The following is a 54,683-nucleotide window of genomic DNA, read 5'->3' as shown; positions in this document are numbered from 1 at the left end:
GTGTACTTGGCCCTTGATGTCTTTGTCATTTTCGTTTTCCTTGTCTGAATTGAACCACTCAGCAAGGGATACGTTTTCTGGGGGCAAGGTCACTAACTCCTTACCCTCGGTATCTGGAGCTTTGAGGCGTCGCCGCGCCTCCGAGATGAGACTGCTAGTGAGGGACTTGCATCGAACAAGTCCCAGCGAGCCAAGTGACACGCTGAATTCAGCTGCTCGGACCAATTTGTGAAGATCAAATGCCATTTTTCACCCCACCCTAAACACCTTCATCACCTCATCACCCAGGTGATTGATCACCTTCACGGCAATGCGCCCGGACTTCGGCTTGTCGAACGGGCGCGAGGTGTCGCTGTTGAGCGTGTCCCAGGCTTCTTTGTCAATCTCGGCCTTGAGCGTGGTCTTGAGGGCACTGTAGGGGTCGTTGGCCCCCAGAAAGTAGGCGTGGCGCACGAAGAAGCTTTCTTCGTTGTAGTCGGTGTCTATGAACCAGCAGGCAATGCCGTCGGCACCGTCGCTGACCACTTCGCCGGTCTGCGGTTTGAACACGTCCACACCGTTGACCTTGATGCACATCTGGCCATTGGCCTGGGGCAGCAAGGTAATGTCTGGCTCACCAAAGATCACGAACAGGTTGCCCTTGCCGGTGTTCTTCAGGTCTTCGGCCATGTGCAGGTCGGCATTCATACGGGCCTTGAGCACGGGGATGCGGCCAAGCTTGCTGAACTCTGTCGCGTGCGCCTCGTAGTTAAAGGCGCAGGCAATCAGCACGTCAAAGCCGGCATCGCCACACTCGCGGGCGGCTTCCACCAAGTCGCTGCGCTGCACGGTGCCGAACTCGGGGCCAATAAAGATGCCGGCGCGCTTCTCCACATACCCCTCCAGATAACGGCCCTCGGCACACACTGCGCCTTCGCCCGGCCAAGGCGTGAGCGAGGTGAAGGTGATGCGGTCGGCCTTGTGCGCCTGCTGCACGCCGGCGGTTTTGAGGTTGTCCAAAATCATCTGCGGGAAGGACTGGCGGGCCTTGTAGTCGGCAACGTTGTCGCTCAGGCTGTCGATCAGTTCGTCGTCTTCGTCCACGCCCAACATGCGGTGCGGGCTGAGGGATTCGACCGTGAAGGGCCCCGCCACGCGCACGGCCTTGTTGTTGGCATAGGGCTTGTCGTACAGGTACTCAAACTCGGCCTTGGCAGCGATGGAGGCGTCAATCTCTTGCTGGCGGGCAATGCGGGCCTGCCACCAGTCATTTAAGAGTGTTTTAGCCTCCAAGCCCTTATTCGACGTGCGCAAGCAGCTATCATTTTTGATTTCTTCAGCGGTGGCAGTGGATACGGCGGAGGGCGGCAGCTCGCGGGGAATCTCCCATTCCTGCCAGTTTTGGCCCAGTGCAGCGTTGAGCTGTTGGCGCAGCGGCTCCAGCGTGGCCTGCCATTTGTCCCAGATGACGTCGATCTCGGCGTTGTTGGCGATGGATTTGAGGGTGATGTGCGGCACGCGCTCATAGACAAAGCCGTGGCGGATGTTGCCTTGCACCGGCTGGCTGCTGGGTGCTGTGCGGGTAACCTCGGCCTCTTTGATCTGGCCCTCACGCGAATCGGCCAGCAGGTAAAAGGGATAGCGTGCGCCCATGATGCGGGCACGCGCCAAAGCGAGTGCCACGCGCGAGGTGTCGATGGTGATCCAGCGGCGGCCCCATTGCTCGGCGACCGTGGCGGTGGTGCCGCTGCCGCAGGTGGGATCCAAAACAAGGTCACCGGGATCGGTGGCCATAAGGATGCAGCGCTGAACGACCAGCGGTAGCGTTTCAACTACGTAGTTTTTTTCCAGTGATGACCCCGAAATTACTGTGTCCGTCCAAATGTGATGGAAGCTGGCTGCAATGAAGTCCTGCAAGCGACGAACGTAACTGAGACTGTTTTTTGAGGCGTTCAAACGTCCCGCCTTTTGCAGCCGGTTCATTCCCTGCTGATTCGTTTTCCAGCGAACTTTCTGGTTTGGCAGAATCTCGCGGCCATTGATCCTTACAGGGAACCAGGATGCAGCCCCTTCACCTTTGTCGCGTCCGATACTCTGAGATGTGATGTTGTCGTAACGAATGATGTCCGCATTCACTCGCTCGGATTCAGACAATTCCGCCAGCAATGTGACCGAGCCATCTGGATACCGCACCTTGTTGTACGCCTCGAAAGCGCCCCCACCAAGTTCCTTGGCGTAGAAAGGCTCTCGAAATTTTAAAGAATTTTTGCTCTTTCCGTACCAAAGCAAATAGTCGCAGACGTTGCCCAAGTGACCCGAGGTGCTGCTGCTGGTCTTGAGGAACGAAATTTGGTTAATGCGGTTTTCATCCCCAAACACCTCATCCATCACCGCCCTGACCCGGTGCACGTTCTCATCCCCAATCTGCACAAAAATCGACCCCGAGTCCGTCAGCAAATCCCGCGCCACGGTCAGCCGATCACGCAAATAGGTCAGGTACGAATGGATGCCGTCGCGCCAGGTGTCGCGAAACGCCTTGACCTGTTCCGGCTCTCGGGTGATGTGCTGGGCATTGCCGTCCTTCACATCCCGGCTGGTGGTGCTCCACTGAAAATTGCTGTTGAATTTGATGCCATAAGGCGGGTCAAAATAAATGCACTGCACCTTGCCGCGCAAGCCCTCGCGCTCGGCCAGGCTCGCCATGACCTGCAGGCTGTCCCCCAGAATCATGCGGTTGGTCCAGTTCTGGTCGTGCTGATAGAACTCGGTTTTGTCCGCGCCCTTGGGGATGCCGTTGAAGTCTGAAAACAAATCAGCGGTGGCCTGCCCGGCCTCATGCTCGCGCTCGCGCGTGGTGCGCAGTAGGTCGTCAATCAGCACCTTGGGGTGGACTTTTTCCTGGATGTAGAGCGGCGGTGCGTTGACCACCAGGTCGCTCCAGTCCTGCTCGTCCTTGCCACGCCAGACCAGTTGTGGGTCCAGGTCGGTGTTGCGCGGGTAGCGGATTTGCTTGGGGGCAATGTGCTCTTGGGAAGCAATGGACTGCTGCTCGACCGATGGAATATTTTTGCGCTTGGCCTCGTCGTGGGTGAGGGTTTCGACGTGTTTGGTGCTGAGGGGCTTGGTGCTGCGTGTGGCCATGGGAAATCTCGTGTGCGTGGGTGGCAGAAGCAATGCGGATCAAAGGAAACCAATGGGCGGCTTGGCTTTGCGCGTTTTGTCTTCGGCGATGAGTTGCTTGATGGCGTCAAAGACCTGCGAAAACTGCTCGTCGTAGCGGGTTTCCATGGCCTCAATGCGGCGCGCCAGGTCGCGGTTGGAATCCATCAGGCGGCGCAACTGAACAAAGGTGCGCATGATGGCAATGTTGACCTCGACCGCGCGTTGGGAGCGCAACACGCTCGACAGCATGGCGACGCCTTGCTCGGTGAAGGCGTAGGGTAATGTGCGCCGTCCCCCTCTGGCGTTTGACATCACAATTTGTGATGTCAAACCAGCCCCTGGCGGTGTGTTCGTCGCTGTTGGGGACGACTTGGCACCTGATGAGGTCACAATTTGTGACCGCATAACTGCCCATTCCTCTGTGGTGAGCTGGAACATGAAGTCGTCGGGGAACCGTGCGCGGTTGCGTGCAACAGACTGGTTCAAAGCACGGGCTTCAACGCCGTACAGGTCGGCCAGATCGGAATCAAACAGCACTTTCTCGCCACGAACCAGATAGACGAGTTTGGCCAGACTCTCTGGCTTGGGGGAAATCGTGTTCATGGATTCAGCCCCTCTATCAGCTTGTTGAAGTTGGCATCCACCGTGGCCTTGAAGTCGGCCTCGATCTGGAACACTTCGGTGAACTCGGCAAACGCCCAGCGGCCATGGCTGCCCAGGTGGTTGACGCCGGGCACCCAGTAGGTGTCCATGGTTGATTTTTTCTCTATCGCATCTTCGCCCCGGTAGCCTTTGATTTCGACCACCAGGTGCAGCGGGTCTACCGGGCCGTGGCCGTCGTCCACAAGCACGACAAAGTCGGGCAGGTATTTGCGCAGGGTGGAGCCAAAGCGGTAAGGCACCTCCAGCCCCAGGTTGTGGTTTTTGACGTAGGCCAGCACCTTGGGGTGCGATTCGGCCACGCGGCAGAATTCGGCCTCCCAGTCGCTGTCCAGAATCACCCAGTTGAGCTGGCAGTGCTTGGAGCTGGTTTCCCAGCGGTCGGTCTTGCTGGTGTTGAAGCGCACATGGGCGCTGGAGCCGGTGGGGTTGTAGGCATCGAGCAGTGCCTTGATGGGGCGCTCGCCCAGAAACTGGCGGGTGATGGCTGCGGTGATCTTGTTGCAGGCCATGTCGGCCAGCTCTTGGTACATCAGTTGCGCGGGATAAGTGTTCCCTTTGCAGATCAAATACTTGCGGTTACCTTCATCGTCTACCGCGTCCAGCCATTCTTTGACAATGCGCTTGAGCTGGCCAAACAGGTGTAATTTGGGTGCCTCACCAGGGTCACGCCATTTGGTGTACAGCAGGCGCTGGGTCAGGTTGAACAGCACCGTGGACGGGCGCACATCACCCAAGTGTTCGACCGTCAGATTGATCCCCGCACCAATAATGCCTGCACTGTGGGTGATCGTCGGGCCGACCTGTTTAGGGTCAAGGGTTAGGACGGATTCGTCGTTGAAGCTGGCGCTGAGGCGCTCTTCGGGCAGCTCGACCCGGTAGCCTTCCACGCGGGGGAAGGTGATTTCCAGCGCATCGCGCTCCGGGCGCATGGCTTTGACCTGCACGGTATCGCGCGGCGGTTGGGGCGGCGCAATAACAGGCTTGGCGGTGAAGTTGAAGGGGATGCCAAATACGTCGGCGTATTCGACGCTGAACAGACCTTTGTCTAGCCCATCCTCGTTCAACTCGTAGGACTGCCGGCGCAGCGCACGTCCAATCACCTGCTCGCACAGCAACTGCGTGCCAAAGGCGCGAATGCCCAGCACATGGGTGACGGTGTTGGCGTCCCAGCCTTCAGTGAGCATGGACACCGACACGACGCAGCGGATGCCGCCACCGAGTTGTCCCTCCTTGCCCACGGTATTCATCACCTCGCGCAGCAGCTCCTGGTCGGTGATGTTGTCGCCGGCACGGACATCGCGGCTGCGTTCGACGATCTCGCGCCGAAAGCGCTCAATTTCATCGGCGGCCATATCGCGAAAACTGGCATCCAACGCGTCACCGGCTTCGAGTTGTTCGCTGTCGATCAGCAAGGTGTTGGGGCGCGGCAGCGGGTTGCCAGTGGTCTCGTCAAAGTTGCGGAACAGGGCGAGGCGGCCGTTTTCCAGGGTGGTGGTGTCGTCGTCGTTCTTGCGGTGAAAGCCCGAGACAAAGTCATAAACCAGCTTCGAGATTGCCGTGTTCTGGCAGACGATGATGAAGCACGGGGGCACCTTGATGCCGCGTTCTTCCCACAGTTTGTGCGTTTTTTCGTAGTGGCCGTAGAGCGCCAGCAGCGCGGTTTGCAGGCGCAGGGGCAGCTTGAGCGGGTCCAGCTCTCCGCCGGTGCCACGGCCCTTTTTGGGCATGTCTTTGCGGATGTGTTCCCACAGGTTGCGAAACACCGGCAGTTCTTCGCCGGGGATGTTCTCGGCCACCGGCACGCGGGGCAATTTGACGATGCCGCATTCAATCGCATCCATCAGCGAGAAATCGCTCATGGTCCAGGGGAACAAGGTGCCCTCGGCGTACCCCGAGCCGCTCAAAAAGAACGGGGTGGCGGACAAATCCATGACACGGGCAACGCCCAGCTTGCGGTTGACGGCTTCAATGCCTGAAATCCACAGACGGGCGGCCTCGCTGTTCTTGTCAGCCTCTTTCTTTTCATCGCCCTTGAGGGCTTCTTCATCGTCAGGCGTCGGTTTTTCGCGGTAGCAGTGGTGGGCCTCGTCGTTGATGACCATGATGTTTTTCAGGCCCATCAGGTCGGGCATGACACGCTGGATCATCTGGCCTTCGGTTTCCAGCGTCAGCGGGGCATCGCCGGTGCGGCCCTGCAGCAACTGGCGACCGCCCTTGGACAGTTCGATGCGCTCGCGCATCTTGAAGGCGTGGTAGTTGGTGATGACGATCTTGGCCTTGCCCATGTCATCGAGCATGTCGCTGGGCAGTAGCTCGCGGTCTTTGTAGTAGCTGTTGGGGTCGCCCGGCTGCAAGACGCGCAGGCGGTCTTTGATGGTGAGACCGGGTGCGCAGATCAGAAAACCCCGGGTGAAATGCTTGCTGGTGGGGCGGCGCACAGCATTGATGGTCTGCCAGGCGATCAGCATGGCCATGACGGTGGTTTTGCCGGCCCCCGTGGCCAGCTTGAGGGCCAGGCGCATCAGTTCGGGGTTGGCGTCTTTATTGGCACTGGCCAGGTGGTCGAGTAGTAGCTTGCCGTTTTTGGTGTTTGGCGCAACTTCGGTGAGCCAGATGGCGGTTTCGGCGGCTTCGACCTGGCAGAAGAACGGGCGCACGCCGCTGAAGTTGTGGTGCCGCCAGTGTTGCAGCAGGCGTGCCGTCTCAGGCGTCACCTGCCACTGTGCCGGATTTGGCAGGCTGCGCCAGGTGTCCACCGACTGGCGTACCTGGTTGATGATGGAGGTGATGTCGTACTGCTGGGTGGCCGTCGACAGGTCTTTGCCCTCGTCAAACACCATCTCGTCCTGTGCAGCCGCCTTCTTGCGTTTCTTCGGCTTGGGGATGGGCGTAATGAATTCGGCACGCCTGCGGCTTTCAACCACTTGCTGGGTAGGCTGGCCGTCAGCGTCCAATTCCCAATGCTGTTGTGGGCAGGTGTAGGGAGAGTTGAGGATCGGGTGGTCGAAAAAGGGATTGGACGGAGGCAGTTCCATGGGTCTCACTTTGGGCTGACTCGTGTCATTTACGTGATTTTGGTTTCACAGCCACCGATGTCGATGGCGCTGGCTTGTCCTGAATCAGTATGCCTACGCGCGCGCAGTGCTCTCGAATCATCACGGCAACCATGTTGGCAATGGATCGGTGGTCACGGTGTGCGGCGATGCACAGCGCTTCTTTGATGTTGGGCTCGATACGGAAGGTCAAGGTGGTAGTTTTCTCTGTGGCCATGACTATTCCAGTGACGGTTTGGCTGTAGATATACTGCAATGTACAGTAAGTTACAAGACCGTTCGGCAAAGTTCGCCGTAGATTGAGTTCATTGATCAGCAGGGAGAACACATGGCCCGTCACTACTCGACCCGAGACTTTTTTCGGCAGATGCCCAATGAACTGCTTGCGCGCTACTTCCATGGAAAAGTGGGATGTGAGGGGCTGGACTTTTCTGCCACGGTCAAGGCCCAACAGGATGAGCAGTTCGACGCATGGCTGTCCGTGGCTGAGCTGCATCGCAATGCCATGGAAACAGAGTTTCGGGAGGTCTTTGAGCTGAGTTGCGATAAAGGTTTTCGGGCCATCCTGGACGAAGCCGCTTGGCACTTGCAAGAAGACCTCTTCGCACACACCGCCTTCGTCGAAAAGCTCGCGGTGCTGCCCAGCCATTACGAGCGCGCCTTGGTCACCTATCTGGATCACAACGCTTTCTGGAAAGGGGCCTTCCGCTTCTGGCACGCTGACACCCTGTCTTATTGGCGTAAGCGCAAGCACCTGCCGCATGTCGCCGCTAGGGTGGATGCGGCCAGCATCACGGCGCTGGCCGACAAGATACGCACCTATTTTCACCACACCGAGGGGCGCGGCAAAAACTGTGTGGTGGAGCCTTTTCGCCGGGGCGATCTGGATTATTTCTTTGCCTACCCCGAAGACTATTCACAGCAGAGTGTGGAGTGGGTGGACGGCACATTTGACAGGCGCCCGCACAACCCGGCCTTTGAGGTGGTGTTTGTGTACTCGCAAAAAGAGGGATCGCTGGACTTGAACTTCCGTGGATCAAACAAGGCCATGGAGCCACTGCAAGCCATGTTCGCCACGGCCATTCTCAATCTGTCAAAACTGCCACCCGACCCCAAAGACAAGCGCGTTTATGACCTGGGACCACTGGGCCAAAAAAGCTTCCAGTTCACACCGACTATAGGCAGTGGCATTGAGAAGGTGCTGGTCAAAAAGTTGCGCCTGTCGTCGCGCATTACCCAAGGCGACCGCCTGACGGTGGAGGCCGATGCAACCCACAACGCGAATGCGGTGTACGACCTGCTGGATGAGATCGGCAAATCGGTTCCGCTGAACCAATACAACGTCACACAAGTGGACTTGACGGCGTATGTGGCCGATGGCGACAAACCCGCCAAGGCGGTATCGTTTCGCATCAGTCACCCCAATTCGTGTTCGCTGAAATACGACGAGCTTGACCTGAAGCTGCGCGACATGCTGGAGGCATCTGGCATTGAGCCTAAGGAGCCTGAACAGCTCGCAACCACCGCCACCCCCACGCCCACTACCGTTGGGGCATGAAGCCCGTAACTGTTGTCATTGATCTGCTGGATCGCCTGGCGGCAGGACGTGGGGATGCAGTGCTGGTCAGCGATTACGACTTGGGCCAATGGCCGCCCGACGTCGTAGTGGCATTGAAGTCACAAAAGCTGATCATCAAGGCGCGCGCAAGCACCAGCGCCGTGTGCCCTGGCTGCGAGCGTGAATGCGCCATGCCGGTAGAAATCCTGCCCACAACCACACGCAGCCCGATTGCGTTCATTGTTTGCGACAAGCGCAGCGACACCAACCGGGTGCCAGTGCCGCTGGACCGGTTGACACAGTGGCAGTGCAGCACGCAGGCCGTGTGCGGGTTTGTGGTCAATGCCGTTGGCATGCGCAGCGCCATCAAGCAAACCAACGATGCGGATGTGTGGGAAATAGGTGTTGCCACCGGCAAGAAGCGCAGCCAGATGCTTTGCTTGCAAACCAAAGGCGCATTGGTTTTGGTGGCTGGTGGTAACGCTTTGCCTTTGGCCGACTTCATTGGCTATGCCAATGGGGCCTTTTTGCTGAACGCGGTGATGGTTCAGCAACTGGTGGACACCGCCACCACGGCAGACCCGCGCTACACGCCCAGCACCGTCAAGCGAGAGGCTCGCAAGTTCGACACCCAAGCCATGTACACCGCATGGCAAAAGGCATATCGGGCATCGAAGCGCAATCACCCCGACAAATCAGACGTTTGGCATTCGCAGCAAATCGCCAAGACCAGCGTTGCTCAAGGTCGCGACGCCAGCACTATCAAAAAGAACATGTTGCCCTGAGTGTCACCCGTCAGTCAACTGCAATCAGAGCGGTGCGACAGCGCCCAAGTCGGTAAAGTTGTTGATCCTGACCGACCCGTCCGGAAACCGCGCAATCACATCCAGCTCGCCGCCCATGGCCTCAATGTGGCTGCGCAGGGTGGACAGGTACATGTCGGTTCGCTTCTCAATCTTGGCAATCGAGGGCTGCTGCACATGCAGCACTTCGGCCAACATTTTCTGAGACAGGCCACGGGCTTGGCGCAACTCGTTGAGCGGCATTTCAGCCAACATCTGCCGGGCCATGCCGTCAGATTTTTCGCGTGCGGCCTGGCTCATGCCTGCACGCAGCTGTGTAAATTTCTTAGCCATCTATCTCTCCTTCACGTCGAAGTTGGTCCAAGTGCTGGTCATACAGGCGGTCGGCAACCGGCACATTCACCTCATACCAACGGTTGTCACCCGTCTTGTCGCCACCAATCAAAAGAATCGCCATGCGGCGTGGATCGAAGGCGTACAGCGTGCGAAAGGGTCGACCGCCATGCTGGGTACGCAGCTCACGCATATGCCCGTACCTAGAGCCATTGATGCCGCTGCTGTGGGGGTGGCCCAGTGACGGCCCTCGCTCTTCCAGCAACTGCACCGAAGCGGCCAGTGACACCTGCTCGTCTTCGGTCAGGCTGCCCCACCAGTCACCAAATTCATCTGTGTATTCGACATTCCAAGTCATGGACAAATATAGCCTCCATGGAATATTCCGTCAAGTGCATGTTTTTGGCCATTGAGCACTGCGCCTTGAAATAGTTGGGCGGAAAGTTTTCGCCCAGTTTTCTCCTCTGGAAACGCGTCGTTTGGGGCGGTTGAGTTCCAGGCCGTCAAGGCAAATCCTCCTCTGAAACGCTGCGCACTGCACGCAGCTGGATGGCCTTTTATCGCCCAAAACGCCCAACCACACTTGCGTCTGAGTTTGTTCCACACCCGTCAAAGAGGACCCAATATGACGCACACCATCCTGCGAATCCCGGCCGCCAAGTCCCGATCTGGCTACTCCCGCTCCACCATTTACCTGCGCATTGCGCAAGGCTTGTGGACCAAGCCCGTCAGCCTGGGGCCACGCGCCGTAGGCTGGCCATCCAATGAAATCGACTCGCTCAACGCCGCCCGCATCTCCGGCAAGACCGATGTCGAAATCCGTGAGCTGGTGCAGGCGCTGCACACCAAGCGCAAAACGCTGACGGCAATTGGGGGGCTGTAGCCATGGAAGAAGCATTTATGGCCCTCGCCTATTGGCTGCTTCAGTCCGCACCTTATGCAGTTGCCATCCTGTTGGGACTTACGTCGAAAGCCTGCGTATGAACGACCTGATGAACCAATTCAAGCTGGCCATTGCGGCGACTGGGCTGGCACCACCGACTGAAATCATTGGCGACGGTGCAATCCATCGTTTCAGCACCAGCGGTAAACCCATCCACAAAAACGGCTGGTACATGCTGCACACCGACGGCATCGCTGCAGGAGTGTTCGGCGATTGGCGTGAGGGCCTGACGCACCATTGGTGCAGCAAGGCGGACACGTCAATGACCGAAGCTGAACGGTTTGCGCACCGTGAGCGCATCAAGACCATGCAGCGCCAGCGTGCAGACGACCTGGCGCTGCGCCAACAATTTGCAGCCGCCGAAGCGCTCAAACGGTGGACAACAGCCCAGCCCTGTGCGCACCACGATTACCTGGCGCGCAAAGGCATCCAGCCCCACGGCGCAAAGATGGAAGGCGACAAGCTGTTGATTGCTATGCGTGACACGGAGGGGGAGATGCACAGCTTGCAAACCATCGCGCCGGACGGCAGCAAGATGTTTATGTCGGGTGGCCGCGTCAAAGGCTGCTACTTCGGCATAGGCAAACCCAAGGGCGTGTTGATCGTATGCGAGGGCTTTGCCACTGGCGCAAGCATCCATGAATGCACCGGCCATGCCGTCGCGGTGGCCTTCAATGCAGGCAATCTTGACGCGGTCGCCGTGGCACTGCGCACCAAGTACCCAACCCAAAAAATCGTCATCGCTGCGGATGACGACCACCAGACCCCTGGCAACCCTGGCATGCGCAAGGCCACTGCAGCGGCGCAATCAGCGGGTGCGGCCCTTGCCGTACCCGTGTTTAAGGCAGCGACAACATGATCCACATGACCGACTTCAATGACCTGCATTTATTTGCGGGAGCAGACGCGGTAAAGGAGTGCATTGGCTGCGCTATCAATTCAGTAGCTTCTTGCGCAGATGAAACGGGCGCTACAGGCCAATTAGGCATATGGCCTGAGCCAAAGGAGATCAAAACCGACCTTCCCCTTGCGCCAGCCTTTGACGCCAAGACATTGCTGCCCGCAACGCTGGCAGACTTTGTGCTGGACGAAGCCGACCGCATGCCCTGTTCTCCGGACTACATCGCTGCGGCGCTGATCGTCTGCCTGGGCTCGGTCATCGGCGCACGCTGCGGCATCAAGCCCAAGCGCAGAGATGACTGGATCGTGACCCCAAATCTGTTTGGCGGCATTGTGGGTGATCCGTCATCCAAAAAGTCGCCTGCCCTGGGCACAGTGACCCGCTTTCTTGACCGCCTGGAAGCCAATGAAGCTGAAAAACTGGAGGATGCCAAGAAGATATATGCCGCAGAAACCGCAGCTTTTGAGGCACACCAGTCTGCTGTCAAGGCCAGCATGAAGAAGGCCGCAGGCGGTAAAGGCGACCACCTCAAAATGAACGCCGCGATTGCTGACCTGCAAGACCTGCAAGCCCCCGACGAGCCGAAAGAGCGTCGTTTCAAATCAAACGACTCCACCGTGGAAAAGCTCGGCGACTTGCTGGTGAATAACCCGCAGGGAATACTGGTATATCGGGACGAGTTGATCGGTCTGCTTGCGTCTTGGGAAAAAGAAGGCAAAGAAGGCGATAAGGCTTTCTATCTGGAGGGCTGGAACGGTACCGCCAGCTTCAACATTGACCGCATCGGGCGCGGCAGCCTGCACATCAAAAACCTGTGCATCTCGGTGTTCGGCGGCATCCAGCCGGAATTGCTGGAGCGTTATCTGGCGGGCATGGCCCATTCGCTGGACAACGATGGCCGTATTCAGCGGTTTCAGGTCATGGTGTATCCCAACGCCGTTGCCTGGGAATGGCGCGACCGCTACCCGGTCAAGGGCGCACGCGAGGCGGTGCGTGATCTGTTCGACCGGCTGGCCGTATTTGACCCCGTGCAAGACGGTGCCGCACCGCATGACGACTTTGTCAAGCTGCCGCACTTCTGCTTTGACGATGCGGCGCAGGACATCTTCGTAGAGTGGTGCACTGAGCTGCACACCGTACACATCGCCCATGAGCAAAACCCGCTGATGCAGCAGCACTTTGGCAAGTTTGAAAAGCTGTTCTGCTCTATCGCGCTTATCTTGCACTTGGCCGAGGGTTCCATCGGCCAAGTGACGGCCACCAGCGCACTGCGCGCAGCCGCGTGGTGCGAGTACCTGACAGGCCATGCGCGGCGCATCTATGGGCTGGTGGAGGCGGCCAAAGTGACCACCGCCCGCATGGTCAGCCGCCGATTATCTGAGGGCAAGTTGAACGACGGGTTCACGGTGCGCGACATGGTACGCAAGCAGTGGTCTGGTGTCACCACGGCCATGCAGGCAGAAACCGTGCTGGCCATCCTGGAAGAAAACGGTCATGTGCAAAGCCAGGACGACATCAACCCGTTGGGCCGTCCGACGATTCGCTACACCATCAATCCGCAAATCAAGAAGGTGACGAAATGATCACCTGGGCTGAACGTGCAAAGACGGCAATTTCACAAAAGGGCCAGAACAGCACTGCCAAAACTGACGAAACCGTGGTTTCAAGTTTTTTGGCAGTTTCGACAGTGCCCAGCGTGGCCATTTCCGCCGGCCCAGAGCGACTTTCGTCAGTTTCGGCAGTGCCCTCCCCCGCCGTATTGGAAAAACGCGATTCTTCCATGGCTTTGATGGAAAACCCCGACCGCTGGTGCTGGCCACACTCTTCGGCCATGAATGGCGCGGAGATCGACACGTTTGCAGTGCGTCTGCAGAAGTTCACCGACAAGGGCTTGCCCCGAACAGATGGCGAAATGCTGGCCGACAAGCTGGTGCGGCGTGACCGAGATCAGGACGAGCGCCGCGTTTGCCTGGAGTGCAAGCACTTCGCCGGGCATAGAGCCGGGTCATGGCGCTGCTGCAACTGGCAGGCCGCTGGTGTCGCCATCCGCTCGCGTGATGCGCAACTGCCTGCCGACCTGGTGGTGCAGCTTCAGCGCTGTGGCGGATTCACGGCTCACCTCACATCAACATCACAAGGAATCGACGATGAACACGAATATCACGGCAAAAGCTGAAGAAATGACCGCCGCACACCCACAACCCTATGAAGTCGTCCGCTTCAACGCGCTCAAGCACGGCATCCTGAGCCGCTACACCGTACTCAGCCACGAGAACCATGCCGACTACGAAAGCCTGGTCAATTCGTTGATGGACGAGCACCTTCCTGCTGGCGCCACCGAGCAGCATTTGATTGAGGAACTGGCCAGCGTGATCTGGCGCAAGCGACGCGTGCTGCAAGCCGAGGGTGCCACCATCAATAAGGGGCTGAAGGAATCAGCACGCAGTGCCAAGACCGTCATTCCGGCGGCGGCACCGTTCGAGATGGGTCTATCTGGTGAGAACACTGACATCCGCGATCTGATGGACTTAAAACCGGAGGATGTGACCGAGAGCCAGCGCGCGGCCCGCCATGACCTGGATGCCACCAACAAGGCCAGCGCTATTCTGCGCAAGGGGGGCGACCGCGCCTATGACAAAGCGCTGCGTGTACTGCTGCCCGACTCGCGGGAGTGGTGGGAAAGCCATGTGGAAGAGGAAGAATACAACGCCAATGCTGAAGGCCTGGCCAGCTTCATCAGCGAGCACCTTTCACCCTTGTGCTACCAACAAGAAAAAGAAGCCCGCCACCACGATGCCATCGTGAACCAAACCATTGGCGAAGGGCTGCAAGCTTACAAGCTGGAGAAGCTTTCCCGCTACGAAACCCACCTAGACCGCAAGTTTGAGCGCACTTTGGCCATGCTGATCAAGCTGAAAGACCTCAGAAGCAGCCGCACGGCATAAAAGCGCGCGTCGTTTTTGACACCATGAACACCACCAGGAATACAGCATCCATGCGGGCTACAGAAATATTCGTTGGTTTATAGATCAAAACATCAGTACAACTTGCCAATTGATTTCGGCAAAAACCGGAGAAAAAAATGGGTGGACGCGGAAGTGGGCGGCGCAGCAGCTACAACGGTAAACCGGAGACCAGCGACTCCATGCCACTGGACATTCGCAAGATCACCCGTAAAGGCTTGGGTGCGCAGGGAAATAGCTTTAGCTGGCAGTGGCTGGTGAACGATCGTGCGGTGGCGGGCATTCGCATCCGGGTGGACTGGCAGAGCATGGTGCTGTCCTACCGAATAAAGAGCACAGGCGAAGTGGTCGAGCAGCGGGTGCAAACGCAAACCTCTCCCTGCCACTTGGGCGGGGAGCGACGCTGGTTTACTTGCCCTCAATGCAGCAAACGTGTGGCAGTGATCTATGCGCCTGGCCGGTACTTTGCCTGCCGCGAGTGCTACGGACTGAGCTACGCAACGCAAAAAGAAGGTGCAGGCGAACGCGCAGCCAGCCGAGCCAATAAGCTGCGCAAGCAGTTGGGCTGGGAGGCAGGCATCTTGAACGGTAATGGCGGCAGACCCAAAGGTATGCACTGGACAACTTACCTGCGGCTCAAAGCCGAGCACGACCGACTGGTGCAGATCAGCTACTACGAAATAGGCCGCAAGCTGGGCTTCCTGCACAAGTTATTAGACGCGTAAATCTGTTTCGCAAAATGGGGGGTGTTGTCCTGCCTATCCCGGCTGGGACAACGGTTGAACCGATTACAGCTTTCGCTGCGGTTGGGACAACGGTTGGGACAACGGAGATTTTGAGATCCACAACGAAGAAAGGACTTAGAGCATTTCTACTCTAAGTCCTTGATTCATATGGTCGGTGTGAAAGGATTCGAACCTTCGACCCCTTGCACCCCATGCAAGTGCGCTACCAGGCTGCGCCACACACCGACAAGCCCTTGATTATAACCCTACGAAATCCCTGTATCGGCAGAATGACCTGAGCGGTTGGCGCAACTTAAAGCGCATTTTCTTCAGAAGAAGTGCTGCTTGCGCTTGGCGCTGCAGAGCTGCGGCCTTGAATTTGGTCTTTGAGCTTGTGGCTGGCGTGAAAAGTGACCACCCGGCGCGCTTCGATGGGAATGGCTTCGCCGGTTCGTGGATTGCGGCCGGGGCGCGGGGCTTTGGTGCGTATCTGAAAATTCCCGAATCCAGAAATTTTCACATCTTTGCCTTCCACCAGGCGCTCTGAAATCAGCTCAAAAAAAGCGTCGATCATTTCTTTCGATTCGCGTTTGTTAAGCCCGATCTGCTCAAACAGCAACTCAGCCAGATGCGCTTTGGTCAGCGCCGGAGATTGCAGGCTTTCAACAGACGTTTCCATGAGCACCCTCCTGCCAATTATTTATTGCTGCCTTGTACTGAAAAGACCCGTCAAGCACGCAGTCGTGCCTTCACGTGACTTTGCAGGCTTTGCACTACCGCCTGCACGGCAGCCTCAATCGCCTCTTCGGTCAACGTCACGACATCACTGGACAGCACCAGGCGCACAGCCAGACTTTTTTCGCCCATTTGCAAGCTGGCATTGGCTTGTTGCGGCCGATAGACGTCAAACAGCGTCGCTGCCCTGAGGAACCCTTGTGTATCAGCGCCATGAATGGCGGCCATGAGCGCGGCATGCGTCACGCTTTCTGCCACGATGACAGCAATATCACGCTCGACGGGCTGCAGCTTGCTGACCGGCTTGAAAACCGGCACCTGGCGCTGCAATACGGCATCGAGTGCCAACTCAAACAACAGAGGGGCCTGAGCCAGTTCATAGCCTTGTCGCCATTGCGGATGCAATTCGCCAACGAAGCCAATCGGCTGACCCGCGACCGAAACGCTGGCACAACGGCCAGGATGCATGGCGGGATGCACTGCCGGTGCAAACGTGGCTTGCAAAGGTGCCAGCAGGGATTCGATGTCGCCCTTGATATCAAAAAAATCAACGCCTTTGTCGGACTGATCCCAGTGCAATGGCGAGCGCGCCCCATAGGCCAGACCCGCCACACGCATCGGCTGGTCGAAGCCGGCTACGGTGGTGTCGGTGTTCTGGCTTTGCGCGTCGCGCAAAAACACGCGGCCCAACTCAAATACATTGACACGCGGTGCCTTGCGGTCGAGGTTGAATTTAAGCACCTGCAGCAACGAGCCCAGCAGCGACGAGCGCATCACGCTCATCTGACTGGCAATCGGGTTCAGCAGCTTGATCGGATTGGAGTTGCCAGCAAGTTCGTGCTCCCAACGCGCTTCAACAAAGCTGAAATTGATGGTTTCCTGGTAGCCCAATGAAGCCAGTACACGGCGTACGGCAAACGAGCTGCGCTCGGCCTCCAAGTTGATTTTGGCGGTGATGGGTGCCAAAGGAGGCGTGTCAGGCAACTGGTTGTAGCCCACCATGCGCACCACCTCTTCAATGAGGTCTTCTTCGATTTGCAGATCGAATCGGTAACTGGGCGGCGTGACTGTCAATGTGCCCTCGCATTCAACGACATCCAGACCGAGGCGCTTGAACGCATCCAGACACTGCGCCTGCGTGAGCGGCATGCCGATGATTTTGGCAGCTCGCGCCACACGCAAAGTGACGGGCGCAGCTTTAGGCAAGTTAACCTGCAAATCATCAATCGGGCCACAGACCGTCCCGGGCATGCCGCAAATATCAATAACCAGCTGCGTGATGCGCTCGATATGCTCGACCGTCTGGCCGGAGTCCACGCCCCGTTCAAAGCGGTGGCCCGCATCGGTAGAGAAGTTGTAGCGGCGTGAGCGGCCTGCAATGGCTTTGGGCCACCAGAAGGCGGCTTCAATGTAAACATTTGTCGTGCCATCCGACACCGCCGTGGCATCGCCGCCCATGATGCCAGCCAGCGATTCAACTTGGGTTTCGTCAGCGATCACGCCCACTTTTTCATCCACCGTAACGGTGTTGCCGTTCAGCAGCTTGAGTGTCTCGCCGGGCTTGCCCCAACGAACATCGAGCCCACCATGAATTTTGTCAAGATCAAAAATGTGCGAAGGGCGGCCCAGCTCGAACATCACATAGTTGGAAATATCCACCAGTGCGGTCACGCTACGCTGACCGCAACGCGCCAGACGCTCTACCATCCAGGACGGTGTGGCCGCTTGCGGATTGACGTTGCGCACGATACGGCCCGAGAAGCGGCCGCACAGATCGGGCGCACTGACCTTGACGGCCAGCTTGTCAGGATTGCCGACAGCCACCGTGGGAAAAGAGGGTGCATTCAAAGGCGAACCCGTCAGGGCGGCAACCTCGCGTGCAACCCCATAGAGGCTCAGGCAATGCGCCAGGTTGGGGGTGAGCTTAAGCGTAAACAGGGTGTCATCAAGATTCAAGTGCTCGCGTATGTCCTGCCCCAACGAGGCGTTGGCGGCCAGTTCCAGCAGGCCACCGTGGTCTTCCGACAACTTGAGCTCGCGTGCGGAGCACAGCATGCCCTGGCTTTCTACGCCGCGCAGCTTGCCGACCTTGATCAGGAAGGGTTTGCCATCCTCGCCGGGCGGCAACTCGGCACCGACCAATGCGCAAGGCACCTTGATGCCCACGCGCGCATTCGGCGCACCGCAAACAATGGTCAGTGGACTGCCCTGCCCCACATCAACCTGGCACACACGCAAGCGGTCGGCATTGGGGTGCTGCACGGCTTCGATGATTTCTCCGACCACGATGCCGGTGAATGGCGGAGCGACTGTCTTGAGTTCTTCAACCTCAAGTCCGGCCATAGTGAGCGTTTCGGCGAGCTGCTCGGTACTGAGCGGTGGATTGCAAAATTCGCGCAACCAGGATTCAGGGAATTGCATGATGTGACCTTGTTCTTTTATTTGTTCTTGTTATGACTGGAACTGGGACAAAAAGCGTATGTCGCCGTCGAAGAACAAACGCAAATCGTTGACGCCGTAGCGCAGCATGGTCAGCCGGTCTGGGCCCATACCAAAAGCAAAACCGATGTACTTTTCAGGGTCGAGTCCCATGTTGCGCACCACGTTGGGATGAACCTGGCCCGAACCCGCCACCTCAAGCCAGCGTCCTGACAGTGGCCCGGTCTGGAACTGAATGTCAATCTCGGCGCTTGGCTCGGTAAAGGGAAAAAAGCTCGGACGAAACCGCAGCACCAGGTCATCGCTCTCGAAAAAGGTGCGGCAAAAATCGGTAAATACGAACTTCAAATCCTTGAAGCTGACGTTCTCGCCAATCCACAGGCCTTCGCACTGGTGAAACATAGGCGAATGCGTGGCATCGCTGTCGACGCGGTAAGTACGACCCGGTGCGATGACACGAATTTCAGGCATGCGGCCACCTGCATCAATCAGCGCGCGGTGTTTTTTGACATGCTGAACGGCATAACGAATCTGCATCGGACTGGTATGGGTGCGCAGCAAATTGGGTGCAGATTCAGTGCCGCCCTCGACATAAAACGTGTCGTGCATTGAGCGCGCCGGATGATCTTCAGGCGTATTGAGCGCGGTGAAGTTAAACCAATCGGTTTCAATCTCGGGGCCTTGAGCCACATCAAAACCCATTGAGCCAAAAATAGCATCGATGCGTTCGAGTGTGAGTGACACCGGATGCAGGCCGCCTTGTGATCGCTGTCGACCAGGCAAGCTGACATCAAGCGCTTCGGCTTTCAGCTGCTTTGTCAGCTCGGCATTCGCCAACGCCTGACGGCATTCATTGAGTGCCGCTTCAATAGATTGTTTGGCCAGATTGATGGCGGCTCCGCGAGATTTTTTTTCTTCCACGGAAAGCTGCGCCATCCCCTTCATCAACTCGGTAATGCGTCCTGACTTGCCCAAAAATTGCGCTTTGGCGTTTTCCAGATCGGCGGGCGTGACAGCCTGCATAAAACTGGCTTTGGCAGAACTCACCAGTTCGTTAAGGGTATCGGCATCGTTCATAAATTCTCTTGTACGGGTGCGGGGAGAAACACAGTAGCGCCAATTCGGCCACACGGCCATCGCACGGGCGCTACGCCAAAGACCATAAAAAAAGGCCAGAGCTTTTTCAAGCTCCAGCCCTTTATTTTCGTGCGCAAGCAGCTATTTATTCAATAGCATTTTGTCCTGAAAATCAGGCAGCCAGCTTGGCTTTGGCCTGCTCAACAATAGCACCGAAAGCAGCGCTGTCATGAATGGCCATATCAGACAGAACCTTGCGGTCAATCTCGATACCGGCTTTTTTCAGGCCATTGGCGAATTGGCTGTAGGTCAGGCCAAATGAACGGCTTGCAGCATTGATACGGGCGATCCACAGACGGCGGAACACACGTTTTTTGTTACGACGGTCACGGTAGGCATATTGCCCAGCCTTCATTACCGCTTCTTTGGCGATACGGAAGACGTTACCGCGGCGACCGCGAAAACCTTTTGCAAGAACGAGAATTTTTTTGTGGCGGGCGCGAGCCGTTACACCACGTTTGACGCGAGGCATGTATTACTCCTTGTTCGTCGTTAATTAAATGCCACGGCCTGGCAGCATCTGCGCCATGTGACCCATATTGGTCTCATGAACAGCGACTGAACCACGCAATTGACGTTTGTTTTTGGTGGTCTTCTTGGTCAGAATGTGACGCTTGAAGGCCTGACCGCGCTTGACGGTACCACCTGGACGAACTCGGAAACGCTTTTTAGCGCCGCTCTTGGTCTTCATTTTGGGCATATACATGCTCCTTTTGATTTGTGCTCGTGAGGCGCTGCAAAACTTTCGCAAACTTGATGGCCCCGAGCCACTTGTTGGCAGCCAGTTTTAACACTGACCACCTTGCGCGTCGGTTTTTACACCTTCACTTTTGGAAGACCTGCTTGTCGCTGATCTTCTCAGGAACACTTTTAAATGCTCCTTTATGGCTTGTTGGTCAACACCAACAAACCTTTGTTTTTAAAAAAGCGCTATTCGCTCAGGTTGAAGAGGACTGAGCGGCTTCTGAAGAGGCCTTGGGGGCCGCCTTCTTGCGACCCGGGGCAATCATCATCACCATTTGCCGGCCTTCAAGCTTGGGGAACTGCTCCACCAAGATCAAATCAGCCAACTCGTCGCGAATACGTGCCAGCAAGGCCAAGCCCAATTCCTGGTGGGTAATTTCCCGGCCGCGAAAGCGCAGGGTAATCTTGCACTTATCGCCATCTTCCAGGAAGCGCTTGATATTGCGCAGCTTGATGTTGTAGTCACCATCATCAGTACCGGGACGGAACTTGACTTCCTTGACCTCAATTACTTTTTGCTTGGACTTCGCTTCGGCCGCTTTTTTCTGCTCGGCATACTTGAATTTGCCGTAGTCCATGAGCCTGCACACAGGTGGTACGGCCGTGGGCGAGATCTCAACCAGATCCACATCCGCCTCACCCGCCAGTCGGAGTGCTTCCATCAGGCTAACAACACCTAAAGGCTCATTGTCCGGTCCGGTCAGGCGTACTTCAGGAGCCATGATTTCACGATTCAAGCGATGCTTGCGTTCTTCACGGTGGCGACGGTCACGAAATTCTGTAGCGATGGTGCGAATCCTTTAATATTTGCTATAAAAGCTATAGCAGCTTTAGCCCATCCAGCAGGGACACAGGAGTTGATTCATCAAAAATTAATGAGAATCAGGATTTTTGTGCAATGTCGGAAGCGATTTGCTCGGCAAATGACTCAATTGACATTACGCCAAGGTCTTTGTTACCGCGGGCACGCACTGAAACTGCGCCTGCGGCCATCTCTTTGTCGCCTACGACAAGAATATAGGGCTGCTTCTGCAATGAGTGCTCGCGTATTTTATACGTGATTTTCTCGTTACGTAAGTCAAGATTGACCCTAAGACCTTGACTCTGCAGCGTTTTAGCAACTTTTCGTGCGTAATCGGCTTGCGAATCGGTAATTGTGAGTACGGAAACCTGCTCTGGCGCCAGCCAGGTGGGCAGTGCGCCGGCGTGTTCTTCGATCAAAATCCCGATGAATCGCTCCAGGCTGCCGACAATTGCCCGGTGCAGCATGACCGGGCGATGCCGAGCGCCGTCTTCACCGACATACTCTGCATCTAGCCGTTCAGGCATGGAGAAATCGACCTGAATCGTGCCGCACTGCCACTGCCGGCCAATCGCATCTTTCAGGGTGTATTCGATCTTTGGGCCGTAAAACGCGCCCTCGCCCGGCGAGATTTCAAATTCGCAGCCTGAAGCGCGCAGGCTTTCAATCAGTGCGGCCTCGGCCTTGTCCCAGCTTTCATCAGAGCCGATGCGGGCTTCGGGCCGGGTGGCGACTTTGTAGATGATATTTTTAAAGCCGAAGTCGGTATAGACCTTTTGCAGCAGCGTCGTGTAGTCAACGCACTCTTTCAAAATCTGGTCTTCGGTGCAAAAAATGTGGCCATCGTCCTGCGTAAAACCGCGCACGCGCATGATGCCGTGTAGTCCTCCGGTCGGCTCGTTGCGGTGGCACTGGCCGAATTCGCCGTAACGCAACGGCAAATCGCGGTAGCTCTTGATGCCTTGCTTGAAAATCAGGATGTGACCGGGACAGTTCATGGGCTTGAGGGCGAAATCGCGCTTTTCGCTCTCGGTCGTGAACATGTTGTCGCGGTATTTGTCCCAGTGCCCGGTTTTTTCCCATAAGGTCTTGTCCAGCAGTTGCGGGCCTTTGACTTCCTGGTAGCCATTGTCCTGGTAGACCTTGCGCATGTACTGCTCAACGCCCTGCCAGATCGTCCAGCCCTTGGGATGCCAAAAAACCAGACCCGGCGAATGGTCGTCAATATGAAACAGGTCGAGTTCCTTGCCCAGCTTGCGGTGATCGCGCTTGTCGGCCTCTTCCAGCATGGTCAGGTACTGTTGCAGCTCGTCTTTGGTGGCCCAAGCCGTTCCGTAAATGCGCTGCAGCATCTCGTTGCGGTGATCGCCGCGCCAGTAAGCGCCGGCCACCTTCATGAGTTTGAAAAATTTCAGCTTGCCGGTGCTCGGCACGTGGGGGCCACGGCACAAATCTTCAAAATCGCCCTCGCGGTACAGCGACACATCTTCATTCGCAGGAATGCTGGCGATGATCTCGGCCTTGTAATGCTCGCCAATGCTTTTGAAATGCGCCACGGCTTCGTCGCGCGGCAACACGCGTCGGGTGACGGGTTCATCTTTGGCGACAAGTTCGGTCATGCGCTTTTCAATCGCCACCAGATCTTCCGGCGTGAACGGGCGCTTGTAGGAAAAATCGTAGAAAAATCCGTTTTCAATCACCGGCCCGATGGTGACCTGCGCTTCGGGGAACAGTTCCTTGACGGCATATGCCAGCAAGTGCGCGGCGCTGTGACGAATCAGTTCCAGACCGTCAGCATCTTTGGCTGTGATGATGGAAACCGCGCTGTCTTGACTGATAAGAAAGCTGGTATCGACCAGCTTGCCGTCGACCTTGCCGCCCAGCGCCGCTTTGGCCAGGCCGGTGCCGATGGACGCGGCGACTTCAGCCACGGTGACGGCTTGAGGGTAGTCGCGTTTGGAACTGTCAGGAAGCGTGATTTGGATCATGGTGTCGAGAACAAAAATGAGAAAGCGCGGACTGGCCGCGCTTTAAAACTAAAAACCGGGATAGCGCAATTTTACGCCGCCCCCGGATTGGGCTTCAGATCAGTGGAACTGCTCTTCTTCGGTCGAGCCGGTCAACGCAGTGACGCTGGACTTGCCGCCCTGGATCACGGTGGTCACTTCGTCGAAGTAACCGGTGCCGACTTCCTGCTGGTGCGACACAAAAGTGTAGCCACGACCGCGCGCTGCGAACTCTGGCTCTTGCACTTTTTCGATGTACGCCGTCATGCCGCGTGCCACGTAGTCCTGTGCCAGGTCGAACATGTTGTACCACATGGAATGGATGCCAGCCAGCGTGATGAACTGGTACTTGTAACCCATGGCGCCGAGCTCTTTCTGGAACTTGGCAATGGTCGCGTCGTCCAGGTTTTTCTTCCAGTTGAACGATGGCGAGCAGTTGTACGCCAGCATTTTTCCGGGGTGAACGGCATGCACGGCATCAGCGAATTTCTTGGCGAATTCGAGGTCAGGCGTGCCGGTTTCGCACCACACCAGATCGGCGTAATGGGCGTAGGCCACGGCGCGCGAAATCGCTTGGTCCATGCCTTTTTTGGTCTTGTAGAAGCCTTCAGCGGTGCGCTCGCCAGTGATGAAAGGCTTGTCGTTCTCGTCGTAATCGCTGGTCAGCAAGTCGGCAGCTTCTGCGTCGGTACGGGCAATCACCAGGGTAGGCACGCCGCAAACGTCAGCGGCCATGCGGGCAGCGATGAGCTTTTGGCAGGCTTCTGCCGTAGGCACCAGCACTTTGCCGCCCATGTGGCCGCATTTTTTGACGGAAGCCAGCTGGTCTTCAAAGTGAACGCCTGCCGCACCGGAATGGATCATGGCCTTCATCAGCTCGAACGCGTTCAGCACGCCACCGAAACCGGCTTCAGCATCGGCCACGATCGGCGCGAAGTTGTCGACGTAACCGTCGTCGCCTGCGTCAATGCCCTTGGAGTGCTGGATTTCGTCGGCACGGCGGAAGGTGTTGTTGATGCGCTCGACGACTTTTGGCACTGAATCGACTGGGTACAGCGACTGGTCAGGGTACATGGCGGCGTAGCCGTTGTTGTCGGCGGCAACTTGCCAGCCCGACAGGTAAATCGCCTTGACGCCGGCTTTCACCTGCTGCATGGCCTGGCCGCCGGTCAGTGCGCCGAGGCAGTTGACGTAAGGCTCGTTGTTCACCAGGTTCCAGAGCTTTTCTGCGCCACGGCGGGCCAGTGTGTGCTCGATGGGGAAAGAGCCGCGCAAGCGAACCACGTCGGCAGCGCTGTAGCCGCGCTTGATGCCCTTCCAGCGGGGGTTGGTGGCCCAGTCTTTTTCGAGGGCAGCAATTTGCTGTTCGCGGCTGAGTTGTTCGGTGAGGCTTTGTGGCATGGTGAACTCCGTAGGTTGAAAATATGTGCCTTGATTCTAAGTCTTCTAGAAGACTCTATGCATCTCTTATGTCTTATATAAGACAAAAATAAATATCAATGAAATCAACGGCTTATCATGAAATTTTCTTTATGTGAAATTAATTTTCGTGTATGAAAAAATTATCTTGCAGTGCAGCAATTATATTTTTCATATAACGAAAAACAAATTCTAGATTGTGAAATATTTACACGGAAATGTACTCAAATTTTCGCGGCAACTTCTTTACGGTATCGAGTCCAGTCGCCACACGAAATCAGCGGCATGCGCGCCATGCCCGCCATGCGCGCAGGCGCAACCTCATAAACAAGACAAAGAATATTTTTTAGGGTTGTCTCTACAGGCTGGAGATGGAAATTTTCCCTTGAGGCCAGTTGTACTTCTATCTCACGCTTGAAGTATTCACCCGTTTGCTGCGGCCAGACCTCTTCGATTTCATCCAGAATGCGTTCAAGTTCAGGGGTAATTTCATAAATCTCTCCCTGAATCCAACGCGGTCCGCCCAGTACGGCACCGGGATAGGAACCCAGGTCGTACATCAAGCCCTGCACACGGGCAGCGCCCACCCTGCGTGGCGCAGGAAGCAAACGGTTGATGTCGCGCTCTTCACCTTGGCGCAAGGTACCGTAAACAAAAACATGACGGATACCGTTTGCATTCATGCTTTGAAAACTCCAGGTTTTGCTTGAAAAAGCATGATTTCACACTATTTTTGGCCGCTATTTCAGCCTCGCCAACTACCTTGCTGCAAGTTTTCACAACCGCCGCTCCAGTTTAATGAACCGTTCGGTGACTGATGCTTTTCTGCAGTCAACCTGTATTTGGTAGTGAGGCATACAGCGCGATGCGCGCTGATACTGGATGCAGTGCAGTTGTTTCTACTCGTTTGGCTGCGGTACGGATAGATTGTGTAGATCGAAAAATCCTGCCAACAGAATCACGATGCACGGCCAAACCAGCAAAGTCCGAACTGGCGTTTTACCGCATCTGTGTTACGTTTCTACGCCCACATCGAAGAAGTCGATGGCTACCGTACCTGGCAGCGCAAAAGCTTGCCAGCCATAAACAATCTGTCCAGACCAAAATTTTCAAAGTCGATGAACACGAAATTGCTTCATGACAAACACCCCGAGCCGTCCACGCGCGCCATGGTTGCGCTGGGTGACTACCAGCCGCCGGCGATGCCCACTGAAGATTCGCTGCGCAGGTTTTGGAAGCGGGTCAAGCAGCGCATTAAAAGCCTCAGGCAATCGAAATCCGAGCCTGTGCTGCCCGCAAGAAAATTTGAATCGGCAACGTTCAAAGCGCTCGACGAAGTAGCGGGCCCGCCCGCCTGCGGGCCTTTGCTTGATGACTTCGATGAAGCGGTTAGCGCCTGGTACACAGACCCCAAAGGATTGCGTCATTACCTGGTCGTGCTGCCACCTTGCGACCATCACGATGTGATCGGCGAGTGGGCACTGTTGCGTGGCCATACCGTGCTTGATGCGCCGCCCCGCCACCGTGTGCACGAGGCGCAATCAATCCGTTTTCCTGAAGCAGAAAACGACACGCTGCTGGTGATTCCAAAACTTGAACAATGGTTTTTGCGGCATCGCAATGGCCTGGACTGCATCAAGGCACTTTTTGCAGAACTGGCTGACGCCAGGCATCGCTGTGTGATTGGCTGCAACAGCTGGGCATGGGCTTTTTTAGTGAAATCCGCAGGGGCCGGGCTGATACTGCCACAACCCATGAGTTTTGCCCCTTTCGATGCGTTGCGCCTGCAGGAATGGTTCAGCAAACTGGCTTCGCAAGACAAGCGAGGCCAAGTGGTGTTCAGGCTGGCCAGCAACGGCTCTGATGCTTTGCAAAAAAATGACGACGGCCATTTAAACAATAGCTATCTGGAACAACTCGCTTCGCACAGCCGAGGTATTCCCTGGGTGGCCTGGCACAAGTGGCGCCAATCCTTGCGCACCCACCTTGACGCTGACGCACCGTCTGTCAGCGTCACCGAAAAAGACCACCTCACTTTGTGGATAACCGAGGACGAAGACGCCTCGTTGCCCATAGATTTGCCGTTGCCGCTCGACGACCAGGAAAACGGGCTGCTGGTTTTGCATGCGCTTCTCATGCACGGCGCTTTGAGCAGCGCCGAACTGGCAGCCGTGCTGCCTGCGCCTGCAGGAACAGGCTTGATTACAGCGCTGATTCGAGCCGGCTTTATTGAAAAAGACGGCGATTTTCTGGTGCCGCAGGCGGGTACTTATCCGGCCATGCGCAGCGCCTTGAAGTCAGCGGGTTTTCCGCTGGGAAGGATCTGACCATGGCAGCGGCCAATGAAGGGCACGAAAAAGCAGCCCAGCTTATCAATGACCTGCAAGACATCAGCTTTACCAAGGTCGGCTTGATCATTGCCTGCACCTGGCTGTCCATCATGCTGGCACACAAAATCTTTCCCTATCTGGCAGAAAAAGGCCCGAGCCAGCTGCGCTTGTACCTGCTGGGCGCAGTGCCCGTGATCCGGCTGCTGCTGCTGGTTGTGGCGCTGCTGTGGCTGATTCCTATCGTGTTCAACATCACGTTCCAGAACTTTCTGGTGATTTTTGGCGCAGCCAGCGTGGCCATCGGTTTTGCCTTCAAGGACTACGTGAGCAGTCTGATTGCGGGGGTCGTGGCTATTTTTGAACGCCCCTACCGGCCGGGCGACTGGATTGAAATTGACGGCAACTACGGCGAAGTGCGCGCAGTCGGCATGCGTGCCGTCGAGGTATGCACACTGGACGACAACATTGTCTACATCCCGCACGAAAAAATCTGGCAACACAACATTTCCAACTCCAACGATGGGGCACGCACGCTGATGTGCGTGGCTTCTTTCTATCTGCACCCCGCCCACGACGCCCAAAGTGTGAGCCAGGCCTTGCAGGAAGTGGCGCTGACCAGCGCCTATCTTGACTACCACAAGCCAGTGCGTGTGACGCTGGCAGAAACGGCCTGGGGAACGCATTACAAACTCAGGGCCTATCCGTTCGATATGCGCGACCAGTCCAGCTTCATCAGTGACCTGACCCTGCGCGGCAAGCTGGCCATTGCCGAAGCGGGCGGCAAGGAAAGCACCGTCCCGGCAGCGGCCATCACACCCTCTTGAGTCGCTCAGGTCTTGCAAGTCGCCCTTGCGCCTAATAATCCACGCCATGAACCGTCTAACCGCTTATGCCTGCCTTGCCCTCAGTATGTCGTTGGTCGGTAGTTATGTGGCGCTGTCCAAGCCACTGGTCGCTGTGTTGCCGGTTTTTTTGCTCGCCTGGCTGCGGTTTGGAATCGGCGGCATGGCGATGCTGCACTGGTTGAAAAAGCCTGCCCATGAAATTCCGATGAGCGGACAGACCCAAAAACTACTGTTTCTGGAGTCCTTTCTGGGCAATTTTTTGTTTTCAATCTGCATGCTGTTTGGCGTCAGCATGACCAGCGCGGTGGCAGCCGGCGTCATCATGGCGGCGATTCCGGCGGCAGTCGCCGTGATGAGCTGGTTGTTTCTGCGCGAACGCATCGGGCTGCGGGTGTGGGCGTCGGTGGCTTGCGCCGTTATTGGCATCGGGCTGGTTTCGCTATCAAAAAATGAGCTGGTAGCGCCCGTGCAGCATGCGCTAGAGGCCGATTTGGCTTCAAAAAACGCCTGGATTGGCAATTTTTTGCTGGTGGGAGCGGTTTTATGCGAAGCCGCCTATGCGGTGATTGGCAAAAAGCTGACCGGCGTGCTCAGCCCGAAACGCATCACGGCGCTGATCAACCTCTGGGGATTTGCGCTGGTCACGCCGATGGGCTTGTGGATGGCCTGGGGTTTTGACTTTGCCGCCGTGGCCCCGTCCAGCTGGATGCTGCTGCTGTTTTACGCGCTGGCTGCCAGCGTGTGGACGGTCTGGCTCTGGATGACCGGGCTGAAAACCATTCCCGCCAATCAGGCTGGCGTGTTCACCGTGCTGCTGCCGGTCAGTGCCGCAGCCGTCGGCGTACTGGTGCTGGGCGAAACACTGAACGGCACGCAGATCGGCGCTTTTGCCATTGCCCTGGCTGGCGTGCTGCTGGCGACCTTGCCGCAGCGCGGCGTGCGGGAAGCTATTCCTGAGACCGGGCTGCACTGATATCACGGTCCTGCCCTTCGTGACGGCGTCTCATCGACAGGCTGTCGCTGATGATGCTCAGCGACACCGCAGCAATACATCAGCGTCGCGACCGTATAAATCGACGGATTCACGCCTCAGCGGAAATTACTGAAAGTCACTTGCTTCAGGGACGCGATGCCCATCGCCTGAATCACTTTGGGCTGGTCGATGAAAACAAGGCTTTGTACTGCTCGCGCAACAGGTTTTTTTGCACCTTGCCCATGGTGTTGCGCGGCAGTTCGCTGACGATGAAGCATTGCTTGGGCACCTTGAAGTTGGCCAGCCTGGCTTTCATGTCGGCCAAAATCTGCGCCCCGTCCAGCACCGCGCCGGGCTTGGCAATCACCACGACCACGCCAACCTCGCCAAAGTCAGGGTGCGGCACGCCGACCACTGCGCTTTCAGCCACGCCGGGCAGCTCGTTGATGTAGCCCTCGATCTCGGCGGGGTAGACGTTGTAGCCGCCGCTGATGATCAGGTCTTTGCTGCGCCCGACGATGGTGATGTAGCCGTCCGCGTCAATCCGGCCCACGTCGCCGGTCTTGAAATAGCCGTCAGCCGTGAATTCTTCTGCTGTTTTCTCGGGCATGCGCCAGTAGCCCTGAAACACATTCGAGCCTTTGACCTGGATGTTGCCGATTTCCCCGACGGGCACAGGCTGGCCGTCGTCGCCCTGCACCCGCAAGCTCACGCCCGGCAGCGCAAAGCCGACGGTGCCGCCGCGCCGCTCGCCGCCTTGGTAGGGGTTGGAAGTCAGCATGGCGGTTTCGCTCATGCCGTAACGCTCCAAAATAGTCTGGCCAGTACGCGCCTGCCATTCATTGAACGTTTCGATCAGCAGCGGCGCTGAACCGGCGACAAACAGGCGCATGTTGCGGCAGGCGTCTCGCTGCAAACCGGGCTCGGCGAGCAAACGCACATACAGCGTCGGCACGCCCATAAACACCGTAGCTTCAGGCAGTTTTTCCACCACTTTTTTGGCGTCGAACTTTGACAGCCAGATCATCTTGCTGCCGTTGATCAGCGCGCCGTGAATGGCAACGAATAAGCCGTGGACATGAAAAATCGGCAATGCGTGAATCAGCACATCGCCTTGTGTCCAGCCCCAGTAGTCCTTCAACACCAGCGCATTGCTCAGCAGATTGCCGTGCGACAGCATCGCGCCCTTGCTGCGGCCGGTGGTGCCGCTGGTGTACAAAATGGCCGCCAGGTCATCGGCCTGCCGGACTGCCACTTCATGCTGGTCGCTGCAATGCGCGGCGCGGTCCAGCAGCGAGCCGGTGCGGTCGTCATTGAGGGTAAAGACATTTTGCGTGCCGGCCTTGAACGCCAGCTTGCTGAGCCAGCCGAAATTGGCGCTGCTGCAAACCACCACCGCAGGCTCTGCATTGCCGATGAAATAGTCCATCTCGGCACTTTGGTAGGCGGTGTTTAGCGGTAAAAACACGTAGCCGGCGCGCAAGGTCGCCAGGTAAAGCACCATCGCCTCGACCGATTTTTCAATCTGCACGGCGACGCGCGCGCCGTCGGGCAGCTTGAGCGACTGCAGCAAATTGGCCATCATAGCGGTGCTGCGCTCCAGGTCGCGCCACGAATACAGCAGGCCGTTGTCGGTTTCAATCGCCAAGTCATCAAGCGCAGCAGGGAAGGCAGCACGCAGCGCGGCAAACAGGTTGGGGTTGTTCATGGGATGGGAAATTTCAAAAAAAATGGTCCGCCGTCATTCAGGACGTGAAGACGGGCGGGCGCTTGTCGAGGAAGGCGGCAATGCCCTCCCGGTGTTCTTCAGAAGCCGCATAGTCATAAGCGGTCGCTATTAAATTTATAGCTGGCAGCGCAGGAGGGACATGCGCAAGCGCCCGAAATGATGCTTTATTGAGGCGTGCAGCCTGCGGCGCAAGCTGGCAGATCCACCGAACGCGCTCCTGGACCGCTGCGCTGACCTCAGACGCCGCCACGACCTGGTTCAAAAAACCGCGCTGTTTCATCTCGCCAGCATCCAGCACGGCGGCTGACAGCAGCATTTCGCGCGCCGTCAGTTCACCCACCGCACGCATGACCAGTGCCGCTTCGCGCGGTGCCATTGGAAAACCCAGCTTTGCAATGGGTGCGCCAAAACGGGCCGTGTCGGCGGCAATGCGGATGTCGCAGCAACTGGCTATCTCGACGCCTGCGCCCATGCAATTGCCCTCGATCTGCGCCACGATGGGCACATCGCAATCGAGCATCGCCTGCAAGCCGCCCCAGACATCGTTTTCATGGAAATCGCGCAGGCTGGCTTCCTGAAACCGGAAACCGGCATATTCAGAAATATCGCCGCCGGCGCAAAAGTGGCCGTTTTCACCCTGAACCCGCACGCAGCGCACATCTCGGCGCTGCTGGATGGCTTCAAAAGCAGCGCGCAACTCGCGCCACATCACACGCGACATGGCGTTGAACTTGCCTGCATGCGACAAGGTGACCGTGGCCAGCGCAGCAGAAACCTCAAAAAAAACAGCACCACTCATCGAATCCATCTCTTCCAGAAAATGTCAGGCGAAGCCGCCACGGCTGCGCATCAGCAGCGGCCCCACAAAGTGAGGAGCAAGCGGGAAATTCCACCAGCAGGGGCCGCGGAACTGGCTTTGCCAGGCCGCAGGCGCAGAGGCCCCCTCGGGGGGCAGCGAACCACACGCAGTGGGGAGCGTGGGGGCAACACTATTCCAGACTGGCGCCGGACGCCTTGACCACGGCGGCCCAGCGCTTGACTTCGGCGTTGACGAACGCGCCAAACTGCGCCGGTGTCAGGTTACCGAACTCGGCGCCGTTGCTGGCCCAGATGGTTTTGAGCTCATCGGTGGCGGCCACTTTGCGCAGGTCTTCCACAATGCGCGTCTGCACATCGGCGGGCGTGCCTTTGGGCGCCCACATGCCGTACCAGGTGGTCACGGTGTAATCAGGCAGGCCGAGTTCAGCGGCACACGGCACGTCGGGAAACGCCGGGTTGCGCTTGGCGCCCGACACCATCAGCGCCTTGATGCGGCCGCCCTTGATGTGCGCCGCAGACGAGCCCAGGCCGTCAAACACCATGTCCACATTGCCCGCGATCAAGTCTTGCAAGGCAGGCCCCGCGCCCCGGTAAGGGATGTGCGTGATGAAGGTGTTGGTCTGCTGCTTGAACAGCTCGCCGGCCAGGTGGTGCGACGTGCCCGCGCCTGCCGAGCCGTAGTTGAAGCGGCCCGGCTTGCTGCGTACCTGCGCCAGAAAAGCCTTGAAATCGCCCGGAATGTTCTTCGGGTTGACCACCAGCACCTGCGGCACATTGGCCATCAGCGCCAGCGGCACAAAGTCTTTTTCAATGTTGTAGTCGAGCTTCGGGTACATCGACGGCGCAATCGCATGGTGGACGGCGCCCATGAACAGCGTGTAGCCATCGGGCTGTGCCTTGGCGGCAATGCTGGCGCCCAGTGTGCCGCCCGCGCCGCCCCGGTTGTCGATGATGAGCTGCTTGCCGGTCAGCTTGGCAAACTGCGACGACAGCGGACGCGCAAAGGCATCGGTGCCGCCACCGGCCGGAAACGGCACGATCACCGTCACCGGCTTGACCGGCCAGGCCGACTGCGCCTGGCTGCCCAAGGAAACGGCGGCCAGGCTGGCAGCGGCAAATTGCAACAAGCTGCGGCGGCTGCCGTTTTCAAACTCAAAATTCATCTTGTCTCCTGATTGTTGTTAACGCGAGCGTGTGCAGGGCGCACCTTCAAATATACAAATCCTGAATGCCGGTGGATACCGGGACTTTCCCCTGCGCCAGCAGGGCGCGGTGCTTGTCCAGGCGCTTGAGGTCGTACAGGTAATTCACCATCAGGCCATGCGCTTGCTTGAGGCCTTTGGGCGACGGGTCGGCGGCCCAGTTCAGGCGTTCCACGCGCGCGCCATTGCCCAGGTGAAACCGCGCCACTGCATCGAGCGGCTTGCCGTCTTTCAGCCCCTGCCCCAGGTAATGGGCGGCGCACTGCAGCAGCAACTGGCGCGCCAGCGATTTTTCAGGCAGCGCCAGCGGGCTTTCAATGGCGGCCAAAAAATTGGCGGACGTGACTGGCTCGACGGCCAGCTCTTGGCCCAGCGCCTTGCGCTCCTTGTCGGCCAGCTGATCGAGCAAGTCGGCAGCGTTCTTGCCCAGCCAACTGCGAAAGCCCGGAATCGGCGACAGCGTGGCAAACACCTTGAGCTTGGGAAACTCTTCCTTGAGCGTTTCCACCACGCGCTTGATCAGCGAGTCGCCAAAACTCACGCCGCGCAAACCGGGCTGGGTGTTGCTGATCGAGTAAAAAATAGCGGTGATCGCCTTATCCAGGTCTGACGCAGCCGCATGTTCGTCGAGCAGCGGCATGATGTCGTCGGCCATCTCGTCTACCAAGGCCACCTCGACAAAGATCAGCGGCACGCCGGGCAACCGCGCGTGAAAAAACCCGTAGCAACGCCGGTCGCTGTCAAGGCGGTTTTTGACATCGGCCCAGCTCTTGATGTCATGCACGGCTTCGTACTGGATCAGCTTTTCAATCAATGACGCTGGCGAATCCCAGCTGATGCGGCGCAAGTCCAGAAAGCCGACATCAAACCAGGTCGAAAACATGTATTCCAGCTCGACATCCAGCGCCATCAGGCGTTTGTCGGCCTTCAAAAAAGGCAGCATTTCGGCCCGCATGTCCACCAAAAACCGAACGCCCTCCGGGTACACGCTAAAGCGCTGCAGCAGCCGGCGGCGCGGCGAGACGGTGGCGCGGCGGTAATGCACTTCGGCCACGGCCTCATCGGGCGTCCCGACAGCAGCGGCAAACCGGACTTGCGCTTCTTTGGTTTTTTGCACATCGGCGACAAAAATCTCGCTCATCAGCAGCCACATGTCGCACCGCTGATCGAGCGGCGCGATGGCATACCAGGCGGCCACGTCCATGGCGCGCCGCCCGCCTTCAATTTCACTCACGCGCGGGTCAACGATGGCCTGCAGCGCCTCCAGGCAGCGGCGCAACAGGCGGGGCGACAAGGCTTCGCCCTCCTGGCGCAGCGTGGCTTCGAGCCGCACTTGAATGGAACGCGCGGCCAGCGTGTCTTTGGCTGCAGTTTTTGTTCCTGATTTGATAGCAGCTTGCGCAGGTAGTTCTTGCGCATCCGCCTGTTTTGGCTTGGAAACAGCGGTTGGCAGGAGCCGGGAAACATTGCGGCCAATCCAGTTATCGCTGTTCATGCTTGACTCCGGCTTGCCGCTTTCAGCGCGACCAGGATGACCTGCTGCGTGCTGGCAACTTTTGCAGGGGGAAAACGACAGGCAGGATGCATGGCATGAACTCCTTGATGCGGGGGAAAATCCGCGTATTTCCAGCATTGAGCCGGCGTTGTGCAGGCGCTTGGGGAAATTGCAATTCGCTATTAAATGAATAGCTGCTTGCGCCCGTGCTATATGCGCATGGTACGGTTCGAGGCCAAAATCCAGAGCCAGATACCGGCGGCGATCATCGGGATGCACAGCCATTGGCCCATGCTCATGCCCAGCGCCAGAATGCCCAGGAAATCATCCGGCTCGCGATAGAACTCGGCGATGAAGCGGAACACGCCATAGCCGACCAGGAAAGCGCCCGAAACCTGGCCCATCTTGCGCGGTTTGCGCGCATACAGCCACAGCAACACGAACAGCAGCAGCCCTTCCATCAGGAACTGATACACCTGCGACGGGTGACGCGGCAGCATGGAGCCGCTGTGCGGAAACACCATGCCCCACGGCAAGTCAGGCGCGCTGAAACGGCCCCACAACTCGCCATTGATGAAGTTGCCCACGCGCCCTGCGGCAAGGCCGGTCGGCACGCAAGGCGCGATGAAGTCCATCACCTGCAGCCAGGGCCGCTGGCGCGAACGCGCAAACCACAGCTGCGACGCCAGCACACCCAGCATGCCGCCATGAAAACTCATGCCGCCTTGCCAGATGTAGAAAATCTCCAGCGGATGGCTGAGGTAATAACCGGGTTTGTAAAACAGGCAATACCCTAGGCGCCCGCCAATCACCACGCCCATGACACCGAGGAACAAGATGTCCTCAATGTCCTTGGTAGACCAGGCACCGGGGCCGGTGATGGACGCATAGGGTTCGTGGCGCAGGCGCAGGCTGGCCAGAAAGAAGAACAGGCCAAAGGCGGCCAGATACGTCAGGCCGTACCAGTGAATGGCAAGTGGGCCCAACTGGAGCGCAACAGGATTAATTTCGGGATGGATGAGCATGGGTTGCCATTGTGCATGCAAGCCGTGACCTTATTGAAGGCCGCCACTCTTAACGCTGCGCCCGCTGGTTCTCAAGGGCAGGTTTCATGCTCAAACCAGTTGCTGCGCCGCACAGCAGCGCACGCGCATTAAAGCCCGGCAGCCGGCTTTGGCATGGCGCAAAACCAAACCTGGCTACATCCATGACCGCTCACCCGGCAAAAGCCATGAAGCGCAGCAACGCCGGACTGGCGGCCCCGGCAGACCAGACCAGGCTGGTTTCGCAACCCGGCACCGCCCGCTCCTTGCTCCCGGTGACTTTCCGGTAAACCACGCCCGGCCTTTGAAACTGCCGCACGCTGTCGGGCACCCAGGCCACGCCAATGCCGGCAGAAACCAGGTTGACGATGGTTTGCATCTGGATGGCCTCTTGGGCCACTTGCGGCAAGTAGCCGGCGGTGTGGTACATCGCAAAAATCGCGTCGTACAGCGACGGCAAGATGCGGCGCGGAAAAATCACCAGTGGCTGGTGCAGCAAGTCCTTCAAGGTCAGGTTGACGCGGCTGGCCAGCTCGCTTTGCTCGGGCACGGCCAGCACCAGCGGGTCGCGTGCAATGCGCTGGCAGGTCAGGCCGGGCGGCGCAAAACCGGGCGAATGCAGTATGAAGCCGGCATCGATTTCCCCGCGCGCCAAGGCTTCGAGCTGGACATCGCCGGTGGCTTCGATCAGTTCCAGCTGAACCTTGGGATGCTGCTCGCGAAAGCTGCGCACCCAGCGCGGAAGCAAGTCAAACCCGACCGTTGACACAAACGCCAGCCGCAAACGCCCGGCTTCGCCGTCTGCACTGGCGCGCGCAAACACCGGCAGCGCTGCGGCGCGGGCCAGCAAGTCGCGCGCTTCAGGCATCAGCGCCGCGCCAGCCGGCGTGAGTTGCACACTGCGCTTGGTGCGGTCAAAAAGCTTGACCGCCAGCGCCACTTCCAGCTGGGCAATCGCCTGCGTCAGCGGCGGCTGCGTCATGTTCAGTCGTTGCGCGGCCCGGCTGAAATGCAGCTCTTCCGCCACGGCCAAAAACTGCCGCCACAGCCGAAGTTCAATCAGGGGCGGATGTCTGGCGGGGCTCAAACTGTCTTTTTTCATATGTCAAACATATTAATCCAGCCTGAAAAATGGATTAGAAAGAATCAATCAAAGCGCGGATACTGGGCGCTTCGATCAAACCCCTCATTTTTTCTTCGCGCTTGGTTGCTTTTCAACGGCCAAGCGCACAACTCATCAAGGCAAGCCCATGCAAACCAACGATCTCGCCATCAACCGCCGCTCGGCCAATATCACCGAAGGCAAATCCCGCGCACCCAACCGCTCGATGTACTACGCCATGGGCTACGAAGAAGGCGACTTCAAAAAGCCCATGATCGGCGTGGCCAACGGCCACAGCACCATCACGCCGTGCAACAGCGGCCTGCAAAAACTGGCCGATGCGGCGATTGACGCCATTGAAGAAGCCGGCGGCAATGCGCAGGTGTTCGGCACGCCGACGATTTCCGACGGCATGGCCATGGGCACCGAAGGCATGAAATATTCGCTGGTCAGCCGGGAAGTCATCTCGGATTGCATCGAAACCTGCGTGCAGGGCCAGTGGATGGACGGCGTGCTGGTGATTGGCGGCTGCGACAAGAACATGCCCGGCGGCCTGATGGGCATGCTGCGCGCGAACGTGCCGGCCATTTTTGTCTATGGCGGCACGATTTTGCCCGGCCATTACAAGGGCAAAGACCTGAACATCGTCAGCGTGTTTGAAGCCGTCGGCGAAAACGCCGCCGGCCGCATGAGCGATGAAGACCTGCTGCAAATCGAACGCCGCGCCATTCCCGGCACCGGCAGCTGCGGCGGCATGTACACCGCCAACACCATGTCCAGCGCGTTCGAGGCGCTGGGTATTTCGCTGCCCTACTCCAGCACCATGGCCAATCCGCATGACGAAAAAGTCAACTCGGCCAAGGAGTCGGCCCGGGTGCTGATTGAAGCCGTCAAGAAAGACATCAAGCCGCGCGACATCGTGACCAAAAAGTCCATCGAAAACGCGGTGGCGGTCATCATGGCCACCGGCGGCTCGACCAATGCCGTACTGCACTTTCTGGCCATCGCGCACGCCGCTGGCGTGGAATGGACGATTGACGACTTTGAGCGCGTGCGCCAAAAAACCCCGGTGCTGTGCAACCTCAAACCTTCGGGCGAGTACCTAGCGGTCGACCTGCACCAGGCGGGCGGCATTCCGCAAGTCATGAAAATGCTGCTGGTGGCCGGCCTGCTGCACGGCGACTGCATCACGATTTCGGGCCAGACGATTGCTGAAACCCTCAAGGATGTGCCCGATGCGCCGCGCGCCGACCAGGACGTGATCCGCCCCATCGACAAGCCCATGTACGCCCAAGGCCACCTCGCCATCCTGAAAGGCAACCTGTCACCCGAAGGCTGCGTCGCCAAAATCACCGGTCTGAAAAACCCGGTCATGACCGGCCCGGCGCGGGTGTTTGATGACGAGCAGTCGGGCCTCAAAGCAATTCTGGACGGCAAGATCGTGGCAGGCGACGTGATGGTGCTGCGCTACCTCGGCCCCAAAGGCGGCCCCGGCATGCCGGAAATGCTGGCCCCTACCGGTGCGCTGATTGGCGCGGGCCTGGGCGAAACCGTCGGCTTGATCACCGATGGACGTTTTTCGGGAGGCACCTGGGGCATGGTGGTCGGTCACGTCGCGCCAGAAGCCGCTGCGGGCGGCAACATTGCCTTTATCCAGGAAGGCGACTCCATCACGATTGACGCCAAGCAATTGCTGCTGCAACTCAACATCAGCGACGAAGAACTGGCCAGCCGCAAGTTCGGCTGGACGCCGCCAGCCCCGCGCTACACGCGCGGTGTGCAGGCCAAGTTCGCCTTCAATGCGTCAAGCGCCAGCAAAGGTGCGGTGCTTGACGACTATTGATCAGTTGCCGGCAGTTTTTTAATGCAAAAGCCCGTGAATTGCAGGATTCACGGGCTTTTTAATTGAGGCGAAGGCATTCAGTTTCGCCCTGCCAAGGCGTTTTTAGGATGCTCTAGCGACGTTTTTTCGTTGCCAGACCGATCGCCTCGCGTTGCTTGTCGAGGCGCTTTTGCTTGCGGTCGTCCATCTTCTGGACTTCCTTGCGTTTGGTATAGCCCGAAGCGTCAGCCCAGGCCCACCAGGCTACCGCCAATGCAAAAGGAGACAGCACCAGCCACCAGCTCATGGTGGCCAAAGGGCCGATTTCCAGAAGTTTCAAGACCAAGCCCAAAATACCGATCAATAAAAAGTACATCGTCAAACTCCTGTCATTCTGGTAATTCCCTGCTTGTCGGGGTGAAAAGGCAGAGTCAACGGCCGCCCCTACAATCGCGTTAATTGACTGTAACCGAATCCATCTCTCTGACGAACGAAGGAACCCCATGAAACTGAAACGCACTCTTCTGGCAATCGCTGCCGTGGCGACAGGTTTTGCAGTCTGCGCACCGGCTATGGCTGACCTGCAACTGGCAACGGCCAAAAACTGTATGGCCTGCCATGCAGTGGACAAAAAACTGGTTGGCCCGTCCTATAAAGACGTTGCCGCCAAATACGCAGGCCAAAAAGATGCAGCCGCCAAGCTGGAAGCCAAAATCCTCAAGGGCGGCTCAGGCGTCTGGGGGCCGGTGCCGATGCCCGCCAATGCCCAAGTCAATCCTGACGAAGCCAAAAAGCTGGTGGCCTGGATCCTGTCGCAAAAGTAATTGCCTTGCGCAGCCGCCGGTCACGTCCGGCGAATCTGCATTCACCCAAAAAAAAGCCCGTTAACTAACGGGCTTTTTTGTTGCAGGGCGCGCGGCTTGCGCAGTCTTTACAGATTTTGCGCCAGCTGCTCCAGAATCGCCGGGTTCTCAAGCGTCGAGGTGTCTTGCGTCACCGCTTCGCCCTTGGCCACGCCGCGCAACAGGCGGCGCATGATCTTGCCGCTGCGCGTCTTGGGCAGGTTGTCGCCGAAACGGATGTCTTTCGGCTTGGCAATCGGTCCAATTTCCTTGCCGACCCAGTCGCGCAATTCCTTGGCAATGGCTTTGGCTTCGTCGCCCGTGGGGCGTGAACGCTTAAGCACCACAAAGGCCACAATCGCTTCGCCCGTCAGGTCATCAGGACGGCCCACCACGGCGGCTTCGGCCACCATCGGATGCGCCACCAGCGCCGACTCGATTTCCATCGTGCCCATGCGGTGGCCGGAGACGTTCAGCACGTCGTCAATGCGGCCGGTGATACGGAAATAACCGTTGTCGATGTTGCGCACGGCACCGTCGCCGGCCAGATAAATCTTGCCGCCCATTTCTTCCGGGAAATAGCTTTTCTTGAAACGCTCAGGGTCGTTCCAGATAGTGCGTATCATGGAAGGCCAAGGGCGTGTAAACACCAGCATGCCGCCCGAGCCGTTGGGCAGTTCCTTGCCGGTTTCATCGACGATGGCGGCCATGATGCCGGGCAGCGGCAGTGTGCAGCTACCCGGAACCAGCGGCGTTGCGCCAGGCAGCGGCGTGATCATGTGGCCGCCGTTTTCGGTCTGCCAGAACGTGTCGACCACCGGGCAACGCTCTTTGCCGATATTTTTGTAGTACCACATCCAGGCTTCGGGGTTGATCGGCTCGCCGACCGAGCCCAGAATGCGCAGGCTGCTCAGGTCGGAGCGGTCTGGATGCACTGCGGCGTCGGCGTCGGCAGCCTTGATCAACGAACGGATGGCAGTCGGTGCGGTGTAGAAAATCGTGACCTTGTGTTTTTCGATCATCTGCCAGAAGCGGCCAGCATTCGGGTAGGTCGGGATGCCTTCAAACACCACTTGCGTTGCGCCAGCCGCCAGCGGGCCGTAGGTGATGTAGGTGTGGCCGGTGATCCAGCCGATGTCGGCGGTGCACCAAAACACATCGGAAGGTTGCAGGTCAAACGTCCAGTCCATCGTCAGCTTGGCCCAGAGCAAATAGCCGCCGGTGCTGTGCTGCACGCCCTTGGGTTTGCCGGTCGAGCCGGAGGTGTAGAGCACAAACAGCGGATGCTCGGCACCGACAAATTCAGGCTCGCAGACTGGGTTGGCTTTGGCCACCACTTCGTGCATCAGGCTGTCGCGGCCGGCGACCATGTTGCAGGCCGTCGCGGTGCGCTGGTAAACAATCACGTTCTGGATGGATTCGCAGCCGCCCAGCGCAAGGCCGTCGTCCACAATCGCTTTGAGGGGCAATTCCTTGCCGCCGCGCAGCTGGTAATTGGCGGTAATCACCGCCACCGCGCCGGCGTCCTGAATGCGGTCTTGCAGGCTCTTGGCCGAAAAGCCGCCAAACACCACCGAGTGCGTCGCACCAATGCGAGCACAGGCCTGCATGGCAACAATGCCTTCGACCGTCATGGGCATGTAAATGACGACGCGGTCGCCCTTTTTGATGCCCAGATCTTTCAGCGCGCTGGCAAACTGGCTGACCTTGCCATGCAGTTCTTTGTAGGTGACGTTGGTGACCTGGCCATCATCTGCTTCAAAAATAATGGCTTTTTTGTTTTCTGTCGGCGTGCCCAGGTGGCGATCCAGGCAGTTGTAGGAAGCGTTCAGTTCACCGTCGGCAAACCATTTGTAAAACGGCGCATTGGACTCATCAAGCACTTCGGTAAAAGGCTTTTTCCAGCTGAGATTTTCGCGTGCCAGCCGGGCCCAGAAGCCCTCGAAGTCGCTGCTCGCTTCAGCACACAGTGCGTTGTAAGCGTCCATCCCTGAAATGCGGGCGGCCTTGACGGTCGCCTCGCTGGGCGGAAAGACGCGGTTTTCGACCAGTACGGATTGAATGGAATTGTCGGGGCTGCTCATGGGTTGTCTCTCCTTGGGTTTATGGCGTGCGGGCTACTTTCGGGCTTGGCACTTACAGGCCACTGACGTGCTTCACGCTTAATCCATGCACTTCGGCCAAAGTTCGGCGCGTCCTACAATTCCCAGCCTCTAACAACGATTTCCCCCATGTCCTTACCCACGCCCCCCAAACTCACACCGCTGCGCCCTTTGCCCAACCTGATCTTCGCCAGCCGCTGGCTGCAGGTGCCGCTGTATTTGGGGCTGATCGCGGCCCAAGGGGTCTATGTCTTTCATTTCCTGGTGGAGTTGCTGCACCTGGTCGAGGCGGTCTTTGGCAGCCAGACGGCCTTGCAGGCGCTCGTCACGAGCATTGGCTACAAGACCGGCGCGCCGGTGACCACGCTGAACGAGACCGTCATCATGCTGGTGGTGCTGGCGCTGATTGACGTGGTGATGATTTCCAATCTGCTGATCATGGTCATCGTCGGGGGTTATGAAACCTTTGTCAGCCGCCTGGACCTGCAAGGCCACCGCGACCAGCCGGAGTGGCTCAGCCATGTGAATGCCTCGGTGCTCAAGGTCAAGCTGGCCACGGCCATCATCGGCATCAGCTCGATCCACCTGCTCAAGACCTTCATCAATGCCGACAACTACACTGACCGGGTGCTGATTGCGCAAACGGTGATCCACATCACATTTTTGCTCAGCGCCCTGGCGATTGCCGCCACCGACCGCATGATGTCACCCGGCAAGAATTCCCACTAAAACTTTTAGAGGCTTCGCATGACCTTCCTGCTCTTCATTGGTGGCCTGATCGGACTGGTTCTGGGGGCCGAACTGCTGGTGCGGGGCGCATCGAAACTGGCGCTGTCGTTCGGCATCTCGCCGCTGGTGGTGGGCCTGACGATCGTGGCCTTTGGCACCAGTGCACCCGAAGTGGCGGTTTCGGTCGGTGCTGTGCTGGACGGCAAGACCGACATCGCGATCGGGAACGTGGTCGGCAGCAACATCTTTAACGTGCTGTTCATCCTCGGCGTGTCAGCGTTGATAACGCCGCTGGTGGTCAATATCCAGCTAATCCGACAGGAAGTACCGATCATGATCGGGGCCTCACTGTTGCTGTTGGCGCTCGGCCTGGACGGCAAGTTGAGCTTTCTAGATGGCGGTATTTTGTTTGCCCTGATGATTGCCTACACCGTGTTTCTGATCGTCCAGTCACGCAACGAGACAAAGGGTGCGCACGACGAATACGCAGCGGAGGTCAAGCCCGCCGTTCCCGGCGGCTGGGACTCAAAGCTGCCAGCGCAGTTGCTGCTCATCGTCGTCGGTCTGGCCTGTCTGGTCATCGGATCTGAATGGCTGGTGAACGCATCCGTGACCTTTGCCAAGGCTCTGGGCGTCAGTGATCTCGTGATCGGCCTGACCATCGTCGCTGCGGGAACGTCGATGCCCGAGGTCGCGACATCAATTACCGCGGCCATCAAGGGTGAGCGCGACATCGCGGTGGGCAACGTGGTGGGCAGCAGTACCTTCAACATTTTGGGCTGCCTGGGCCTGTCGGGAATCGTGTCGGGCGATCTTGGCCTGGCGGTGCCGGTGGCCATTCTGAACTTCGATATCTGGGTGATGATTGCCGTGTCACTGGCCTGCCTGCCGGTCTTCATGACCGGGCATGAAATCGCCCGCTGGGAAGGCGGTGTGTTCCTGCTGTATTACCTTGCCTATGTCACCTACCTGATTCTGGCCACGCAGCAGCATGCGGCATTGGGTGTGTTCTCGACGGTCATGATGAGCTTCGTAATTCCGATCACGGTGATCACGTTGGTGGTGGTGCTGATACGGCGTGGAAAGACCCCGGATCGCCCGCATTGAGCACCGGCCCGCAAAGCCTGCCAGAGGCACAGGCGTCGTTGAGGCGCATCAATTCCACATGCGCTGACAGAAAAACCTGCTCCCTAAAATGACTGCTTGCTGAAGGACGCCCAAACCTTGCTACTGCTGATCATTCTCTTGCCGCTGCTGGCGGGCACCCTCGTCACCGGCTGGTCCGGCGCTCAACGGTCTGCGGGCGCCCGTGGCCGCACGGCCTGGCTGGCTGCGGCAGTCACTGCCGCCAGCCTGGCGTTGCTGCTGATCCGGACGCCTGCCGTGATGCGCGGCGAAGTGCTGTACGAATTCATCCCCTGGGTGCCGGAAATCGGCCTGAACCTGGGCCTGCGACTCGATGGCCTGTCGCTGATGTTTGCACTGTTGATCACCGGCATCGGCCTGCTGATCATCCTTTATGCGCATTTCTACCTCGGCAAGGACGATCCGGTCGGCAAGTTCTACAGCACGCTGATGCTGTTCATGGCGGCAATGCTGGGGATTGCGCTGTCGGACAACCTGCTGCTGCTGATCGTGTTCTGGGAACTCACCAGCATTTCGTCGTTCTTGCTGGTGGGCTATTGGCAGCACCGGGCCGACGCGCGCGACGGCGCGCGCATGGCGCTGGCCATCACCGGCGGCGGCGGCCTGGCGATGCTGGGCGGCTTTATCCTGCTCGGCCAGATCGCCGGCACCTATGAGTTGAGCCAGATGCTGGGCCAGGGCGCGGTCATCCAGGCCGATCCTCTCTATCCCGCCGCATTGCTGCTGATCCTGCTCGGCTGCTTCACCAAAAGCGCGCAGTTCCCGTTTCACTTCTGGCTGCCGCAAGCCATGGCGGCGCCGACCCCGGTGTCGGCCTACCTGCATTCGGCCACCATGGTCAAGGCCGGCATCTTTTTGCTGGCCCGCCTGACGCCGGTCATTGGCGGCACCGAGCTGTTTGCAGGCCTGGTCAGCACCACCGGACTGGTGACCATGGCGTTTGCCGCCTTCATTGCGATTTTCAAGCACGACCTCAAGGCTTTGCTGGCCTACTCAACCATCAGCCACCTGGGGCTGATCACGTTTTTGATCGGCCTGGGCTCGCCGCTGGCGGCGGTGGCAGCGCTGTTCCACATCCTGAACCATGCCAGCTTCAAGGCTTCGCTGTTCATGATTGCCGGCATCATCGACCATGAAACCGGCACGCGCGACATGCGCCTGCTGGGCGGCCTGCGCCATCTCATGCCCTGGACGGCAACGCTGGCGATGGTGGCGGCGGCGGCCATGGCGGGCGTGCCGCTGTTCAACGGCTTTGTGTCCAAGGAAATGTTCCTGACCGAGAGCGTGACCTTCGCCCAGGCGGGCGGCTGGCGCTGGGGGGTGCCGGCCGTTGCCACCCTGGCGGCGCTGTTCAGCGTGGCTTATTCGGTGCGGCTGGTTCACGACATTTTCTTCAATGGACCGTCGCGCGATCTGCCCAAGCCACAGCCGCATGAGCCGCCCCTGGGCATGAAAATGCCGGTGATCCTGCTGGCGCTGGTCTGCATTGCAGTCGGCATCCTGCCGTCGCTGCTGCTCGGGCCGATGGTGCTGGTGGCCGCCACCGCCATGCTGGGCACGGCGCCGCCTGAATTCCGCCTGGCGATCTGGCACGGATTCAACCTGCCGCTGGTGTTGAGCGTGCTGGCACTGGCCGGTGGTGCAGCGCTGTATTTCACCCTGGCGCGCGGTGGCCGGCTGCACCGCCTGGATTCTGAAAACTGGTTTGGCCTGCTGACCGGGCTGAAATTGTTCACGCGCGGCATCGACCGCCTGTTTGGCAGCGCAGGCCGCATCACTGCGCTGCTGGAGACCTATTCCCTGCAGCGCTACATTGCCTGGATGCTGATCGCCACCCTGGTGGTGGCGGCTTCGCCCTTATTGCTTGGCGATGCGCCGGGCACAGGTTCGCGCACGCTGCTGCCCGTCACCCTGCCGGCGCTGGTGCTCTGGGGTGTGCTGCTGATGGCGTGTGCATGGCTGGTATTGCGCCACCATGACCGCTTCCAGTCAGTCGTCGTGGCCGGGGTGATTGGCCTGGTCACCGCCCTCACCTTCGTCAGCCTGTCGGCGCCCGACTTGGCGCTGACGCAGCTCACGGTTGAAGTCGTCTCCACCGTGCTGCTGCTGATGGGCCTGGCGCTGCTGCCCCGGCAAACGCCGCGTGAATCCAGCGTGTCCCGCCGCTGGCGCGATGGCGTGCTGGCGCTGGCCGGCGGCTCGGGCATGGCCTGGCTGGCCTGGGTGATGCTGACGCGCGACCACGACTCGATTGCCTGGTATTTCCTGAACAACTCGGCCGTGGCCGGCGGCGGCACCAATGTGGTCAACGTGATCCTGGTGGACTTCCGGGGGTATGACACCTTCGGCGAAATCACCGTGCTGGCAATTGCCGCTGTCGGCGTGCTGGCGCTGATGGACGGCATGCGCGCACGCCGCCCGGCGGCGGACAGCAGCGGCCTGCCGTGGACCTTTGCCACACAGCCGCTGATGCTGCGCGTGGCCGCGCGCATGCTGCTGCCGCTGGCGCTGGTGGTGACGCTCTACATCTTCATGCGCGGCCACAACCAGCCCGGCGGCGGCTTCATTGCCGGGCTGATCACCGCCGTGGCGCTGGTGCTTCAGTACATGGCCATGGGCCAGTCGCGCGCCGAGGCGCTGCTGCGGGCCGATGGCGGCAGCCGCTTTGTGCGCTGGATCGGCATGGGCCTGGGCATCGCCGGGCTCACGGGCATCGGCGCCTTCGCGCTGGGCCAGCCTTTCCTGACCAGTGCCCACGGCCATCCTTTCGTGCCGCTGCTGGGCGAGTTGCCGCTGGCCACCGCTGCGCTGTTTGACCTGGGCGTGTACATCACCGTGGTCGGCGCGACGCTGCTGACGCTGTCCAGTTTGGGCAACGTGAGCCGCGAAACCGCTGCAGCCCCACCCTCAACCCCTTCCAGCGGAGTCCAACCATGAGCCTCGAATTCCTCGTAGCCAGCGGCATTGGGGCTGTCACCGCCGCCGGCATCTACCTGATCCTGCGCGGGCGCACCTGGCCGGTCGTGCTGGGCATGAGCCTGCTGGGTTATGCGGTGAACGTGTTCATCTTCGCCATGGGCCGGCTCTGGCAGGATGCGGCGCCGATTCTTTCCGCCACCGGGCGGGTGGCCGACCCGCTGCCGCAGGCGCTGGTGCTGACCGCCATCGTGATCGGCTTTGCCACCACCGGCTTCGTGGTGGAACTGGCACTGCGCAGCCGCCATGAAACCAACAGCGACCATGTGGACGGCCACGAGCCCGGCCACCGCACCGGCCCTGCCCGGAACGACGCCGCATGAGTGAACTCCTGAGCCTCTTTTTTGAAACGCACCTGCCGGTGCTGCCGGTGCTGCTGCCGATGTTCACCGCCGTCGCCCTGTTGCTGATGGGCGACGAGGGCGGCGAAGCCAACCACGGCGGGCGGCGGCTGCTCAGCTTCTCGTCGGTGGTGCTGGGCGCCGTGCTGGCCTGGCGGCTGATGGCCGAAGCCGCCCTGGGTTCACTCAACGTGTACCCCCTGGGCGGCTGGCCTGCGCCCTTTGGCATCGTGCTGGTGGTGGACCGCCTGAGCGCGATGATGCTGGCGCTGACCTGGACCATTGCGGTGCCGGTGCTCTGGTATGCCGCTGGCGGCTGGGACGCGCGCGGACGGCACTTTCACACCATGTTCCACTTTCTGCTCATGGGCCTGTCGGGCGCCTTCGTGACCGGCGACCTGTTCAACCTGTTCGTGTTTTTCGAGGTGCTGCTGATCGCGTCGTATGTGCTGCTGGTGCATGGCCAGGGCCAGGAGCGCTTCAAGGCGGGCGTGCATTACGTGGTGCTCAACCTGGTGGCGTCGGCGCTGTTTCTGGTCGGCCTGGCGATCATTTACGGCGTGGCCGGCACGCTGAACATGGCGGACCTGGCGCTGCGCGTCGGCCGGCTCGGCCCCGAGCAGGCTGCGCTGTTCAAGGCGGGCGCCATGGTGCTGCTGGTGGTGTTCGGCCTGAAGGCCGCCATCGTGCCGCTCTATCTGTGGCTGCCCAACGCCTACGCCGCTGCCAGTGCGCCGGTCGCCGCGATGTTTGCCATCATGACCAAGGTTGGCGTGTACAGCATCATCCGCGTGCATGGCGTGATGCTGGGCGATGGCGCGGGTCATGCCGCGCTGGCGGCTCAACCCTGGCTGCTGCCGGCGGCGCTGCTGACCATTGCACTGGGCGTGCTGGGCGCACTGGCCGCGCACAGCCTGGCGCGGCTGGTGGCTTACCTGACCGTGGCGTCGGTTGGCACCGTCCTGACAGGTGTCGGCCTGTACACGCCGGCCGCCCTGTCGGCGGCGCTTTACTACATGATGCACAGCACGCTGGTGGCGGCGGCGCTGTTCCTGCTGGTCGAGCTGGTGGCCACGCAACGCGGCGAGTCCGGCGACCGGCTGCAACCTGCGGCCCCCGTCGCCCAGCCCATTTTGCTTGGAATGATGACGCTGCTGGGGGCAGCCTCCGTGGCCGGCCTGCCGCCGCTGCCTGGCTTTCTGGGCAAGCTCATGATTCTTGAAAGCTCGGCGCTGACACCCGCCCATGCCTGGGTCTGGAGCGTGGTGCTGGTGACCAGCATCATGACGCTGATTGGCCTGGCGCGCGCCGGCTCCATCCTTTTCTGGAACGTCCTGCCCCAAGGCAAACATTCGATCCGCGCCGGTTCCAGCTTGCGCCTGATACGCGCCACGCTGGGGCTTCTCGGCTTGAGCCTGCTGCTGGCCGTGGCGGCCTCGCCGCTCAAACGCTACACCGATGCGGCGGCGCTGCAACTGGCGGACCGGGCCGCTTACGCGCAAGCGGTGCTGGGTCCGGTGGGCGGCGCGGCGGCCGACACCACCCGGCCCTACCGGGGCGGTGAAGGCGAAGTGGTGTTGCCGGCACCCAAAGGCAAGCCATGAACAAGACAGAAAAGTCACGCTGGTTCGGCCACCCCTGGCTGTCGGTGCTGCTGGCGGTCAGCTGGCTGCTGCTGCAGCACACACTGGCGCCCTTTCACCTGATTTCATCGGTGCTGATCGGCCTTGTCGTGCCGCGCCTGCTGCACGGTTTTTTGCCTGTTTCCGGGTTTATGCGCATGTTGCCGGCGGTGCGGCTGCTGGGGGTCGTGCTGTGGGACATCGTGGTGTCCAACATCACCGTGGCCCGGCTGGTGCTGGGGCCGATGTCGAAAATGCAGCCCGCCTGGATCACGCTGCCACTGGCGCTCAACCACCCCACCGCCATTTCACTGCTGGCCAGCATCATCACCACCACACCCGGCACGGTGTCGTGCACCATCGACGAGCAGGGCCGCCATATCCTGGTTCATGCACTGGACTGCACCGATCCCGCGCAGATGGTGGCCGACATCAAGGCACGCTACGAGCGCCCGCTGCAGGCCATTTTTGAATCCTCGCCACCCACCATGCCAAAAGGAGAAAGCCCATGAACATCAACCTCCTGGCGCTGGCGCTCGACATTGCAACGGGCGCGGTGTCGCTGGCCTTGGTGCTGTGCGCCTGGCGCCTGGTGCGCGGCCCGCACTTCATCGACCGCGTGCTGGCCATCGACACGCTTTACATCAACGCCGTGGCGCTGGTGGTGTTGCTGGGCATTCGCCTGAACACCGCGCTGCTGTTCGAAGCGGCCCTGATCATGGCGATGCTGGGATTCGTCTCCACCGTGGCGCTGGCACGCTACCTGACGCGCGGCGACGTCATCGAATGAAGCAAAAGGCATGACCATGGAATTTCATCCTGTTATTGAAGGGCTGGCGGCAGTCTTGCTGCTGGTGGGCGCTTTTTTCCTGCTGGTGGGTGCCATCGGCCTGGTCCGTCTGCCCGATTTTTTCATGCGCCTGCATGCGCCAACCAAGGCCTCGACCCTGGGCATCGGCGGCCTGTTGCTGGCCAGCATGCTGCTGGCCGCCGCCCAGGGGCGCGCCGGTTTTGCGGAACTGCTGATCACCCTGTTCGTGTTCGTGACGGCCCCCGTCTCGGCCAACATGATGGCGCAGGCGGCACTGCACCTGCGGGTTCCCGGCAAGGTGGTTCCACCCGATGACGCCGTGCCCGAGCGCCAGTCTTCGTGAGCACTGAGAGTACGTCTGGCGTGGCACCCCTCAATGGGCAGCCTCTGACCCGTCAGGTTTTTAAGCCAAATCAGCCTTTTTCGCAAGCAGGACGAGCGCTTCCAGCTATTTAAACCATAGCAGAAACGCTTTTTTCATGGCGGCTTCACGCCCCCTTCTGTAGCGCGATTCTTCGCTGGCTGTCGTCCAGCGGGCGGGTTGCGCCTCCCGCAGCCGGTTCAGCCCGGCCGGGCCTGGCGCTCTGCCAGCGCGGCTTCGCGCAGGCACTCCAGATCGGGCGCAAACAGGCCGGCATGCACGGCCCGCTCAATCGCGTCGCGCGAAATCTGGTCAATCGTCGGATTGAACGCCGTGTGGTTCAGCCGCCGCAGCGAGGCCAGCGCGTGCTGGAGCGCCACGCCCACATCCACCGCCAGCGCGCCATGCCGGGCCAGCGGCTCAAACACATCGGTCAGCATGCCCGCTTCGCGCAAATTCGGCGCGGACACACGGTCGAATTCGGGCTGGCTGGCGTTGGGATCGGGGTTGTCTTGCAGGCACTTCTCGTGCGCCCGCTGTTCATCGACCCAGTAAATCATCACCCTGACGGCAGTCGCCAGCACGACGATGGCCGTGCCGGGGTCGTTCACCGCTGGCGACAAGGCGCGCGCGGCAATCTCGCCCATCACCAGCACGCCAAAACGCGGGTCGTGGTCAAACGTTCTTGCCTTGCCAATCAGCACCGCATCAGAGGCGGCCTTGCTGCTCTCCTTGTCCAGCGGGCGCGTGCTGGTAGCAATCACCATCGAAGGCTCGACAAAGTCGCCCGGCTGGACGTGCAGGTGAATCGTGGCATCGGCGCGTTGCGCGCATTTTTGCAAAATATCCATCGACACATGCTGCACAAACCCCGTGGCCGGCGCATGCAACGGGTGGTCGCCACGGGCGTTTTCGGCTTGCTTTTGTCCGCCCATGAACGACTTTTTCAGGCGCTGCGCCATCGCTTTGGTGGTGGCCGCTTCGACCCGGCTGATGGTTTCGCCCATGCGCCCCAGCACCGACAAATAGTCGAGCCAGCGCAGCAGCACGATCACCACCATCAACAAAATCAGCAGCGTGAAACCAAACAGCACCAGCCGCCCGCCACCGCCATAAATCTGGGCATTGAGCCCGACCAGCGCAATCACGCTGTACAGAAAAGCTCCGACAAACGTGGCCAGCGTGTTCTGGATGGTGCTGTCTTCAATCAACAACTGAGACGCGCGCGGCGTGGCTGTGCTGGCCACCGCCGAAAACGAGGACACCATGGTGCTGGCCGAAAAAACCGCCACCGTGAGCATGCTGGTGGCAATGATGTTGAGCAGGCTGCCAATGGAATCCGAGCCCAGCTTGAAAGCGATGTCCTCGGGAATCAGCGGCCCGAGCAGCTTTGCCAGCGTCACCGCCACCAGCGCCGCCAATGAAAACAGCGCGCACCGCACCCAGGTTTTGTGCAGCAGCCGCTGCAGCAGATAGATCAGCTTTTCAGACATGCGAAACGCAGCGCCCGAATCGTCTACCGGCCCACCATGCGGGCCGGATCGACCCAGGCGTCAAACTCTTCGGCGGTCACATGGCCTGAGGCCAGCGCCGCTTCGCGCAGGCTGCTGCCCTCCTTGTGCGCCTTCTTGGCGATAAAAGCCGCCTTGTCGTAGCCGATGTGCGGGTTCAGTGCGGTCACCAGCATCAAGGAGCGGCTGACCAGTTCCGCGATGCGCTCGCGATTGGGCGTGATGCCGACGGCGCAGTGGTCGTTAAAGCTCACCATGCCATCGGCCAGCAGACGCACGCTTTGCAAAAAGTTGTACGCCACCATCGGCCGGAACACGTTCAACTCAAAGTTGCCCGACGCACCGCCAAAGTTGATCGCCACATCGTTGCCGAACACCTGCGCGGCCAGCATGGTCAGCGCTTCACTTTGCGTCGGGTTGACCTTGCCCGGCATGATCGACGAGCCCGGTTCGTTCTCCGGAATGCTCAATTCACCAATACCGCTGCGCGGGCCGCTGGCCAGCCAGCGCACATCGTTGGCAATTTTCATCAGACTGGCAGCCAGCGTTTTCAGCGCGCCGTGCGCATGCACCAGCGCGTCGCACGACGCCAGCGCCTCGAACTTGTTCGGCGCGGTGACAAATGGCAGGCTGGTCAGCTGCGCCAGTTCAGCCGCGACCTGTTCGGCATAGCCTTTGGGCGCATTCAGCCCGGTGCCCACGGCCGTGCCGCCCAGCGCCAGCTCACACAAATGCGGCAACGCATCGCGCACATGCTTTTCGCCATGCGCCAGTTGGGCGACATAGCCCGAAAATTCCTGGCCCAGCGTGAGCGGCGTGGCGTCCTGCAAATGGGTGCGGCCGATTTTCACGATGCCGTCAAAGTCAAGCGCCTTTTGCGCCAGCGTGCTGCGCAGTTTTTCAAGCGCCGGCAGCAGCCGGTGCGTGATGCCAATGACCGCCGACACATGCATCGCCGTGGGAAACACATCGTTCGACGACTGGCTGCGGTTCACGTCGTCATTCGGATGAACAAGCCGGGCATCGCCGCGCTCGCCGCCCAGCAGTTCACTGGCGCGGTTCGCCAGCACCTCGTTGACGTTCATGTTGGTCTGCGTTCCCGAGCCGGTTTGCCACACGACCAGCGGGAACTCGTCCGGGTGCTGGCCGGCAATGACTTCATCGGCGGCGGAGACGATGGCGTCGGTTTTGCGCGCATCCTGCAACCCCAGCGCCTGATTGACCCGCGCCGATGCGCGTTTGACCTGCGCCAGCGCCCGGATCAGCTCGACCGGCTGATGCTCGCCGGAAATGTCAAAGTTCTGCAAGGAGCGCTGGGTCTGCGCGCCCCACAGCCGGTCAGCCGGAACGTCAATCGGGCCAAACGTGTCGCGCTCAATCCGCGTAGGGTGAACAGAAGGGCTGGTTGTACTCATGGTGTAAAGCCTGACCGGTCAAAATGGAGGGTGGTAGTTTCAGCATAGCCGCTATTAAAAGTAATCGCCATGAACGGGCATTTAATCACTTAATCAAAACCCCATGACAACGATCAAACAAGCCACCTCATCGAACCCGTTGCTGTTGCCCTGCACTAAATCAGCCGAGCCAGTAGCCAGTAGAAGGTCAGCCCAAGCGACATGCAACAGCGCATGTCTCAGTGTGCTGAAAGCGTACGAGTAGCGTTTTTCCGGCATAGTGCTCTTGACCACTTTCTATGCCAGACTTATCAACTAGACCGAAATTACGAAAACGTGCACGGCATTCAACGCAACTGAGCTGTTGCCATTGACTGATACCTATCGACTTTTAGACTTGAGGCTGGCCCCACTTCCTCGCATAATAACTTCTAACAATAGTCTTTTCAGACATTTAAAGTTGCAAAATGACACACGGAGCTTTCTTCATATCTAATATTTCACCAACCAGATCGGAAGTAGTCTGAGTGTATACAAGCATCCTTCAAACGATTGAACGCAATAGGATTGCCAGACTAACTGCATCGTGATTGGTGATGCTCTATCGCGATCATCATCCAGATTGATTAAATCTGGCTCATCCGACCACCCTTATCGTACAGACGATCCTAACAGGCCGCTGAAATACCTCAAATCGAAGTCTGCAGGTTTTCAGCCTCACTCGATAATCTGAAACAACCCTTTTTCTGACCCGATACCAACCCAGCCCATACATGCGCGGAGCCGACACCTTCACCGAAAGTCCCTTCACGCTGCACCGTCTGGAGGACTTTGTGCCAAGCGACCATCCGCTGCGCCCGATACGCCAGATGGTCAACGCAGCTTTGGTGAAGATGGATGGGCTGTTTGCCGCAATGTACGAGGCACCCAGCAAAGGCGGGCGGCCCAGCATCGCGCCCGAAAAGCTGCTGCGCGCCATGCTACTCCAGGTGTTCTACAGCATCCGTTCGGAACGCCAGCTCATGGAGCAGGTAGCGGTACAACCTGCTGTACCGCTGGTTCATCGGCCTGGCGATGGACGATGCGGTGTGGGTGCCCACGGTATTTACGAAAAACCGCGAGCGCTTGCTGGCCCATGACGCAGTGATTGAGCTGTTCAACCATGTGGTGCAAAGCGCCGACGAGCATGGCTGGCTCTCGGGCGAGCACTTCAGCGTGGACGGCACGCTCATTCAGGCTTGGGCGAGTCACAAGAGCTTTGTGCGCAAGGACGGCAGTGACGGCGACCAGGGAGGTGGCAGCTTCAAGGGGCAGAGCCGATCGAACGAGACGCACGAGTCAAACACTGACGGTGACGCCAGGCTGTACCGCAAGGGCAAGACAGGCAGCGAGCTGCGCTTCATGGGCCACACGCTGAGCGACAACCGCCATGGCTTGATTGCCAGCGCCGTGGTCACGCGGGCAGACGGCTACGCCGAGCGCGAAGCGGCCAAGTCCATGATTTGTGATGCGAAGCAAGCTGTGTTTGACGAGCGAGCCAAAATCACGCTGGGCGCGGACAAGGGCTACGACGCGCAGGAGTTCATCGAGGCGTGCATCGCGATGAACGTCATCCCGCATGTGGCACAAAACACCTCGGGCCGGCGCTCGGCGGTGCCAGACACCATCGCCCAAAGTGAAGGTTATGCCATCTCGCAGCAAAAGAGAAAGCTCATCAAGCAGGGTTTTGGCTGGGCCAAAACGGTGGGAGGAATTCGCCAGGTGATGGTGCGCGGGCTTGAGCGCGTGGACCAGATGTTTGTGCTGACGATGGCCGCGTATAACCTCACGCGCATGCGCACGTTGGGACAAATGCGTCTGCAGGGGCAATAAGTGAATCAAAAAGGCGACAAGGACGATTCAGGTCGCCAGCCGCAACGTCAAAAGGCACTGTGATTTCCAAATATGAAAATTAACCGCAAAAACAAACCGCTTCGAGCCAGTTGCTGCGCTGACGCAGTCAGTATTTCAGCGGCCTGTTAGACGTCCAGAAAAAATTAATTAAACAATCTGCAAAATCATCTGAAGATCGAGTAATTCTTGTTTTGCTTTCGAGGCACGAGGTTTATTATCCCAAAATTTATAAAAAATACGCTCAATTTCATCAATCTTCTTTATATTATCAATAAAGTTAAACTTCTTATTGCCAATATAAATTATAAATCTTCCTTTAAAGTGCTCAGCAAAGTTATAAGTTGTTACGACCATGCTTGCCTCATTATCGACCAAGAGAATCTTTCGCTGTGCGTAGTCAAACAGAATGGCAGAAGAAACCGTAGTCAAGACTAATTGAGGATTTATACCTGCTTGTTTAGCTGCTTCTAATACATCAAAATTAGGGTTTTCTTTTACATCATCATTCATTGATAGAATAAAATTACGGAATACATTCGAGCATTTTTTTTCGCCTTTTGTTGAGCGATTGTTATTGCTATTAGCTCGAATAATTATCCACGCCACAATTATTGCAGGTATCCAGCCGATCAAGGTAATTTGACAAACAAGCAATGCAATACCAGTAAATATTTTTCCTCTGATCATTACCACCAAGAAAGGTGCGAATAAAGCAATTATATAAAGCATTGATTTTCCAAATTTTTTTAATTAAATTAAATAGTAAATCATTTTTAAGTTATAAATTAAATCAATATTTTCAAAATATTTTTACTTCTAATTGGGAATGAAATAGTACCTATCAGCTTACTATTTTTTATCTTTCAGATATCAGTCTATTCATTATATTGAACATAACCAATTAACTATTTTATTAATAATACTTATACTGAAAAAATGAATTTCCGATAGCCAATAAAACATAACCAAACCAAAAACCCTCACAAGAACAATTTTTACATCTAATTTATCGCTCTAATTTTTAGAGCGATTTACAAATTGTACAGCTTGTAACATCTTTAGTCAAGACAAGATGAGGATATTTTTACAATAGACAAAAAAATTTGTTAGCGCAACCCATGAGGCTTGGACAGCACTAGAGCCTGTTAACGCTATCTCAAGGCCTCTGCGATGAGTGCAACCGTAATAAAGGCAGCGAACATCACATCGGTTTTGTCATAGCGCGTGAAC

The 54,683-nt window shown here is 58.5% G+C and carries 48 protein-coding genes, 1 tRNA gene and 1 pseudogene; 22 read left to right on the top strand and 28 right to left on the bottom strand.

The annotated features are described in order from the left end of the window. The 5 genes from RCH06_RS14915 to RCH06_RS14895 form a co-directional block, all read right to left on the bottom strand. A partial coding sequence (locus RCH06_RS14915) for a hypothetical protein (protein ID WP_327082248.1) occupies positions 1-246 on the bottom strand: 246 nt, incomplete at its 3' end. 3 nt (positions 247-249) lie between these two features. Beyond that, the gene (locus tag RCH06_RS14910; protein WP_327082247.1) at positions 250-3,120 is read right to left on the bottom strand and encodes a site-specific DNA-methyltransferase; all 2,871 of its coding nucleotides are present in this window, start codon (positions 3,118-3,120) and stop codon (positions 250-252) included. A 39-nt stretch (positions 3,121-3,159) separates the two neighbouring features. Further along, positions 3,160-3,744: an ORF6N domain-containing protein gene (locus tag RCH06_RS14905; RefSeq protein ID WP_327082246.1), complete on the bottom strand. Its 585-nt coding sequence runs from the start codon at positions 3,742-3,744 to the stop codon at positions 3,160-3,162. Further along, entirely contained in the window at positions 3,741-6,839 is a 3,099-nt protein-coding gene (locus RCH06_RS14900) for a BPTD_3080 family restriction endonuclease (RefSeq protein ID WP_442799696.1), read from the bottom strand. The genes RCH06_RS14905 and RCH06_RS14900 overlap by 4 nt, the downstream gene beginning before the upstream one ends. A 25-nt stretch (positions 6,840-6,864) precedes the next feature. Further along, the gene (locus tag RCH06_RS14895; RefSeq protein WP_327082245.1) at positions 6,865-7,074 is read right to left on the bottom strand and encodes a hypothetical protein; all 210 of its coding nucleotides are present in this window, start codon (positions 7,072-7,074) and stop codon (positions 6,865-6,867) included. Positions 7,075-7,185: 111 nt separating this feature from the next. Here RCH06_RS14895 and RCH06_RS14890 point away from each other — a divergent pair, with 111 nt between their 5' ends. Further along, positions 7,186-8,415: a hypothetical protein gene (locus tag RCH06_RS14890; RefSeq protein WP_327082244.1), complete on the top strand. Its 1,230-nt coding sequence runs from the start codon at positions 7,186-7,188 to the stop codon at positions 8,413-8,415. Further along, positions 8,412-9,200: a hypothetical protein gene (locus RCH06_RS14885; RefSeq protein WP_327082243.1), complete on the top strand. Its 789-nt coding sequence runs from the start codon at positions 8,412-8,414 to the stop codon at positions 9,198-9,200. The genes RCH06_RS14890 and RCH06_RS14885 overlap by 4 nt, the downstream gene beginning before the upstream one ends. 24 nt (positions 9,201-9,224) lie before the next feature. Here the strand turns inward: RCH06_RS14885 and RCH06_RS14880 are convergent, their stop codons facing one another. Both RCH06_RS14880 and RCH06_RS14875 read right to left on the bottom strand, forming a co-directional pair. After that, positions 9,225-9,551 carry an XRE family transcriptional regulator gene (locus RCH06_RS14880; protein WP_327082242.1) on the bottom strand — a complete coding sequence of 109 codons (327 nt, stop codon included), beginning with the start codon at positions 9,549-9,551 and terminating at the stop codon, positions 9,225-9,227. Next, positions 9,544-9,909 (bottom strand): type II toxin-antitoxin system RelE/ParE family toxin, encoded by a 366-nt coding sequence (locus RCH06_RS14875; RefSeq protein ID WP_327082252.1) that lies wholly within the window; start codon positions 9,907-9,909, stop codon positions 9,544-9,546. Before RCH06_RS14875 ends, RCH06_RS14880 begins: the two co-directional genes overlap by 8 nt. 267 nt (positions 9,910-10,176) lie before the next feature. Between RCH06_RS14875 and RCH06_RS14870 the strand changes: the two genes are divergently transcribed. The 6 genes from RCH06_RS14870 (at position 10,177) to RCH06_RS14845 (ending at position 15,083) form a co-directional block, all read left to right on the top strand. Continuing rightward, entirely contained in the window at positions 10,177-10,434 is a 258-nt protein-coding gene (locus RCH06_RS14870; protein ID WP_327082241.1) for a helix-turn-helix transcriptional regulator, read from the top strand. A 109-nt stretch (positions 10,435-10,543) separates the two neighbouring features. Beyond that, positions 10,544-11,353 carry a toprim domain-containing protein gene (locus tag RCH06_RS14865; protein WP_327082240.1) on the top strand — a complete coding sequence of 270 codons (810 nt, stop codon included), beginning with the start codon at positions 10,544-10,546 and terminating at the stop codon, positions 11,351-11,353. Between the two features lie 242 nt (positions 11,354-11,595). Continuing rightward, a complete protein-coding gene (locus tag RCH06_RS14860; RefSeq protein WP_327082239.1) occupies positions 11,596-12,978 on the top strand; it encodes a YfjI family protein in 1,383 nt (460 codons plus the stop codon). Beyond that, on the top strand, positions 12,975-13,571 hold the full coding sequence (locus RCH06_RS14855; RefSeq protein ID WP_327082238.1) for a hypothetical protein: 597 nt from the start codon (positions 12,975-12,977) through the stop codon (positions 13,569-13,571). Before RCH06_RS14860 ends, RCH06_RS14855 begins: the two co-directional genes overlap by 4 nt. Beyond that, positions 13,543-14,340 (top strand): hypothetical protein, encoded by a 798-nt coding sequence (locus RCH06_RS14850; RefSeq protein WP_327082237.1) that lies wholly within the window; start codon positions 13,543-13,545, stop codon positions 14,338-14,340. Before RCH06_RS14855 ends, RCH06_RS14850 begins: the two co-directional genes overlap by 29 nt. Positions 14,341-14,540: 200 nt before the next feature. After that, complete coding sequence (locus tag RCH06_RS14845) at positions 14,541-15,083, top strand: hypothetical protein (RefSeq protein ID WP_327082236.1); 543 nt, start codon at positions 14,541-14,543, stop codon at positions 15,081-15,083. Positions 15,084-15,252: 169 nt separating this feature from the next. On the opposite strand, the gene RCH06_RS14840 is transcribed toward RCH06_RS14845, so the two are convergent. The 10 genes from RCH06_RS14840 to RCH06_RS14795 form a co-directional block, all read right to left on the bottom strand. Then, positions 15,253-15,329: transfer RNA gene (locus RCH06_RS14840), tRNA-Pro, on the bottom strand. Positions 15,330-15,396: 67 nt separating this feature from the next. Then, positions 15,397-15,762 carry an integration host factor subunit alpha gene (locus RCH06_RS14835; RefSeq protein WP_327082235.1) on the bottom strand — a complete coding sequence of 122 codons (366 nt, stop codon included), beginning with the start codon at positions 15,760-15,762 and terminating at the stop codon, positions 15,397-15,399. Between the two features lie 50 nt (positions 15,763-15,812). Further along, on the bottom strand, positions 15,813-18,239 hold the full coding sequence (gene pheT / locus RCH06_RS14830) for a phenylalanine--tRNA ligase subunit beta (RefSeq protein ID WP_327082234.1): 2,427 nt from the start codon (positions 18,237-18,239) through the stop codon (positions 15,813-15,815). A 30-nt stretch (positions 18,240-18,269) separates the two neighbouring features. Further along, on the bottom strand, positions 18,270-19,334 hold the full coding sequence (gene pheS, locus RCH06_RS14825) for a phenylalanine--tRNA ligase subunit alpha (protein ID WP_327082233.1): 1,065 nt from the start codon (positions 19,332-19,334) through the stop codon (positions 18,270-18,272). Between the two features lie 172 nt (positions 19,335-19,506). Further along, the gene (gene rplT, locus RCH06_RS14820; RefSeq protein ID WP_327082232.1) at positions 19,507-19,866 is read right to left on the bottom strand and encodes a 50S ribosomal protein L20; all 360 of its coding nucleotides are present in this window, start codon (positions 19,864-19,866) and stop codon (positions 19,507-19,509) included. Positions 19,867-19,890: 24 nt separating this feature from the next. Beyond that, positions 19,891-20,094, bottom strand: a complete 204-nt coding sequence (gene rpmI, locus RCH06_RS14815; protein ID WP_011802230.1) for a 50S ribosomal protein L35 — start codon at positions 20,092-20,094, stop codon at positions 19,891-19,893. A 238-nt stretch (positions 20,095-20,332) separates the two neighbouring features. Beyond that, the gene (infC, locus tag RCH06_RS14810) at positions 20,333-20,935 is read right to left on the bottom strand and encodes a translation initiation factor IF-3 (protein ID WP_327082251.1); all 603 of its coding nucleotides are present in this window, start codon (positions 20,933-20,935) and stop codon (positions 20,333-20,335) included. A gap of 85 nt (positions 20,936-21,020) precedes the next feature. Continuing rightward, positions 21,021-22,928 carry a threonine--tRNA ligase gene (gene thrS / locus RCH06_RS14805; protein ID WP_327082231.1) on the bottom strand — a complete coding sequence of 636 codons (1,908 nt, stop codon included), beginning with the start codon at positions 22,926-22,928 and terminating at the stop codon, positions 21,021-21,023. Positions 22,929-23,027: 99 nt separating this feature from the next. Further along, positions 23,028-24,347, bottom strand: a complete 1,320-nt coding sequence (gene aceA / locus RCH06_RS14800; RefSeq protein WP_327082230.1) for an isocitrate lyase — start codon at positions 24,345-24,347, stop codon at positions 23,028-23,030. Positions 24,348-24,589: 242 nt separating this feature from the next. Further along, positions 24,590-25,048: a gamma-glutamylcyclotransferase family protein gene (locus tag RCH06_RS14795; RefSeq protein ID WP_327082229.1), complete on the bottom strand. Its 459-nt coding sequence runs from the start codon at positions 25,046-25,048 to the stop codon at positions 24,590-24,592. Between the two features lie 435 nt (positions 25,049-25,483). Between RCH06_RS14795 and RCH06_RS14790 the strand changes: the two genes are divergently transcribed. From RCH06_RS14790 to RCH06_RS14780, 3 genes are read left to right on the top strand one after another with little or no spacing between them, the layout of a single operon-like run. Further along, positions 25,484-26,692: a hypothetical protein gene (locus RCH06_RS14790; RefSeq protein WP_327082228.1), complete on the top strand. Its 1,209-nt coding sequence runs from the start codon at positions 25,484-25,486 to the stop codon at positions 26,690-26,692. Positions 26,693-26,694: 2 nt separating this feature from the next. Then, a complete protein-coding gene (locus tag RCH06_RS14785; RefSeq protein WP_327082227.1) occupies positions 26,695-27,519 on the top strand; it encodes a mechanosensitive ion channel family protein in 825 nt (274 codons plus the stop codon). A gap of 46 nt (positions 27,520-27,565) precedes the next feature. Next, complete coding sequence (locus RCH06_RS14780) at positions 27,566-28,513, top strand: DMT family transporter (protein WP_327082226.1); 948 nt, start codon at positions 27,566-27,568, stop codon at positions 28,511-28,513. A gap of 172 nt (positions 28,514-28,685) precedes the next feature. Here the strand turns inward: RCH06_RS14780 and RCH06_RS14775 are convergent, their stop codons facing one another. From RCH06_RS14775 to RCH06_RS14750, 6 genes are all read right to left on the bottom strand, one after another. After that, positions 28,686-30,221 carry a malonate--CoA ligase gene (locus tag RCH06_RS14775; RefSeq protein ID WP_327082225.1) on the bottom strand — a complete coding sequence of 512 codons (1,536 nt, stop codon included), beginning with the start codon at positions 30,219-30,221 and terminating at the stop codon, positions 28,686-28,688. 37 nt (positions 30,222-30,258) lie between these two features. Continuing rightward, complete coding sequence (locus tag RCH06_RS14770; RefSeq protein WP_327082224.1) at positions 30,259-31,041, bottom strand: enoyl-CoA hydratase/isomerase family protein; 783 nt, start codon at positions 31,039-31,041, stop codon at positions 30,259-30,261. A 190-nt stretch (positions 31,042-31,231) separates the two neighbouring features. After that, positions 31,232-32,224 carry a Bug family tripartite tricarboxylate transporter substrate binding protein gene (locus RCH06_RS14765; RefSeq protein ID WP_327082223.1) on the bottom strand — a complete coding sequence of 331 codons (993 nt, stop codon included), beginning with the start codon at positions 32,222-32,224 and terminating at the stop codon, positions 31,232-31,234. A 46-nt stretch (positions 32,225-32,270) separates the two neighbouring features. Beyond that, on the bottom strand, positions 32,271-33,758 hold the full coding sequence (locus RCH06_RS14760) for a malonyl-CoA decarboxylase (RefSeq protein WP_327082222.1): 1,488 nt from the start codon (positions 33,756-33,758) through the stop codon (positions 32,271-32,273). Between the two features lie 209 nt (positions 33,759-33,967). Then, positions 33,968-34,783, bottom strand: a complete 816-nt coding sequence (gene lgt, locus RCH06_RS14755; RefSeq protein WP_327082221.1) for a prolipoprotein diacylglyceryl transferase — start codon at positions 34,781-34,783, stop codon at positions 33,968-33,970. Positions 34,784-34,973: 190 nt separating this feature from the next. Beyond that, positions 34,974-35,888 carry a LysR family transcriptional regulator gene (locus tag RCH06_RS14750; RefSeq protein ID WP_442799693.1) on the bottom strand — a complete coding sequence of 305 codons (915 nt, stop codon included), beginning with the start codon at positions 35,886-35,888 and terminating at the stop codon, positions 34,974-34,976. 163 nt (positions 35,889-36,051) lie between these two features. On the opposite strand from RCH06_RS14750, the gene ilvD reads away from it, so the two are divergent. Further along, a complete protein-coding gene (gene ilvD / locus RCH06_RS14745) occupies positions 36,052-37,746 on the top strand; it encodes a dihydroxy-acid dehydratase (RefSeq protein ID WP_327082219.1) in 1,695 nt (564 codons plus the stop codon). Positions 37,747-37,858: 112 nt separating this feature from the next. On the opposite strand, the gene RCH06_RS14740 is transcribed toward ilvD, so the two are convergent. Next, the gene (locus RCH06_RS14740) at positions 37,859-38,101 is read right to left on the bottom strand and encodes a TIGR04438 family Trp-rich protein (protein ID WP_327082218.1); all 243 of its coding nucleotides are present in this window, start codon (positions 38,099-38,101) and stop codon (positions 37,859-37,861) included. Between the two features lie 133 nt (positions 38,102-38,234). Here RCH06_RS14740 and RCH06_RS14735 point away from each other — a divergent pair, with 133 nt between their 5' ends. Further along, a complete protein-coding gene (locus tag RCH06_RS14735) occupies positions 38,235-38,549 on the top strand; it encodes a c-type cytochrome (RefSeq protein WP_327082250.1) in 315 nt (104 codons plus the stop codon). A gap of 107 nt (positions 38,550-38,656) precedes the next feature. Here the strand turns inward: RCH06_RS14735 and acs are convergent, their stop codons facing one another. Beyond that, complete coding sequence (gene acs / locus RCH06_RS14730; protein WP_327082217.1) at positions 38,657-40,651, bottom strand: acetate--CoA ligase; 1,995 nt, start codon at positions 40,649-40,651, stop codon at positions 38,657-38,659. Positions 40,652-40,798: 147 nt separating this feature from the next. Between acs and RCH06_RS14725 the strand changes: the two genes are divergently transcribed. The 8 genes from RCH06_RS14725 (at position 40,799) to RCH06_RS14690 (ending at position 48,637) form a co-directional block, all read left to right on the top strand. Further along, on the top strand, positions 40,799-41,398 hold the full coding sequence (locus RCH06_RS14725) for a TIGR00645 family protein (RefSeq protein ID WP_327082216.1): 600 nt from the start codon (positions 40,799-40,801) through the stop codon (positions 41,396-41,398). An 18-nt stretch (positions 41,399-41,416) separates the two neighbouring features. Then, positions 41,417-42,505: a calcium/sodium antiporter gene (locus tag RCH06_RS14720; RefSeq protein WP_327082215.1), complete on the top strand. Its 1,089-nt coding sequence runs from the start codon at positions 41,417-41,419 to the stop codon at positions 42,503-42,505. A gap of 117 nt (positions 42,506-42,622) precedes the next feature. After that, the gene (locus RCH06_RS14715; RefSeq protein ID WP_327082214.1) at positions 42,623-45,481 is read left to right on the top strand and encodes a monovalent cation/H+ antiporter subunit A; all 2,859 of its coding nucleotides are present in this window, start codon (positions 42,623-42,625) and stop codon (positions 45,479-45,481) included. Continuing rightward, positions 45,478-45,843, top strand: a complete 366-nt coding sequence (locus tag RCH06_RS14710; protein WP_293636953.1) for a Na+/H+ antiporter subunit C — start codon at positions 45,478-45,480, stop codon at positions 45,841-45,843. The genes RCH06_RS14715 and RCH06_RS14710 overlap by 4 nt, the downstream gene beginning before the upstream one ends. Then, on the top strand, positions 45,840-47,465 hold the full coding sequence (locus RCH06_RS14705; protein ID WP_327082213.1) for a monovalent cation/H+ antiporter subunit D: 1,626 nt from the start codon (positions 45,840-45,842) through the stop codon (positions 47,463-47,465). Before RCH06_RS14710 ends, RCH06_RS14705 begins: the two co-directional genes overlap by 4 nt. After that, entirely contained in the window at positions 47,462-47,995 is a 534-nt protein-coding gene (locus RCH06_RS14700) for a Na+/H+ antiporter subunit E (RefSeq protein ID WP_327082212.1), read from the top strand. Before RCH06_RS14705 ends, RCH06_RS14700 begins: the two co-directional genes overlap by 4 nt. Beyond that, positions 47,992-48,273 (top strand): K+/H+ antiporter subunit F, encoded by a 282-nt coding sequence (locus RCH06_RS14695; RefSeq protein WP_442799690.1) that lies wholly within the window; start codon positions 47,992-47,994, stop codon positions 48,271-48,273. The genes RCH06_RS14700 and RCH06_RS14695 overlap by 4 nt, the downstream gene beginning before the upstream one ends. Positions 48,274-48,283: 10 nt before the next feature. Beyond that, positions 48,284-48,637 (top strand): Na+/H+ antiporter subunit G, encoded by a 354-nt coding sequence (locus RCH06_RS14690; protein WP_327082211.1) that lies wholly within the window; start codon positions 48,284-48,286, stop codon positions 48,635-48,637. Between the two features lie 218 nt (positions 48,638-48,855). On the opposite strand, the gene RCH06_RS14685 is transcribed toward RCH06_RS14690, so the two are convergent. Both RCH06_RS14685 and fumC read right to left on the bottom strand, forming a co-directional pair. Further along, complete coding sequence (locus RCH06_RS14685; protein ID WP_327082210.1) at positions 48,856-50,148, bottom strand: DUF2254 domain-containing protein; 1,293 nt, start codon at positions 50,146-50,148, stop codon at positions 48,856-48,858. Positions 50,149-50,171: 23 nt separating this feature from the next. Further along, positions 50,172-51,581, bottom strand: a complete 1,410-nt coding sequence (gene fumC / locus RCH06_RS14680) for a class II fumarate hydratase (RefSeq protein WP_327082209.1) — start codon at positions 51,579-51,581, stop codon at positions 50,172-50,174. A 752-nt stretch (positions 51,582-52,333) separates the two neighbouring features. Between fumC and RCH06_RS14675 the strand changes: the two are divergent. Continuing rightward, positions 52,334-53,432, top strand: a pseudogene (locus RCH06_RS14675) (IS5 family transposase). A gap of 168 nt (positions 53,433-53,600) precedes the next feature. Here the strand turns inward: RCH06_RS14675 and RCH06_RS14670 are convergent. After that, positions 53,601-54,182 (bottom strand): YqaE/Pmp3 family membrane protein, encoded by a 582-nt coding sequence (locus tag RCH06_RS14670; protein ID WP_327082208.1) that lies wholly within the window; start codon positions 54,180-54,182, stop codon positions 53,601-53,603. Between the last annotated feature and the right edge of the window lie 501 nt (positions 54,183-54,683).

This window comes from Polaromonas sp. CG_9.5 (assembly GCF_035984465.1).
Taxonomy (GTDB): domain Bacteria; phylum Pseudomonadota; class Gammaproteobacteria; order Burkholderiales; family Burkholderiaceae_C; genus Polaromonas.
This window is presented reverse-complemented; position numbering and strand designations above follow the sequence as displayed.

What these genes read in the sequence shown, in the direction of transcription:
- RCH06_RS14775 (WP_327082225.1), bottom strand. Translation starts at nt 30,221, where the DNA reads ATGAACAACCCCAACCTGTTTGCCGCGCTGCGTGCTGCCTTCCCTGCT.
- RCH06_RS14760 (WP_327082222.1), bottom strand. Translation starts at nt 33,758, where the DNA reads ATGAACAGCGATAACTGGATTGGCCGCAATGTTTCCCGGCTCCTGCCA.
- lgt (WP_327082221.1), bottom strand. Translation starts at nt 34,783, where the DNA reads ATGCTCATCCATCCCGAAATTAATCCTGTTGCGCTCCAGTTGGGCCCA.
- RCH06_RS14900 (WP_442799696.1), bottom strand. Translation starts at nt 6,839, where the DNA reads ATGGAACTGCCTCCGTCCAATCCCTTTTTCGACCACCCGATCCTCAAC.
- RCH06_RS14865 (WP_327082240.1), top strand. Translation starts at nt 10,544, where the DNA reads ATGAACCAATTCAAGCTGGCCATTGCGGCGACTGGGCTGGCACCACCG.
- rpmI (WP_011802230.1), bottom strand. Translation starts at nt 20,094, where the DNA reads ATGCCCAAAATGAAGACCAAGAGCGGCGCTAAAAAGCGTTTCCGAGTT.
- aceA (WP_327082230.1), bottom strand. Translation starts at nt 24,347, where the DNA reads ATGCCACAAAGCCTCACCGAACAACTCAGCCGCGAACAGCAAATTGCT.
- RCH06_RS14795 (WP_327082229.1), bottom strand. Translation starts at nt 25,048, where the DNA reads ATGAATGCAAACGGTATCCGTCATGTTTTTGTTTACGGTACCTTGCGC.
- RCH06_RS14875 (WP_327082252.1), bottom strand. Translation starts at nt 9,909, where the DNA reads ATGACTTGGAATGTCGAATACACAGATGAATTTGGTGACTGGTGGGGC.
- RCH06_RS14910 (WP_327082247.1), bottom strand. Translation starts at nt 3,120, where the DNA reads ATGGCCACACGCAGCACCAAGCCCCTCAGCACCAAACACGTCGAAACC.
- RCH06_RS14905 (WP_327082246.1), bottom strand. Translation starts at nt 3,744, where the DNA reads ATGAACACGATTTCCCCCAAGCCAGAGAGTCTGGCCAAACTCGTCTAT.
- RCH06_RS14855 (WP_327082238.1), top strand. Translation starts at nt 12,975, where the DNA reads ATGATCACCTGGGCTGAACGTGCAAAGACGGCAATTTCACAAAAGGGC.
- RCH06_RS14725 (WP_327082216.1), top strand. Translation starts at nt 40,799, where the DNA reads ATGTCCTTACCCACGCCCCCCAAACTCACACCGCTGCGCCCTTTGCCC.
- RCH06_RS14850 (WP_327082237.1), top strand. Translation starts at nt 13,543, where the DNA reads ATGAACACGAATATCACGGCAAAAGCTGAAGAAATGACCGCCGCACAC.
- RCH06_RS14895 (WP_327082245.1), bottom strand. Translation starts at nt 7,074, where the DNA reads ATGGCCACAGAGAAAACTACCACCTTGACCTTCCGTATCGAGCCCAAC.
- RCH06_RS14780 (WP_327082226.1), top strand. Translation starts at nt 27,566, where the DNA reads ATGAACCGTCTAACCGCTTATGCCTGCCTTGCCCTCAGTATGTCGTTG.
- RCH06_RS14705 (WP_327082213.1), top strand. Translation starts at nt 45,840, where the DNA reads ATGAGTGAACTCCTGAGCCTCTTTTTTGAAACGCACCTGCCGGTGCTG.
- RCH06_RS14845 (WP_327082236.1), top strand. Translation starts at nt 14,541, where the DNA reads ATGCCACTGGACATTCGCAAGATCACCCGTAAAGGCTTGGGTGCGCAG.
- RCH06_RS14720 (WP_327082215.1), top strand. Translation starts at nt 41,417, where the DNA reads ATGACCTTCCTGCTCTTCATTGGTGGCCTGATCGGACTGGTTCTGGGG.
- RCH06_RS14700 (WP_327082212.1), top strand. Translation starts at nt 47,462, where the DNA reads ATGAACAAGACAGAAAAGTCACGCTGGTTCGGCCACCCCTGGCTGTCG.
- RCH06_RS14670 (WP_327082208.1), bottom strand. Translation starts at nt 54,182, where the DNA reads ATGCTTTATATAATTGCTTTATTCGCACCTTTCTTGGTGGTAATGATC.
- RCH06_RS14690 (WP_327082211.1), top strand. Translation starts at nt 48,284, where the DNA reads ATGACCATGGAATTTCATCCTGTTATTGAAGGGCTGGCGGCAGTCTTG.
- RCH06_RS14885 (WP_327082243.1), top strand. Translation starts at nt 8,412, where the DNA reads ATGAAGCCCGTAACTGTTGTCATTGATCTGCTGGATCGCCTGGCGGCA.
- RCH06_RS14880 (WP_327082242.1), bottom strand. Translation starts at nt 9,551, where the DNA reads ATGGCTAAGAAATTTACACAGCTGCGTGCAGGCATGAGCCAGGCCGCA.
- ilvD (WP_327082219.1), top strand. Translation starts at nt 36,052, where the DNA reads ATGCAAACCAACGATCTCGCCATCAACCGCCGCTCGGCCAATATCACC.
- RCH06_RS14785 (WP_327082227.1), top strand. Translation starts at nt 26,695, where the DNA reads ATGGCAGCGGCCAATGAAGGGCACGAAAAAGCAGCCCAGCTTATCAAT.
- thrS (WP_327082231.1), bottom strand. Translation starts at nt 22,928, where the DNA reads ATGATCCAAATCACGCTTCCTGACAGTTCCAAACGCGACTACCCTCAA.
- pheS (WP_327082233.1), bottom strand. Translation starts at nt 19,334, where the DNA reads ATGAACGATGCCGATACCCTTAACGAACTGGTGAGTTCTGCCAAAGCC.
- RCH06_RS14770 (WP_327082224.1), bottom strand. Translation starts at nt 31,041, where the DNA reads ATGAGTGGTGCTGTTTTTTTTGAGGTTTCTGCTGCGCTGGCCACGGTC.
- RCH06_RS14685 (WP_327082210.1), bottom strand. Translation starts at nt 50,148, where the DNA reads ATGTCTGAAAAGCTGATCTATCTGCTGCAGCGGCTGCTGCACAAAACC.
- pheT (WP_327082234.1), bottom strand. Translation starts at nt 18,239, where the DNA reads ATGCAATTCCCTGAATCCTGGTTGCGCGAATTTTGCAATCCACCGCTC.
- RCH06_RS14860 (WP_327082239.1), top strand. Translation starts at nt 11,596, where the DNA reads ATGCCCTGTTCTCCGGACTACATCGCTGCGGCGCTGATCGTCTGCCTG.
- fumC (WP_327082209.1), bottom strand. Translation starts at nt 51,581, where the DNA reads ATGAGTACAACCAGCCCTTCTGTTCACCCTACGCGGATTGAGCGCGAC.
- RCH06_RS14695 (WP_442799690.1), top strand. Translation starts at nt 47,992, where the DNA reads ATGAACATCAACCTCCTGGCGCTGGCGCTCGACATTGCAACGGGCGCG.
- RCH06_RS14870 (WP_327082241.1), top strand. Translation starts at nt 10,177, where the DNA reads ATGACGCACACCATCCTGCGAATCCCGGCCGCCAAGTCCCGATCTGGC.
- RCH06_RS14890 (WP_327082244.1), top strand. Translation starts at nt 7,186, where the DNA reads ATGGCCCGTCACTACTCGACCCGAGACTTTTTTCGGCAGATGCCCAAT.
- acs (WP_327082217.1), bottom strand. Translation starts at nt 40,651, where the DNA reads ATGAGCAGCCCCGACAATTCCATTCAATCCGTACTGGTCGAAAACCGC.
- RCH06_RS14835 (WP_327082235.1), bottom strand. Translation starts at nt 15,762, where the DNA reads ATGGAAACGTCTGTTGAAAGCCTGCAATCTCCGGCGCTGACCAAAGCG.
- RCH06_RS14790 (WP_327082228.1), top strand. Translation starts at nt 25,484, where the DNA reads ATGAACACGAAATTGCTTCATGACAAACACCCCGAGCCGTCCACGCGC.
- rplT (WP_327082232.1), bottom strand. Translation starts at nt 19,866, where the DNA reads ATGCCTCGCGTCAAACGTGGTGTAACGGCTCGCGCCCGCCACAAAAAA.
- RCH06_RS14765 (WP_327082223.1), bottom strand. Translation starts at nt 32,224, where the DNA reads ATGAATTTTGAGTTTGAAAACGGCAGCCGCCGCAGCTTGTTGCAATTT.
- RCH06_RS14740 (WP_327082218.1), bottom strand. Translation starts at nt 38,101, where the DNA reads ATGTACTTTTTATTGATCGGTATTTTGGGCTTGGTCTTGAAACTTCTG.
- RCH06_RS14710 (WP_293636953.1), top strand. Translation starts at nt 45,478, where the DNA reads ATGAGCCTCGAATTCCTCGTAGCCAGCGGCATTGGGGCTGTCACCGCC.